Annotated in this window: 48 protein-coding genes (1 of these 48 running past the window's edge); 24 read left to right on the top strand and 24 right to left on the bottom strand. The window is 41.4% G+C overall.

Going from position 1 to position 57,671, the window contains the following annotated elements; genetic code table 11:
• Positions 1–38: 38 nt before the first annotated feature.
• The 5 genes from SJ2017_RS17235 (at position 39) to SJ2017_RS17255 (ending at position 5,909) form a co-directional block, all read left to right on the top strand.
• Positions 39–1,262, top strand: coding sequence for a cysteine desulfurase (locus SJ2017_RS17235; RefSeq protein WP_080916611.1), 1,224 nt, complete (start codon positions 39–41; stop codon positions 1,260–1,262).
• A gap of 129 nt (positions 1,263–1,391) precedes the next feature.
• Positions 1,392–1,799, top strand: coding sequence for a SufE family protein (locus tag SJ2017_RS17240; RefSeq protein WP_225442282.1), 408 nt, complete (start codon positions 1,392–1,394; stop codon positions 1,797–1,799).
• 40 nt (positions 1,800–1,839) lie between these two features.
• A complete protein-coding gene (locus SJ2017_RS17245) occupies positions 1,840–3,015 on the top strand; it encodes a membrane dipeptidase (RefSeq protein WP_080916614.1) in 1,176 nt (391 codons plus the stop codon).
• A gap of 757 nt (positions 3,016–3,772) precedes the next feature.
• Entirely contained in the window at positions 3,773–4,690 is a 918-nt protein-coding gene (locus SJ2017_RS17250) for an FAD:protein FMN transferase (protein ID WP_167692940.1), read from the top strand.
• A 28-nt stretch (positions 4,691–4,718) separates the two neighbouring features.
• A complete protein-coding gene (locus SJ2017_RS17255) occupies positions 4,719–5,909 on the top strand; it encodes a hypothetical protein (protein ID WP_080916616.1) in 1,191 nt (396 codons plus the stop codon).
• 509 nt (positions 5,910–6,418) lie between these two features.
• Here SJ2017_RS17255 and nqrF read toward each other — a convergent pair.
• The 11 genes from nqrF to cobA all read right to left on the bottom strand — a co-directional run bounded on the left by nqrF (position 6,419) and on the right by cobA (position 18,389).
• Positions 6,419–7,636, bottom strand: a complete 1,218-nt coding sequence (nqrF, locus tag SJ2017_RS17260) for an NADH:ubiquinone reductase (Na(+)-transporting) subunit F (RefSeq protein WP_080916617.1) — start codon at positions 7,634–7,636, stop codon at positions 6,419–6,421.
• A 76-nt stretch (positions 7,637–7,712) separates the two neighbouring features.
• Positions 7,713–8,321, bottom strand: coding sequence for an NADH:ubiquinone reductase (Na(+)-transporting) subunit E (nqrE, locus tag SJ2017_RS17265; protein ID WP_055025195.1), 609 nt, complete (start codon positions 8,319–8,321; stop codon positions 7,713–7,715).
• Positions 8,322–8,326: 5 nt separating this feature from the next.
• Positions 8,327–8,947 carry an NADH:ubiquinone reductase (Na(+)-transporting) subunit D gene (locus SJ2017_RS17270; RefSeq protein ID WP_055025139.1) on the bottom strand — a complete coding sequence of 207 codons (621 nt, stop codon included), beginning with the start codon at positions 8,945–8,947 and terminating at the stop codon, positions 8,327–8,329.
• The gene (locus tag SJ2017_RS17275; protein WP_055025138.1) at positions 8,944–9,717 is read right to left on the bottom strand and encodes a Na(+)-translocating NADH-quinone reductase subunit C; all 774 of its coding nucleotides are present in this window, start codon (positions 9,715–9,717) and stop codon (positions 8,944–8,946) included. The genes SJ2017_RS17270 and SJ2017_RS17275 overlap by 4 nt, the downstream gene beginning before the upstream one ends.
• Positions 9,707–10,924 carry an NADH:ubiquinone reductase (Na(+)-transporting) subunit B gene (locus SJ2017_RS17280; RefSeq protein WP_080916619.1) on the bottom strand — a complete coding sequence of 406 codons (1,218 nt, stop codon included), beginning with the start codon at positions 10,922–10,924 and terminating at the stop codon, positions 9,707–9,709. The genes SJ2017_RS17275 and SJ2017_RS17280 overlap by 11 nt, the downstream gene beginning before the upstream one ends.
• The gene (locus SJ2017_RS17285; RefSeq protein WP_055025136.1) at positions 10,924–12,285 is read right to left on the bottom strand and encodes a Na(+)-translocating NADH-quinone reductase subunit A; all 1,362 of its coding nucleotides are present in this window, start codon (positions 12,283–12,285) and stop codon (positions 10,924–10,926) included. The genes SJ2017_RS17280 and SJ2017_RS17285 overlap by 1 nt, the downstream gene beginning before the upstream one ends.
• Before the next feature lie 421 nt (positions 12,286–12,706).
• On the bottom strand, positions 12,707–13,324 hold the full coding sequence (gene cysC, locus SJ2017_RS17290) for an adenylyl-sulfate kinase (RefSeq protein WP_055025135.1): 618 nt from the start codon (positions 13,322–13,324) through the stop codon (positions 12,707–12,709).
• A 30-nt stretch (positions 13,325–13,354) separates the two neighbouring features.
• A complete protein-coding gene (locus SJ2017_RS17295; RefSeq protein WP_055025134.1) occupies positions 13,355–15,082 on the bottom strand; it encodes an SLC13 family permease in 1,728 nt (575 codons plus the stop codon).
• A gap of 3 nt (positions 15,083–15,085) precedes the next feature.
• Positions 15,086–16,528, bottom strand: a complete 1,443-nt coding sequence (gene cysN / locus SJ2017_RS17300; protein ID WP_055025133.1) for a sulfate adenylyltransferase subunit CysN — start codon at positions 16,526–16,528, stop codon at positions 15,086–15,088.
• Positions 16,529–16,602: 74 nt separating this feature from the next.
• Positions 16,603–17,511: a sulfate adenylyltransferase subunit CysD gene (cysD, locus tag SJ2017_RS17305; RefSeq protein WP_055025132.1), complete on the bottom strand. Its 909-nt coding sequence runs from the start codon at positions 17,509–17,511 to the stop codon at positions 16,603–16,605.
• 56 nt (positions 17,512–17,567) lie between these two features.
• A complete protein-coding gene (gene cobA / locus SJ2017_RS17310) occupies positions 17,568–18,389 on the bottom strand; it encodes a uroporphyrinogen-III C-methyltransferase (protein WP_055025131.1) in 822 nt (273 codons plus the stop codon).
• A 290-nt stretch (positions 18,390–18,679) separates the two neighbouring features.
• On the opposite strand from cobA, the gene SJ2017_RS17315 reads away from it, so the two are divergent.
• A complete protein-coding gene (locus SJ2017_RS17315) occupies positions 18,680–19,543 on the top strand; it encodes a phospholipase A (RefSeq protein ID WP_055025194.1) in 864 nt (287 codons plus the stop codon).
• 70 nt (positions 19,544–19,613) lie between these two features.
• On the opposite strand, the gene SJ2017_RS17320 is transcribed toward SJ2017_RS17315, so the two are convergent.
• The 4 genes from SJ2017_RS17320 to SJ2017_RS17335 all read right to left on the bottom strand — a co-directional run bounded on the left by SJ2017_RS17320 (position 19,614) and on the right by SJ2017_RS17335 (position 26,331).
• Entirely contained in the window at positions 19,614–21,335 is a 1,722-nt protein-coding gene (locus SJ2017_RS17320; protein ID WP_080917515.1) for a hypothetical protein, read from the bottom strand.
• A 666-nt stretch (positions 21,336–22,001) separates the two neighbouring features.
• Entirely contained in the window at positions 22,002–22,745 is a 744-nt protein-coding gene (locus tag SJ2017_RS17325) for a phosphoadenylyl-sulfate reductase (RefSeq protein WP_080916623.1), read from the bottom strand.
• 32 nt (positions 22,746–22,777) lie between these two features.
• Entirely contained in the window at positions 22,778–24,469 is a 1,692-nt protein-coding gene (gene cysI / locus SJ2017_RS17330; RefSeq protein ID WP_080917516.1) for an assimilatory sulfite reductase (NADPH) hemoprotein subunit, read from the bottom strand.
• A gap of 77 nt (positions 24,470–24,546) precedes the next feature.
• Positions 24,547–26,331, bottom strand: a complete 1,785-nt coding sequence (locus SJ2017_RS17335) for an assimilatory sulfite reductase (NADPH) flavoprotein subunit (protein WP_080916624.1) — start codon at positions 26,329–26,331, stop codon at positions 24,547–24,549.
• 346 nt (positions 26,332–26,677) lie between these two features.
• Between SJ2017_RS17335 and SJ2017_RS17340 the strand changes: the two genes are divergently transcribed.
• The 5 genes from SJ2017_RS17340 to SJ2017_RS17360 all read left to right on the top strand — a co-directional run bounded on the left by SJ2017_RS17340 (position 26,678) and on the right by SJ2017_RS17360 (position 32,478).
• Positions 26,678–27,865 carry an NAD(P) transhydrogenase subunit alpha gene (locus SJ2017_RS17340; protein WP_080916626.1) on the top strand — a complete coding sequence of 396 codons (1,188 nt, stop codon included), beginning with the start codon at positions 26,678–26,680 and terminating at the stop codon, positions 27,863–27,865.
• A gap of 5 nt (positions 27,866–27,870) precedes the next feature.
• Complete coding sequence (locus SJ2017_RS17345; RefSeq protein ID WP_055025191.1) at positions 27,871–28,146, top strand: NAD(P) transhydrogenase subunit alpha part 2; 276 nt, start codon at positions 27,871–27,873, stop codon at positions 28,144–28,146.
• A 5-nt stretch (positions 28,147–28,151) separates the two neighbouring features.
• Entirely contained in the window at positions 28,152–29,531 is a 1,380-nt protein-coding gene (locus SJ2017_RS17350) for an NAD(P)(+) transhydrogenase (Re/Si-specific) subunit beta (RefSeq protein WP_055025127.1), read from the top strand.
• A gap of 389 nt (positions 29,532–29,920) precedes the next feature.
• Entirely contained in the window at positions 29,921–30,934 is a 1,014-nt protein-coding gene (locus tag SJ2017_RS17355; protein ID WP_080916627.1) for a sensor domain-containing diguanylate cyclase, read from the top strand.
• 182 nt (positions 30,935–31,116) lie between these two features.
• Positions 31,117–32,478, top strand: coding sequence for a MipA/OmpV family protein (locus tag SJ2017_RS17360; RefSeq protein WP_080916629.1), 1,362 nt, complete (start codon positions 31,117–31,119; stop codon positions 32,476–32,478).
• Between the two features lie 70 nt (positions 32,479–32,548).
• On the opposite strand, the gene SJ2017_RS17365 is transcribed toward SJ2017_RS17360, so the two are convergent.
• The 3 genes from SJ2017_RS17365 to hldE all read right to left on the bottom strand — a co-directional run bounded on the left by SJ2017_RS17365 (position 32,549) and on the right by hldE (position 35,760).
• Positions 32,549–33,031 (bottom strand): TetR family transcriptional regulator, encoded by a 483-nt coding sequence (locus tag SJ2017_RS17365; protein ID WP_055025124.1) that lies wholly within the window; start codon positions 33,029–33,031, stop codon positions 32,549–32,551.
• A gap of 324 nt (positions 33,032–33,355) precedes the next feature.
• On the bottom strand, positions 33,356–34,330 hold the full coding sequence (locus SJ2017_RS17370) for a hypothetical protein (RefSeq protein WP_080916630.1): 975 nt from the start codon (positions 34,328–34,330) through the stop codon (positions 33,356–33,358).
• Positions 34,330–35,760: a bifunctional D-glycero-beta-D-manno-heptose-7-phosphate kinase/D-glycero-beta-D-manno-heptose 1-phosphate adenylyltransferase HldE gene (gene hldE / locus SJ2017_RS17375; RefSeq protein ID WP_080916632.1), complete on the bottom strand. Its 1,431-nt coding sequence runs from the start codon at positions 35,758–35,760 to the stop codon at positions 34,330–34,332. Before hldE ends, SJ2017_RS17370 begins: the two co-directional genes overlap by 1 nt.
• Before the next feature lie 102 nt (positions 35,761–35,862).
• On the opposite strand from hldE, the gene SJ2017_RS17380 reads away from it, so the two are divergent.
• From SJ2017_RS17380 to SJ2017_RS17395, 4 genes are all read left to right on the top strand, one after another.
• Complete coding sequence (locus tag SJ2017_RS17380) at positions 35,863–36,789, top strand: LpxL/LpxP family Kdo(2)-lipid IV(A) lauroyl/palmitoleoyl acyltransferase (protein ID WP_080916633.1); 927 nt, start codon at positions 35,863–35,865, stop codon at positions 36,787–36,789.
• A 273-nt stretch (positions 36,790–37,062) separates the two neighbouring features.
• On the top strand, positions 37,063–38,028 hold the full coding sequence (locus SJ2017_RS17385; protein ID WP_080916635.1) for a L,D-transpeptidase family protein: 966 nt from the start codon (positions 37,063–37,065) through the stop codon (positions 38,026–38,028).
• 209 nt (positions 38,029–38,237) lie between these two features.
• Positions 38,238–39,701 carry a M16 family metallopeptidase gene (locus tag SJ2017_RS17390; RefSeq protein ID WP_244899720.1) on the top strand — a complete coding sequence of 488 codons (1,464 nt, stop codon included), beginning with the start codon at positions 38,238–38,240 and terminating at the stop codon, positions 39,699–39,701.
• Positions 39,701–41,404: an insulinase family protein gene (locus SJ2017_RS17395; protein ID WP_080916636.1), complete on the top strand. Its 1,704-nt coding sequence runs from the start codon at positions 39,701–39,703 to the stop codon at positions 41,402–41,404. Before SJ2017_RS17390 ends, SJ2017_RS17395 begins: the two co-directional genes overlap by 1 nt.
• Before the next feature lie 106 nt (positions 41,405–41,510).
• Here the strand turns inward: SJ2017_RS17395 and SJ2017_RS17400 are convergent, their stop codons facing one another.
• Together SJ2017_RS17400 and nrfA are read right to left on the bottom strand one after the other, a co-directional pair.
• Positions 41,511–41,996 carry a GFA family protein gene (locus SJ2017_RS17400; RefSeq protein WP_080916637.1) on the bottom strand — a complete coding sequence of 162 codons (486 nt, stop codon included), beginning with the start codon at positions 41,994–41,996 and terminating at the stop codon, positions 41,511–41,513.
• A gap of 136 nt (positions 41,997–42,132) precedes the next feature.
• Positions 42,133–43,533, bottom strand: coding sequence for an ammonia-forming nitrite reductase cytochrome c552 subunit (gene nrfA, locus SJ2017_RS17405; RefSeq protein ID WP_055025119.1), 1,401 nt, complete (start codon positions 43,531–43,533; stop codon positions 42,133–42,135).
• Between the two features lie 243 nt (positions 43,534–43,776).
• Between nrfA and narQ the strand changes: the two genes are divergently transcribed.
• Both narQ and SJ2017_RS17415 read left to right on the top strand, forming a co-directional pair.
• Positions 43,777–45,528 carry a nitrate/nitrite two-component system sensor histidine kinase NarQ gene (gene narQ / locus SJ2017_RS17410; RefSeq protein ID WP_055025118.1) on the top strand — a complete coding sequence of 584 codons (1,752 nt, stop codon included), beginning with the start codon at positions 43,777–43,779 and terminating at the stop codon, positions 45,526–45,528.
• Complete coding sequence (locus SJ2017_RS17415; protein ID WP_055025117.1) at positions 45,521–46,150, top strand: response regulator; 630 nt, start codon at positions 45,521–45,523, stop codon at positions 46,148–46,150. Before narQ ends, SJ2017_RS17415 begins: the two co-directional genes overlap by 8 nt.
• 97 nt (positions 46,151–46,247) lie before the next feature.
• On the opposite strand, the gene SJ2017_RS17420 is transcribed toward SJ2017_RS17415, so the two are convergent.
• Positions 46,248–46,616 (bottom strand): YacL family protein, encoded by a 369-nt coding sequence (locus tag SJ2017_RS17420; RefSeq protein WP_080916639.1) that lies wholly within the window; start codon positions 46,614–46,616, stop codon positions 46,248–46,250.
• Between the two features lie 193 nt (positions 46,617–46,809).
• Between SJ2017_RS17420 and SJ2017_RS17425 the strand changes: the two genes are divergently transcribed.
• Positions 46,810–47,778, top strand: a complete 969-nt coding sequence (locus tag SJ2017_RS17425) for a zinc transporter ZntB (protein WP_080916640.1) — start codon at positions 46,810–46,812, stop codon at positions 47,776–47,778.
• A gap of 79 nt (positions 47,779–47,857) precedes the next feature.
• Here the strand turns inward: SJ2017_RS17425 and fkpA are convergent, their stop codons facing one another.
• On the bottom strand, positions 47,858–48,616 hold the full coding sequence (fkpA, locus tag SJ2017_RS17430) for an FKBP-type peptidyl-prolyl cis-trans isomerase (RefSeq protein ID WP_080916642.1): 759 nt from the start codon (positions 48,614–48,616) through the stop codon (positions 47,858–47,860).
• A gap of 149 nt (positions 48,617–48,765) precedes the next feature.
• On the opposite strand from fkpA, the gene SJ2017_RS17435 reads away from it, so the two are divergent.
• The 6 genes from SJ2017_RS17435 (at position 48,766) to pepN (ending at position 55,412) form a co-directional block, all read left to right on the top strand.
• A complete protein-coding gene (locus tag SJ2017_RS17435) occupies positions 48,766–49,731 on the top strand; it encodes a WD40 repeat domain-containing protein (RefSeq protein ID WP_080916643.1) in 966 nt (321 codons plus the stop codon).
• Positions 49,732–49,764: 33 nt separating this feature from the next.
• Positions 49,765–49,977 (top strand): SlyX family protein, encoded by a 213-nt coding sequence (locus SJ2017_RS17440; RefSeq protein WP_055025112.1) that lies wholly within the window; start codon positions 49,765–49,767, stop codon positions 49,975–49,977.
• A 133-nt stretch (positions 49,978–50,110) separates the two neighbouring features.
• On the top strand, positions 50,111–50,692 hold the full coding sequence (def, locus tag SJ2017_RS17445; RefSeq protein WP_080916645.1) for a peptide deformylase: 582 nt from the start codon (positions 50,111–50,113) through the stop codon (positions 50,690–50,692).
• Positions 50,689–52,056 (top strand): COG3014 family protein, encoded by a 1,368-nt coding sequence (locus SJ2017_RS17450; RefSeq protein WP_080916646.1) that lies wholly within the window; start codon positions 50,689–50,691, stop codon positions 52,054–52,056. Before def ends, SJ2017_RS17450 begins: the two co-directional genes overlap by 4 nt.
• A 39-nt stretch (positions 52,057–52,095) precedes the next feature.
• Complete coding sequence (lpoB, locus tag SJ2017_RS17455) at positions 52,096–52,689, top strand: penicillin-binding protein activator LpoB (protein ID WP_174567611.1); 594 nt, start codon at positions 52,096–52,098, stop codon at positions 52,687–52,689.
• 86 nt (positions 52,690–52,775) lie between these two features.
• Positions 52,776–55,412, top strand: a complete 2,637-nt coding sequence (pepN, locus tag SJ2017_RS17460; protein WP_080916648.1) for an aminopeptidase N — start codon at positions 52,776–52,778, stop codon at positions 55,410–55,412.
• A gap of 152 nt (positions 55,413–55,564) precedes the next feature.
• Here the strand turns inward: pepN and ftsZ are convergent, their stop codons facing one another.
• Both ftsZ and SJ2017_RS17470 read right to left on the bottom strand, forming a co-directional pair.
• The gene (gene ftsZ, locus SJ2017_RS17465; protein ID WP_080916649.1) at positions 55,565–56,758 is read right to left on the bottom strand and encodes a cell division protein FtsZ; all 1,194 of its coding nucleotides are present in this window, start codon (positions 56,756–56,758) and stop codon (positions 55,565–55,567) included.
• A 52-nt stretch (positions 56,759–56,810) separates the two neighbouring features.
• A protein-coding gene (locus tag SJ2017_RS17470) for a helix-turn-helix transcriptional regulator (RefSeq protein WP_080916651.1) crosses the window boundary here: on the bottom strand, positions 56,811–57,671 show its 3' portion. Its footprint extends 147 nt past the window's final position; only the last 861 of its 1,008 coding nucleotides appear in the window; its start codon lies off the right edge, out of view — the gene reads right to left on this strand; it ends in the stop codon at positions 56,811–56,813.

Consider the following 57,671-nt stretch of genomic DNA (forward strand, 5'->3'; position numbering starts at 1 on the left):
GAGTTATTTAAGGTTGGCGTTAATAAAGTGAGTTTGCAATGACGAAAGCTTTTGAACATGATGCGATTAGAGCCCAATTTCCCACCCTGTCTCAACAGATTGATGGGCAAACGTTATGTTATCTAGATACTGCGGCGACGAGCCAAAAGCCTCAGTCCGTCATCAATGCTGTGAATCAGTATTATCAACTAAATAATGCCAATGTTCACCGCGCAGCTCATCAATTATCAGCTCGAGCAACGCGCGACTATGAGGCAGTACGTAGCCAAGTTCAAGGGTTTATCAATAGCAATCGAGTCGATGAAATCATCTTTACCCATGGAACTACTGAGTCAATCAATATGGTGGCGCATGGATTAACTGCACAATTTGATAAAGACGATATTATCTTGGTCGATACAGCCGCCCATCATGCCAATATTGTTCCGTGGCAACAACTGGCAAAGCAAACTGGCGCCATCATTAAGCCAATCCCACTCAATGATGATTTAACGATCGATGTTGATGCGTATGAGCAGTTGCTGTCATTAGCACCCAAATTAGTCGCCCTAACCCATGTGACTAATGCATTAGGCACAGTTAACCCGATCATAGAATTAACTCAAAAAGCCAAACAAGCAGGTGCCATCACCTTAGTTGATGGCGCGCAAGCCATCGCTCACTTTGCTATTGATGTTCAACAAATTGGTTGTGACTTTTATGTATTTTCAGGCCATAAAATGTATGGTCCAACAGGGGTTGGCATCCTCTATGGTCGCTACCAGATATTAGATACCTTAACCCCGATGTTAACGGGTGGCGAAATGATCAAAACGGTCAGCTTTAACGGTACGGAGTTTGGTAGTTTGCCTAACAAATTAGAAGCTGGCACCCCAGCTATTTCTGCCGTCATCGGTTTAGGCGCTGCAATTAGCTTTATGAGTGACTTACCCAGTGATTTGGTTGAGCAACATGAGCAAACTTTACTGCACTACTTACAACAACAACTGGATCAGTTGGGTGACATAAGCCTCTATGGCGCTGGTCCTAATAATGTTGGAGTTGTCGCTTTTAACCTTGCTGGCGAGCATCATCAAGATGTGGGCATATTACTCGATCAGCAAGGTATTGCTGTTCGGTGTGGCCACCATTGCGCCATGCCATTAATGCAGCATCTAAACCTTAAAGGCTGTTGTCGTGCATCCATTGGTTTATACAATAATAAGCAAGATATTGACCTATTTATCGATGCACTTCGTAAAGTTAAAGAATTACTGTTATAACTTAACCTTAACTCGCTTAAACCTTTACAGCTTAACCGTAATAGTATTTAGTCATTCCCATTGAGGCCTATTTTGAATCACGCAGCATCAGAAAACATACTCGTTGATACGCCAGATAAAAGCTGTTTTATACCATTAAATGACAAGGTTTCTCAGGCTGTTCTCGCCATACAACAGGCAACAAACTGGCAAGATAAATATCGCCAAATTATGCTGGTAGGTAAGGTACTTGCTCCATTAAATGAAACGTTTAAAGTAGAAGCCGCTCAAGTGAAAGGATGTGAAAGCCAAGCTTGGCTATATCACTATCAAGAAGCAGATAAACACTTTTTTTGTGCTGACAGCGATTCACGTATAGTTAAGGGTCTTATTGCTATACTGCTCGATGCGACTCACGGAAAGACCTCTGCTGAAATTACTTCATTTGATTTAGAGCGTTATTTTTCACATTTAGGGCTAAGTGGCCAATTAAGCCCGTCGCGTACCAATGGCGTAACCGCCTTAGCCAATGCTATAAAGCAATTTGCCGCAACATAATCAGCTTCACATGATTACAAGCGTCTAAAAAGGAAACCACATGACAACAAGCGCTTGTAACCAAAGCCGACAACAACTTCTCAAGGGCATTGCCGCCGCCGGTCTTCTCTGCCCGCTTTACAGCTCTTCTGTACTTGCGCAATCAAATAAGCGCCTTTATATCGATGGACTTAGTTTTCTTCCTGATAACCTTGATGATGTGCGCGCATCAAAACTAGATGCGTACATTTGTGATATTTCTGATATTGAAGCGATTACTCAGCCAGATGGCACCACAAACTATAAACGCAGTTATAAAGCCTGCATTGCCAGCATTAAAGAAGCTCAGCAACGGGTAATAGACAATCCAGATATTTTATTACAGGGTCTCAGTGGGCGTGATATTGCTAGCGCCAGGGCTGAAAAACGCACTGCGGTTTACTTTCAAATACAAGGTGCCGATTGTGTTGAAGATGATAACTTTTCAGGTGAAGGTCAGCAGTGGCAACGCTTGAATGAGTTTCATCAGCACGGATTACGGGTATTACAATTAACCCACCATTACGGAAATCGTTTTGCGGGCGGCGCATTAGATAATGACGGCAACCAAGGGTTAAACAAACCGCTAACTGATGACGGTAAACAGCTCATTAGTGCACTCAACCAGCGTAATATTCTTATTGATGTTAGTCATTCCAGTCCGCAAACCGCGTTAGATACAGCCAAAGCGAGCCAAATGCCCATAGTACAAAGTCACGGCGCAGTGCGCTCTATTGTAAATAATGCCCGCTGTTCACCTGATGAGGTTATCAGAGCCATTGCAGATACTGGCGGCGTATTTGGGGTATTTATGATGAGCTTTTGGCTAACTAACGATCCTGTGCCCACAATTGATGATTATGTACGTCAATTAGATAGAGTTGCCAGAATCGGCGGGGTGAACGCTGTTGCGATTGCCAATGATTATCCGCTGCGAGGTCAAGAAAACCTGTTAGCGTTAGATAACAATAACGAAGAAGGTGTAAAGCAATACCACGAATGGTGGCAAAGTTTAGCAGCAAAAAATGTCTTGGGTTTTGAGAACCTGCCTCAGCACGTCGTGATACCGGAACTGAACCATATAGACAGAATGAGTCGAATTGATGATGCCTTAGCTAAAGCTCGCTATAAATCTAGCGATCGTGACCGCTTTTTAGGAGGCAACTGGCAACGCGTGCTTAATCAGGTGTTGATCTAACCCCCTTAATCAATGTTCAAAAATGCGCTAATACATGCCTAATGCTGGGTTAGTCCCCAGCATCATCTCCCCCCCATTTTGCCTAATAGGCTATTTATTTTCTGACTAAATGACTAATAGGCTAAATAAGCAAATTTCTTTATTCCAAGAATCCCCATTTAGAATAACGTTAAAATAGCAACCCTCAACGTTAATAAAACGCGAGTTGAAACAGTCATCTATATTTTTTCCTTTCAAAAAGAATCTACTTTCAAATGCCTCTGTATTAATTATTAATAATTCTAAATATCAAAAACAATCATTTCATTTTTTGAAATTCATTTTATATTGCAACATTTTTCATTGATTTAAATAATAACAATAAAATTTCTACTTACATCACATTAATAGCAGTTTTTAATAGATTAAATATTGTTTGCTTTGATTTTTTATACCTAAACGATATAAAAAACAAACATGGTAAGGCATATAGCATCCTTTACTAATTTAACACTACAAAACATAGACCTAGCTCAAAAAACCACATAACAGAATGATGCAAAGCGCAAATTTAAACATCAAAAAAAGGATTTTCTGTGTATAAATTTACATAAAAATGACTGTCTCATATTCTAATAAAACAAAAGTTATTATTTACATAAAACTTGTTATGAATATGAATTCAAGTACTTTCAAAACAATCTTTGGGCTATTTTTATATAGCATTTTAATCACACAAGTTAATGCTCAAGAGATGAGAACTGTTCATGGAAAAACCATGGGCAATAAATATAAGGTCTCTTGGACAGCAGAAAAAATCACACCAGCTCATATGGCAAACATTCGAGCACAAATAGAAACTCGTCTCGAAAGCGTCAATCAATCAATGTCTACTTGGCGTGAAGATTCTGCAATCAGCCAAATTAACCAAACACCTAAAAATACGCCTATCACTATCAGTCGAGACATGAAATACGTCATGACAGAGGCACTGCGCATTGCTGAATTAACAAACCATACATTGGACGTAACCGTTGCGCCATTAGTTAATTTATGGGGGTTTGGGCCAGACGGTAAAGCAACCGAAGTCCCGACTCAAAAAGCCATCGACAATGCCAAGCAATACGTTGGGATCCAACATATTAAAATCGAAAACAATCAACTGACAAAAACAATTGATGGCTTAGAGATTGATCTGTCTTCAATTGCCAAAGGCTTTGGAGTCGATGTCATTGCCGATGTAATGGAGCTGAATGGTATTCACAATTACCTTGTCGATATCGGTGGTGAATTACGAATAAAAGGACTTAACGCTGAGCAACAAGCATGGAAAGTCGGAATCGATAAACCTTTTGCTTACTCAACCGGGCAAATGGAAATTATTAATCCAGGAAATGCAGCCGTCGCCACCTCGGGTGATTACCGTAAGTACTTCGAAAAAAACGGCCACCACTTCTCTCATTTAATTGATCCACGCTCAGGTAGACCCGTTGCTCACACTGTGGTTTCAGCCACAGTAATTGAAAAATATTCTATGACAGCAGATGCATTAGCAACAGCATTTATGGTGCTCTCTGTCGAAGAATCATTGGCTATCGCCAATGAACACCAAATCCCAATCATGATCATTGAGGATAAGTTTGGCAAGTTGATTACTCACCATTCTGAGAGCTTTAAAAAATATATAAAAGAATAGTTATCAAACTATTAATAGGGGAAAAACGATGAAAAAAACTTTTAAATTAAGCGTTCTTTGTATCGCTATGCTTGGCCTAACTGCGTGTAGTGATGATGACACTGATACGTCAGGTCTTGAAAATCAAATTGAGCAATTAGAAGCTCAAAACGCTGAGCTAAATACTAAAAATACAGAACTAACAGCAGCAAATGATTCTTTAGTAGAAGACAATGCTAATTTAGTGACTAAAGCGGATGAATTACAAACTAAGGCCGTTGGTTATATTTCTACTTTTGCACACCAATGTGCTGAAGAAGGTGTTAACTTTGATTATATCGACCCAAATGCACCTGCGGATGAAGAGCCACTTGTAGCGGCATTCGCTTCTGCAATGGCATCTGATGACTGTATGAGCTGCCATAACTATGAAGGTAGCGACCCTGCTAATGTTCCACATGGCGATTACGGTACTTGTAGTAACTGTCATGATAGCCCACATGAAGAAACTCCGCCGGTAGATCCAGGAGATCCACAAGATCCAACGTTCCCACAACCTGAGCCAGATGACACATTAGTCGATGGTAAAACAGGTGCATCAGGTTCGTTCTACTACGGCACTGGCTCATTCTTAAATGCCGATTACCTAGCTCAACGCTTAAATGGCAGCATTTACAACTACGAGTGGAAAGAAGTGTCAGATGGTAGCGGCGCTAAAACACTAAAAACAGCTTGTGGCCTTCAAAACCGTGAATACATGGCAGACATGTTCCCGAACGATGGTAAAGAATACCAATTAAGCGCAATTAAGAACCAAATGGGCGCTAAATTAGTCACTACAGTAAACAAGTTTACTGATGATGAAACAGCTGAAATGGTAGAGACACCAAACGTGGCGATTTTCGGCTATGGTATGAAGCTTGAAGACGACGGAAACTATTATGTTTCAATGAGTATCGGTAAAAACAATACTTGTTATAACGCTGTCACTGAAGGTGAAACTCGTTTAGCTTACTATGAATACTCTCCGATGCTTTCTGCCAAATTTGAGCGCAACATGGGTGCACGTATCTTAGGTACGATTGATTACGAGCGTACTGCACTTAAAGGCTTTGATTGGGTCACTGAAGTTCCTGGTCTAGGTGCTGGCGAAGACTTTACTCCATCAGATGTTGATTGGACAAAAGTAGGTGCATGTTCACTGGTTATTAAAGTTGATGGCATTATTCCACTAGGTTAATAACCCAAAGTAATACGATTACAATATATATCGTTACTGTAAGCGCTTCTGCCACTCCTCAGAAGCGCTTTTTTATGTGTACAAGTACGTGCTGAGCTTTTACCAACCACACTTTGTAGCCTCTTCACAGCGTCCTTAATTATTCACTCCCTGATACGCTATTAAATAGCATGTTGTTAAAAGCCATTTTGTAGTGGCTTTCAAACCGACAATTGAATCAACAGATCTATGCCAGAAACTCACGCAAGAGACTCATGCAAAAAAGTCATGCGAGAAACTCACGTAAAAACCTCATTCAAGAGACTCAACCGAAGTGCTATATCGAGGAACTACATTAAAAAGCTGTATTGAAGAACTTAAATGGAAGGCTTAAGTGAAAGGCTTAAATAAGAAGCTTAAGCAAATCCGATGTTACCCATTAGACATAATTATCACATTCAGCCAAGTATGAGACATAAAAAAGCTGAAACCTCAGTTTCAGCTTTTGATTTTACTTTGTAACTTAATGGTTAATCACCAAAGTCATCAAGTAGAATATTTTCTTCTTCAACACCTAAACTTTCTAGCATGTTAATGACAGAAGAGTTCATGATTGGAGGGCCACACATATAGAATTCACAATCTTCTGGGGCTTTGTGGTCTTTAAGGTAATTCTCAAGCAGCACCGTATGAATAAAGCCTGTGTAACCTTGCCAATTATCTTCCGGTAAAGGATCTGACAGTGCGACATGCCATTCAAAGTTATCATTTTCAGCTGCTAATGTATCAAAATCATCTTGATAGAAAATTTCTCTTGCAGAACGTGCACCATACCAGAATGACATCTTACGTTTGGTCTGCTTACTTTTAAGCTGATCAAAGATATGTGAACGCATGGGTGCCATACCAGCACCACCACCAATAAACACCATTTCAGCATCGGTCTCTTTAACAAAAAACTCACCAAATGGTCCTGAAATCGTGACTTTATCACCCGCTTTCAAATTAAAAATATACGAAGACATTTGCCCAGGTGGTAAATCATTTGTTGGCGGAGTAGCAATACGTACGTTCAACATAATGGTTCCCTTTTCATCAGGGTAGTTGGCCATTGAATACGCACGTAAAACATCTTCATCGACTTTTGATACTAAGCTAAATAGATCAAAACGCTCCCAGTCATCTCGATATTGATCAGGTATATCGAAATCAGCATATTTCACTTCGTGAGCTGGTGCTTCAATTTGAATGTAGCCTCCAGCTTTAAAGTGAACCTCTTCACCTTCAGGTACCTTTAACAGTAACTCTTTAATAAAGGTGGCTTGGTTATTGTTTGAGACGACTTCACATTGCCACTTTTTAACACCAAATATCTCTTCGTCTACTTCTAGTTCCATGTCAGTTCGCACAGCAACCTGACAAGCTAAACGACAACCTTCTTTAGCTTCTTTTTTAGTTATGTGGTCAAGTTCAGTAGCCAGAATATCTCCGCCACCAGACTTAACTGTCACACGACATTGGCCACATGTGCCACCACCGCCGCATGCAGACGGAATAAAAATATTCTGTCCAGCAAGGGCGCCTAACAATTTGTCACCAGCTGGAGTGCGAACACTCTTATCAGCCTCACCATTAATCCCAATGGTGACATCGCCAGTGTTAACTAACTTACTTTTGGCGAATAAAATTACCATTACCAGCAAACTTACCACGATGGTAAACATGCCTATGCCGATTGCCATTTCCATTAAATGTACCTTCTCAACAATGTGTCATTACTCAGAGAATTCGAGTTCACTTTTGTCACTATCTTTTTTGCCAGCATTACAGCGTGATACCAGCAAATGACATAAACCCTAGCGCCATTAATCCAGTGGTAATAAAGGTAATACCGATACCTTGTAAGCCAAGTGGAATCGCATGGAATTTCATCCGCTCACGTAAGCCCGCTAACAAGATAATCGCCATTGCCCAGCCCACAGCACTACCACCAGCAAAGACCATAGATTCAACTAAGTTGTAATCGCGGTTCGCCATAAAAATTACCCCAGCAAAAATGGCACAGTTTACTGTTAAAAGTGGTAAGAAAATCCCCAGAGACTGGTACAAGGTGGGAATATAGCGCTCTAAAAACATTTCCAAAATTTGTACTAACGCTGCAATAACCCCAATAAAGGTAATCAACTGTAAGTAACTAAGGTTTAACTCAGGAAAGCCAGCCCAAGCTAATGCACCTGGCGCAAGTACGTTAACGTATATGACCTGGTTTAACGGCACAGCCAGCATCATCACCACGATAACGGCAATCCCTAAACCGAAAGAAGTCGACACTTTCTTAGATACAGCAAGAAACGTACACATACCTAAGAAAAAAGACAGCGCCATATTGTCGATAAACGCAGCTTGAATAAATAAATTAATATAATGTTCCATTGCCATTACCCTCTCTTACGCTGCACAACATTGATGGCCCAAATCATCACGCCGATCAAAAAGAATGCGCTAGGCGGTAAGGTGAACATTTCATTTGCCAAATACCAACCACCGTTTTCAATGGTGGTAAATATTTCATGACCAAATAAGGTCCCACGCCCCAACAGTTCACGAACAAATGCGACACCCAGTAAGATAACGCCATATCCCATAGCATTACCGAGGGCATCAACCAAGGCGAGATGCGGTGGGTACTTCATCGCAAATGCTTCAGCACGTCCCATGATGATACAGTTAGTGATAATCAAGCTGACAAAAACAGATAACTGCTTAGACAACTCGTATGCCACATCTTGAAGTACCATGTCGACAATGATGACCAAAGAAGCAATCACAGTCATCTGCGCAATGATCCGCACACTGTTTGGGATAAAGTTGCGAATGGTCGAAATGATTAAGTTAGATGACACCAGTACAAATGTCACCGCAAGCGTCATCACTAATGCCGTTTGCATAGAGTTACTGACAGCTAGAGCAGAACAGACACCCAATACTTGCATCGCAACAGGGTTATTAGCAAAAATAGGCGATGTTAATATCTGCTTAGTAGAAATAGCACTACTCATGACTTAGCCTCCGCTTGAGCAAACTGCTTAAGAAAGGTTTGGAAACCTTCTACTCCAAACCAAAACTCAACCGCGCGCTGAATACCGACACCAGTTCGAGTCGCTCCACTCACGCCATCAACCCCATGAATGTCACCTTCTTTAGCGCCACCTTTGACGACCTTGATAGCAATCTTGCCTTGTTTATCAAATAGCTGTTTGCCTTTCCATAAGTCAGTCCATTGTGGATCGGTAACAAAGTCAGCAATACCAGGTGTTTCACCATGTTCGTAGAAAATGATATTTTCAACCGTATTCAAATCAGGCTTGACTGCTAAATAGCCATAAATCATCGACCATAAACCTTTGCCATATATAGGCATAACGACGCTCGATAAGCTGCCTGATTCATCTCGAACTTCAAAAATTCGGATGTTATCCGCACGAGTCTTAATCTTGGCGGTATCTTTTTTAGGCTTAGATGAACTATCAGGATTGATTGCCGCCATGCGGTCATCGAAATCAAGTAGGTTTTCTTGTGCGACATATTCACCAGAATCCAGATTCACCATCTTTGGTGTCACTCGCTCGGCAAAGAGTTCGCGAAAATCGCCATTACTGATATCAACATTGGCTGCGCGCAACACAAATTGCTGTATTTCATCTCGTTTTTTGGCCAACTTACGTTCTTTGAGAATTTCAGCGGTCCCGGTAATCATAAACGAACACACTAAACTCAAACTGATGATAAATATCATCGTGCCTGCGACAGTATCTTTCTTAAAGGCCATGACGTTTTAGTCTCCGTTTAATGTTGGCTTGAGCCACCAGATAATCGAATAGCGGTGCCCATAAATTCGCAAACAAAATCGCTAACATAATGCCTTCAGGAAGTTTTACGTTTAGTACTCGTATCAGCACAGTCATAAAACCAATTAATGCGCCGTAGGCATATTTGGCATTGCGCGTGTATGAAGCGGTCACAGGGTCCGTTGCCATAAACATCATCCCTAAGGCAAAGCCACCTGTCACAAGGTGCCATGTCCACGGCATTGCAGCGATAGAGTTTTTGCTAGGGCCAACAAGATTGAATAAAATCGCCGTGGCAATCATACCTAACAACACACCAGCGACCACTCGCCAATCAGCAACACGAGTCAGTAATAACACGCCACCACCAATCAAAATGGCTAAGGTGCTTGTTTCCCCAATCGAACCAGGAGTAAAGCCTAAAAAGGCATCCATCCATTTAGGATCTGACAGAGCACCTAACCAACTGACATCAGCGTAAAGGTTAGCGCGACTCGCTGCAGCTTCGGTTAATGTGGTAGCGCCAGCGAAGCCGTCTACCGCAACAAACTGACTAATTGCAGCCACTTGTGTCGGATATGCAAAATAAATAAAGGCGTAACCCGCTAAGGCAGGATTTAAGAAGTTATACCCCATGCCGCCAAACATCTCTTTCGCGACAATCACCCCAAAACACACGCCAATAGCAATAATCCACAACGGTGTTGAGACTGGCACAATAATCGAGAACAACAAGGCTGTGATGAAAAAGCCTTCGTGAAGTTCTTGCTTACGCATTTTGGCAAAAATCACTTCCCAAAATAAGCAAATGATTAATGTGGCGAGATAAATTGGTACATAGTAGCTGGCACCATAAGCAAACAAACTCAGTAAGCCTGATTCACTTGTCAGTTCTCCAAAAACCGCATTAAAAATAACTAATTGCCAACTATCAGGTTGAGTAGCACCTGCTGCTATGGCGATTTGAGCTTGAAGCCCTAAGTTGTACATGCCAAAAAGCAGCACAGGCAGTAAACACATACCCACAATGTGCATAGTACGTTTGACGTCAATAGCATCACGTACATGTACTTTACCCTTAGTGCTTCGGCCACGTGCAATCCATAAAGAGCGCAAATAGCTTTTCATCGAGTGCCCGTGAGCGTAATACTGCTCTTGCTTACCCGGTTTATTTTGTTGCTGACCCATTAACCTTCCCTCTCGATAATATCCAAGCAAGCACGTAACTCTTTACCGAAGTCATACTTTCCGGGACAAACAAAAGTGCATAACGCTAAGTCTTCTTCGTCTAATTCTAATGCGCCTAATAGCTGAGCTTCATCAGTATCACGAACCACTAAATCTCTGACGAGTAAGGTAGGTAAAATATCCAAAGGCATCACACGTGCTAATTGGCCAAACGCCATCATTGCCCGTGGTGAGCCCCCCGCATGAGTGGTGAAATCGAATAGCTTTTTCGTGCGGCTAAAACCCGACATCATAATGCCAGTAAGGGAGAACTTTTCTTTATTGCGTCTCACCCACGGCAAAAGCTCATGGCGAGCATTTTCAGTTAACACGCTAACTTGGGTGTGATAACGACCTAAGTAGTTATAAACCCCTACAGCAGTATGACCTGAGAGCACAGATCCCGACACGACTCGAGACTGAATATCTTTGATTTCTTTCTCTACCATTTCACCTAAATCGGCACCAAGCTGGGTACGAATCAATCGTGGGTTTAACACATTGGGGCCCGCTAACGCGACAACACGCTCGTTGAATAACTCACCAGTTTGAAATAGCTTGCCAAAAGCAATGACATCTTGGTAACCAATATGCCAAACCACATTTTCAATGTTTACAGGATGAAGAAAATGAATATGCGTGCCAACAAGACCTGCAGGATGTACCCCACCAAACTGGTGTGAATCTACTTGCTGAGCATCACTGCCGGGTAAACTCGCGCCTTCATCATGACAGAGCATGACTTTGCCATCAGTTAACCGAGACAGTACTTGTAAGCCTTGACTGAATGCTGCCTCATGCTCTGCAATCACAATGCGAGGATCCGCCGCTAACGGATTGGTATCCATCGCAGTGACAAAAATTGCACTCGGAGTTGCATCAAGGGCAGGAATACGTGAAAAAGGACGGGTGCGAAGTGCAGTCCACAAACCGCTATTGACGAGATTACTCTTTACCTTATCCCGAGATAAAGCCAGCACATCATCAGCAATGTCAAAACTCACCGACTCGTCGCCTTCACAGCGAATAACAACAGATAATAATACGCGTTTTTCACCGCGATTAATGCTGATGACTTCACCACTTGCTGGTGCTGTGAATTTTACTCCTGGTGTTTTTTTGTCTTCAAAAAGTACCTGGCCTTTTTTGACCATATCCCCTTCTTCAACCAGCATAGTCGGTTTTAAACCAACGTACTCTTCACCAAGAATTGCTACTCTCGACGTCGCTTTTATTGATTCGATGACTTGTTGCGGTTCCCCCGCGATAGGCACATCAAGGCCTCGTTTAATTGTTATAACCTGATTTGAGGATCCAGCCATTACTTGTAACCTTTAAAATTCAGATACCACATATTAAATAAATTTGTGAGCTAAATCCGCTATTGAAGTCACACCTTTTAAATATAATGTGAAATAAATGTACGACAAAAAACGAATTTGAGCTAAAACTTTGAACTGAGTCCGAGATAAAATTTCAATTATGAAACTAAAAAACGGCCCTATAAGCACAAAAACTCACCAAGCGCTGTTGATGTAGCACAACATACTACCAAACAACATAGACCTAGATCACAGTAAACTCAACAATATCTGTATGACAATGAAATGAAATTTCTTGGAGGATGTTAACGTTCTTCTTGATGAAAAACGCAAATGTTAACATTGAAGACTAAAAATAGTCTAAAAGTAAAACACGGCACAAGCAAAGCACTTATACCGTGTCAAAAATAGTGAGGAATGGTTAAGCTAGTGCAGAAAGCTGCTTCCCATCGATCACTTGAATGGCGCTTAAGTAATCCAGCAAGGTATTTACTTGAGTGGTTAAATCACCTTTACTGGTATCAATGGTCAATTCAGCTGCAAGGGGCTGCTCATAAGGCGAAGATATGCCAGTAAAATTCGCTATTTCTCCACTTCTTGCTTTGGCATAAAGCCCTTTAGGATCGCGAGCTTCACAGACACTCAAAGGCGTTGATACATGAATTTCAATGAACTTCCCCTCAGGAAATAATGCTCTCACGCGTTCTCTTTCTGCCAAAGTCGGTGAAATAAAAGCTGATAGCACCACTAAACCAGCATCAACCATTAACTTAGCAACTTCACCGACACGACGTAGATTTTCGTCTCGGTCTTCCAAGCTAAAGCCTAAATCTTTACATAAACCATGACGAACATTGTCACCATCAAGTAGATAGGTATGGAAGCCTGACTCAAATAAAGCTCGTTCAAGTGCTCCCGCTAACGTTGACTTACCTGAACCTGAAAGCCCTGTAAACCAAAGCAACACTGGACTTTGACCTTTCTGGTCACCTCTGGCGGCTTGGTCAATTACATGTTGATGCCATACTATGTCTGTCATAAAGACTCCAAATTCAGCCTAATTTGCTGATTACTTAAAAGGAAATACGATTGGTACAACAGAAATCACAACCGCAGAATAAAGCACCGACATCGGTAACCCTAAACGAACAAAATCACTAAACTTATAATTGCCTGCGTTAAATACCATGAGATTAGTTTGATAACTGTAAGGCGAAATAAAACTGGCACTTGCCCCAAAAACTACCGCCATGATGAAAGGTCTTGGATCCAGTCCATAATTAACGGCTACGGCATAGGCAACAGGAAAAGACAGCGCAGCTGCAGCATTGTTGGTTATCAACTCAGTGAGAATCAAAGTAACAAAGTAAATCCCCACAAAAGCCGCAAAATAGCCATATCCATTCAACACGCCAAGCATTCCTTGCGCCATGACATCCGCAAGCCCTGTTTCAAGCATTAAATTTGCTAGACCCAGTGCACTACCAACAATCACCACCAGCTCTATAGGAAATCGACGTTTAATTTCGGTCATATTCACAGCACCAATCGCCAGCAAGCCTAATAGCAACAGCACCAAGCCTTTAGCTAAGGGTAAGATATTTGCAATACTGGCTAATATGGTTATAGCAAAGCCAAACAAAACTAAATTACTGCGTTTGCTATCTAACCTAACGCTAAGATCTAGGCCGCTAATGGCAGCAAAATCCGTAGTTAACCTCGGATTAGTCGAAAAGCTATCGCCAGGCGTAATCAATAAAACATCACCTGGTTGTAATTCAATATCGCCAAGCCCCCCTTTTAACGGAAGGTGACCACGCCTAATTGCCATTACAGCCGCATCGTACTCTTCACGAAAACGCGCATCCTTTAAGCTAGTTCCCACTAATTTAGACGCAGGAGACAGCACTGCTTCTACAAGGTTTTGACCTTTAGCTTGTTGCTTGCCGAACCACTCCAAACCATCAAATTGATGCAATAGTTCAACTGACTCAACAGCACCACTAAAACGCAGTACATCGCCAGCTTGCAGCACTAACTGAGGTGGCACTGGACAGATTCGAATACCACTGCGCTCTAACTCGACTAAATACAATTTTTTAAGCGCGCGTAAACGGTTATCGACAACACTTTTACCCACCAAGGCAGATGTATCGGCGACATGCGCTTCTAACAAATAAGGTAATGACTCTTCTGCCGTATCTACCCGCCTATCAGGAAGTGTATTGGCGATTAACATTAACAACACGATGCCGCTTACAACCAGTACGATACCAACCAATGTAAATTCAAAAAAACCAAGCGGTTTCAAGTTGGCATTTTCAACAAACGAATTAACGATTAAGTTAGTTGAGGTGCCAATTAATGTGAGCGTGCCCCCTAATATCGCAGCATAATTTAGCGGTAGTAGAAGCTTAGCTGGCGCATGGGTTTGATTGCGGCGAACAACACCAATCAGTGAAGCAACAACAGCCGTATTGTTTGTAAATGATGATAATAAAGCAGTAGAAACACCCAACTTAGCTAACGTCATTGGCAGTGAACTATTGCCTATCATTTGACTCAGCCTCGCCAAGAGGGATGTCTTCTCTAAGGCAATCGCTGCTAACACGAGCAAGATTAAGGTAATTAAGCCGTTATTGGTAAAGCCAACAAGTGCACTCGATATATCAACCAACCCGAATAAGTAAGTGGTTAACAGTGCAAAAAAGAACAGTGCGGCAGGCGACGCAAGACCAGCGACTAACCCGCCAACCAAGGCAATTAATATAATAGCCAGCTGCCACACTTCACTCATTGATTATTTTCCAAAGACACTAATATCTTTCGCTTCCCAATGAGGGTAATGCTTACGTATTAGTGCATTTAACTCAACTTCAAATGGAGTAAATTGAGAGTCAGCTTGCAAACTACCTTGCTGACCTGCAACAACCATCGCAGCCCCAACAGTTGCATTGGTTAGACGATCGATAACGATCATGCCGCCAGTGTCACGCACTAATGTATAAGGATCTAAAATAATCGATTCAGTGAGCTCTAAATGGACTCTTGCAATTGCATTCAATGGCAGACTGTCAGCATCACTTTTTGCTAGTGTATTCACATCAACCACATATTCGATTGAACTAACACTTGCTTGAGTCTTTTTACCTGCCACTTTAACGTCATACTGAACACCAATCTGTAGAGGTTTTTCATCCATCCACACAATGTCAGCCTGAATTTGGTTTGCTAGTGCAGGTGCACTGTCGGGCTTTGCAATTAAGTCGCCACGGGAAATATCAATTTCATCTTCTAATGTAATTGTAATGGCTTGACCTGCAACCGCTTCTTCTAAATCACCGTCAAAAGTGACCAAGCGAGCAACCTTGCTACGCTTACCAGAAGGTAGAGCAACGACCTCATCACCGACTTTAAATGAACCAGAGGCTAAAGTGCCGGAGAAACCTCTAAAGTCTAGATTTGGGCGCTGAACATATTGCACAGGGAATCGAGCTGGCAAGTCGGCTAATTCACGCTGTGTATCAATGGTTTCTAATAGCTCTAATAAAGTGCCACCTTGATACCAGTCAGTTTGCGAACTGCGGTCAACAACATTGTCACCTTTAAGCGCTGACAGTGGCACAAAGTGAAGGTCAAGCTCGCCAAAATCTTTAACGAACTCTTTAAAGTCGGCTTCTATTTTATTGAATACTGACTCATCAAATGCCATTAAATCCATCTTGTTTACAGCGACAACAAAATGCTTAATGCCCACTAACGATGCAATAAATGCATGACGTTTAGTTTGTGTTTGCACGCCGTAACGAGCATCCACTAGAATTACAGCTAAATCACAGGTTGATGCACCTGTTGCCATGTTACGGGTGTACTGCTCGTGGCCTGGGGTATCTGAAATAATAAATTTACGTTTTTCACTCGAGAAGTAGCGATACGCTACATCAATCGTAATACCCTGCTCTCGTTCAGCCTGTAAACCATCAACTAATAGCGCTAAATCAATTTCATCGCCTGTCGTTCCCATTTTGGCGCTATCATTTTTAATACTTGCTAACTGATCTTCATAGATTTGCGCACTATCGTGTAATAAACGGCCAATTAAAGTACTTTTACCGTCATCCACACTGCCACAAGTCAAAAAGCGTAATAAGCCTTTATTCTGCTGAAGCGCTAAATATTCCTTCACACCATGCTGCTCGATTTCAGCTGCCATTTTGGTGGTATTATTCACTGCTTGATCCATAATTTTTCTCACTTACATTCTTTACGATGACATTCGTATCAATTCAATTATCGAAAACCATTCACCACAGAAAATTAGAAATACCCTTGACGTTTTTTAAGTTCCATAGAGGCACTTTGATCAGAGTCAATAAGACGCCCTTCTCGCTCACTTGAGCGGGTTAGCAGCATTTCTTCAATAATCTTTTCTAAGGTGTCTGCTTCAGAATTCATTGCCGCAGTTAATGGGTAACAGCCTAAGGTTCTAAAACGCACCTTCTGATAAGTCACTTCTTCATTTGGCTCTAATGGCATTCTGTCATCGTCTTTAAGGATCAACTGGCTTCCTTTTTGTACTACAGGACGTTCAGCCGCAAAATATAACGGAACAAGCTCAATGTTTTCTTGATAGATATATTGCCAAATATCTAACTCTGTCCAATTTGATAATGGAAATACGCGAATGCTTTCGCCTTTATTGACTGCGCCATTGTATGTACGCCATAACTCAGGTCGTTGATTTTTAGGATCCCAACGGTGATGTTTATCCCTAAACGAATAAACACGCTCTTTAGCACGAGACTTTTCTTCATCACGACGTGCTCCACCAAAAGCAGCATCAAACCCATATTGGTTAAGAGCTTGCTTTAAGCCTTGAGTTTTCATGATATCAGTGTGCTTAGAACTACCATGGTCAAAAGGGTTAATGCCTTGAGCAACGCCCTCTGGGTTTTGATGTGTCAGTAATTCAAAACCAAATTTTTTGGCTTGTTCATCACGGAACTTAATCATCTCTTTAAACTTCCAGCCTGTATCAACATGCAATAAAGGAAATGGGATCTTGCCAGGGTAGAAAGCTTTACGGGCCAGATGTAGCATTACCGAAGAGTCTTTACCAATTGAATACAGCATCACTGGGTTATCAAACTCAGCTGCGACTTCACGAATGATCTGGATACTCTCAGCTTCCAGTTGTTCTAAATGGCTTAATGAACGACTTGCCATGATTACTCTCCATTACCAAGACTGCAAAACAGTTAGAAATTAATAAATTGGGTAAATTACAATCCAAGGGCTGTAATTTCTGAATGTATTTGGGAAGTCGTTGCGGATGCTGGTGTAAACCAGTTTAACGTTTCCGCAAGCTCAACTACTTCACCGATAATCATCAGCGCAGGCATTTCAAGTGCTGCATCTGCCGCTAATTGGGGTAAGTCACTTAACTTACCGATAAATCTTTGTTGTAAAGCCGTGGTTGCTTTAGACACAATAGCCACTGGTGTATCAGGATGTCGGCCATGGCTCATTAAGCCTTCGCTGATAATATTGGCATTCAAAATACCCATATACACCACTAAGGTGTTGGATGAATTAGCATAGCCTTGCCAATCCATCGGTCGACTCTCCAACTGGCAATGCCCAGTAATAAACGACACTCCTTGAGCATAATCTCGGTGAGTGAGTGGAATTCCAGCATAAGCTGCTGTACCACTAGCGGCTGTAATACCGGGGACGACTTCAAATTCAACATCACTTTTAACTAAAGTTTGGAGCTCTTCTCCACCGCGACCAAAAATAAATGGGTCGCCACCCTTTAAACGAACCACATTTTTACGGGTATACGCTTTAGTCACTAATAATTGATTAATCTCATCTTGTGCAGCACTGTGTTTACCAACACGCTTACCTACAGCTATTTTTTCTGCAGCAGCAGGAATAAGATCCAGAATTTCTTGGCTAACAAGTGCATCATAAAGTACCGCATCAGCTTGTTTAATAACGCGATAAGCTTTTAACGTGAGTAGTTCAACATCACCGGGACCAGCACCGACCAACCATACTTTGCCTTTAGCCTGCTGACCAGGCATTGATACTAATTCCATGACCTACTTACCTTTCGATAATTAATTAAGGGTAAATATAGCGGTTTATATATTCCACATATAATATGTATTGATTAGCTTTTATTCCTTTTAGTTATATACAGAGCTATCTATTAATCTTTTTTCAGTACATATTACGCTGCTAGTATTTGCACTTTGTTGTCTTATATTTGTTTTATAAATGCGTAAGTTTTGTTTCACCTTTGTATCCGCGGTGATAACCTATGACGAAAATTAAGTAAAAAGGGAATTCAATGAGAACATTTTTTGGCATCGCTTTGACGATATGCATGCTCTATGACGTTTCTCAACTCGCATTCGCAAATGAGTCATTAGTTGATGAACGAGTAAAGAGTGAGACAGAGACATCTGAAAAACGCTTCGTGATCACACCTCATAAGGTGAATTACATCCTGCCTTACACTTACAATGACACCCCGAATACTGCTCCATACGTCGACTTTAAGACGGGTAACGACGACGCTGATGAGCACGTTGATAATGCTGAAGCTAAGTTTCAAATAAGCTTCAAATTTCCTCTTTGGTACAATGTTTTTGGTGATAATGGCCATTTATTTTTTGCTTATACCAACCAATCTTATTGGCAGGTATATAACAAAGACATCTCATCTCCTTTCAGAGAAACTAATCACGAACCTGAAATTTTTATGTTATTCAACAATGACTGGGAAGTTGCAGGCCTAAGAAACTCATTTTGGGGCCTTGGCGCTGTCCATCAATCAAATGGGAAGTCAGGAAGTTTATCTCGTAGCTGGAATCGTATTTATGGCGAAATGGTTTTTGATCGTGGCCCTTTTGCACTCGGATTTAAAGCGTGGTATCGCATTCCTGAAGATGAGAAAGAAACTCCAACATCAGCAGATGGTGATGACAACCCAGATATCGGCGATTACATGGGGAATTTTGAAGTGACGGCGATTTATGGTCTAGGTGAACATCGCTTTACCTTAATGGGACGTAACAATTTAGATAGCCCCAATAAAGGCGCAATAGAAGCAACCTGGAGTTACCCTATACTAGGTAACCTTAGATTATATACACAATACTTTAACGGTTATGGCGAGAGCATGATTGATTATAATCACCATAACCAACGTATCGGTATTGGCGTATCAATTAACGACATTTTATAACGCTGACAAATAAGTAAATAAAAAAGGTGAACCGCAAAGGTTCACCTTTTTTATTAGTAATCATAATGATTTATTTTGCTTTGCTATTCGCTTTGGTAGAGATAGCAAGGCCTTTATCGGTGACATCGAAAGTAAACTGCATGCGCATATCATAATCTTTCAAAGCAGAAATCTCTTCAGGAATAGGTTCACCACTGTCTTCAATCAGTTTCAACACTGGCGTGAGAAGTTTCTGACAGTCTAACGACATTGCTGTTAAGCCGTTAGCGACCACTTGCTCATCATTTAGCTGATTCGCTAATGCTTCACCTTTTTCACCGCTATAAATCACAATATGCTGGTCTTTAACCGCCATTTTAGCAGTGACGCCAAGCTCAGGCGGTAACATTAGGTATGGAGTGACATCGACCGCATCACCATTCTTAGTGAGTTCAACATTCGCTAACTGAGGTACAAAAGGCTTAACCATGTTGAGTAACATATCAGGATCATTGGCAGAAAGAGCAATTAACGAATCTAACTGCTTAAATCCAGGCTCACCATTTTCATCAGTTAAGGTGAAGTCGATGATAGATGCACTAACGCCTTGCACGCCATTCGCCATACCAGTCATCATGCCGAGCATCGCCGGATTTTGTTCGCTTAAGCCATATTGCATTTGCGCTAGCGCTTCACACTGATAACTCGGAGTTTGCAGATCTTGCCAAATTTCAGTCAATGCCGGCGCCAATTGCATCACATTCAAACCAATGCCTACAGAAGCTACATTGTCATTGAGGTTTTGGGCAAAACCAGGAATAAAGCCACGCATTTTAGTCAATGCACCTAGTATCACTTGGTTATTAGACTCAATCACGACTTTTGCATCAAAATTAGTTTGCTTTCTATCAACGGAGAAAGACGTTAATCCCATCACCGTTTTTGGCCAATTAGCAGCAATAGCACCAAACTCAGCTTTACATTCTGGAGTTTTGAATTCAGCGAATGGATCACTTTGAGTACCATCCATCTCAACCAGTTTAGTCAGTTGCTTCGCCAACATATTACCATCAGAGGAAGTTAATCCTTTCACTAACTCCACATGGTTAACAAAGCTGATGCTGTCTTGTAAGAAGCCATGTGTAGACGTAATGTTTTCGATGACATTAGTATCACTGATAGGGTTATCGACTTTCGTTAGCCCTAAAGCGGTTTCTAACAACGAAGCTTGGTTAAACGAAGTGTTTAAAGTAATCGTCAACCAGCCGTCTTGTTGTGCAAAAACCATATCAATGGTTTCATCTTCTGCAATCAGAGGATAAGCACGATATTCAAGGCCTTTAATCGACTCAGCTTTATGCACTAAGCCACTCTCTTCAGACGCCTTATCTAATAAAGCCCAAATTGCCGCCTCATTCTCAACCTGAATTTTGAATACCGGTAATGCACCTAAAGTGTATGTATAAGATTCAATTTGAGAAGGAAAACCAAACGTTTTTAAGAATAAATCTGGGTTTTCAAAACTGGTTAGATAGCTCTTATATAAGCTAACAAAAAAACGCTCTTGTTCAGTGCTAAAAGGGCCTGCTTGCTCTAACTGCTCAAGTGAAGCTTTGCTATTTAATCCCATTGGCATGGAATATAAATAATCTTCCAGAGGAAATGGCGTTAGCTGACCTGAAAATAGTAAGGTGTCAGCCGGAATGTATTGCAACATTTCATTCGCTGAAACAGCGTTATCTTCTTTACTTGTGAGTACATAAGCACCAGCACCAACTGCAATAACAGCCGCAGCAATTGCGAGTTTTTTCATTTTTTGCTCCATAAATTACATGCACATTAAAACAAGTCACTCTTCCTTGAGAGTTATTGGTTTAGTTTTGAGTTCAATTAGGTTAATGCGACACATCAACATCAATTTTTAATAGCTAGCGCAATAACTTAGCATTATTTTTTAATGAATCACAGAAAACGGGCAGGATAAGCCATCATTTACAAAATATTTGCCAAAAAATGTTTAATGGCTGACAAGTCGATGATATCGAGTAAACGATAAACGAAGGGAAATTTCTCGGTAAGTCACCCAAAAGTGACTTACCGAGAAATCAAAGTTGATTGCACTTACGCTAGCAAGCCAATCACTGGGCACTCGATAAATCGAGTGAGGCTTTTGGAGGTACTGGGTGAGCAACAACCCACCTAAAGTGTCGACAAAAACCATCTACGGGAACTTTCTAATTTAGACTATAAAATTAACTTGTGCATAATTTTAAAGTCGATTTTTGACGAAAAAATGTCACCAGATATAAAATCAGTCAATAGTCTTAATTGAGCGAACAATATACCCCAATTGAATGAGGTTAAACGCTAGATAAATAAAGCTTAACCAAACTATTTTATTCATTGATTTTATGCAAAATAAAAAATATCAGCACGGATGCTGATATTTTAAGCCGGTCAATCACGCTTGAATACACAACTATATTTCGTAGTGTAAACCACACTCACGCTTTAAACCGTTGAAACGTGTTTCTTCTTCGCTCATCCCAAGCTCTAACGGCTTACTAGAGTGAGTATCACCCACCGAAACATACCCTTGGTCCCATAAAGGATGATAAGGCAAATCATGTTTGGTTAAATATTCATGCACGTCTTTATTAGTCCATTCAATAATCGGCAGTAATTTAAAACGATTTCCGTGAATGGCTAAAATAGGTAACGCTTCACGGGTGCTTGCCTGTGAGCGACGAAGTCCAGCAAACCAAGTACCAACATTGAGTTCGTTTAAAGCGCGCTGCATAGGCTCAACTTTATTGATACGGTTGTATTTCTCTAAACCATCAAGTCCTTGTTCCCACAGTTTTCCGTAACGCGCTTCTTGCCAAGCAGACGATTCGCTTGCTTTATAAACGTTAAGATTTAGCTCCAATCTTTCTGTGAGCTGATCAATAAATTGATAAGTTTCAGGAAACAAATAACCAGTATCAGTCAACACGACAGGAATATCAGCTTGTGCTTGGCTTACCATATGCAACATAACCGCAGCTTGTATACCAAAGCTAGATGATAATGCATGTTCGCCCGGCAACAGTGCTAAGCCCCAAGTCACACGTTCTTGTGCTGTTAATCCAGCTAAAAACTCATTCACTTGCGCTAATACAATAGCCTGCTCCTCTTTAGGAGCAGTCAGTAGCGCAAGCAATTCATTTTGATTAATCATCATTAATCCCTCATTGGTAAGACTCAATTAGAGCCTTAACCATGAAAATCTTTCGCAGCATCATTCACTGCTTTCACGATGCCATGACGAACGGTAAAGTTACCAAAAGTTTCGCCAGCATCACGCTCTTGTACATACAAACCAAACAAGTTGTCTAATTCAGCTAAAATCTCAGCTTCTTGAATGTTTTCTTTGTACATTTTATTTAATCGCGTACCTTCAAAGCTTGCGCCTAGGTATAAGTTATATCGCCCAGGAGCTTTGCCAACTAAACCAATCTCGGCCGCAAAGGGTCTTGCACAGCCATTAGGGCAGCCTGTCATACGCACCACGATGGCTTGTTCGCTAATACCATGTTTCGTCTGTAAAGCATCAATATGGTCAATAAACTCAGGAAAATAACGCTCAGCTTCCGCCATCGCTAAAGGACATGTAGGCAAAGCAACACAGGCAATTGAATGACCACGGGTCTGACTGATTAACTTACCAAAAAAGCCATGTTGGCGAGCAAGATCTTCAATCGCTGCTTTATCTTCTTCTGCAACACCAGCAATAATCATATTTTGATTAGATGTCATTCTAAAATCGCCTTTATGAATTTTGGCAATTTCACGTAAACCCGTTTGTAATGTTTGACCTTCAACATCTTTAATACGACCGCTTTCTATAAATAAGGTCAAGTGCCATTTATTATCAACACCTTTAACCCAACCATATCGATCGCCTCGATCGCCAATCATGACATCACGTTTGGGTTCAAAATTGACACCTGCACGTTTTTCAACTTCAGCTTTAAATTCAGCAACGCCATGATCAACTATGGTGTACTTTAAACGTGAACGCTTACGATTAACACGATTACCCCAATCACGTTGAACTGTCATGACTGCTTCTGCAAACTTGATCACATCTGCAGTTTTAATAAATCCAAAATCATCAGCTAATCTTGGGAACGTTTCCACTTCACCATGCGTTGAGCCCATGCCACCGCCAGCAACTAAATTAAAGCCAACGAGCTCACCTGCTTCTGCCACTGCAACAAAACCTAAATCGTTGGTATACACGTCCACGTCATTATCTGGCGGTACAGCAACGGCCATTTTGAATTTACGTGGTAGGTAGGTTTTACCGTAAACAGGTTCATTAGTTTCAGTGTCTAATAACTTTTCTTCATCTAACCAAATCTCGGCATAAGCGCGAGTATGAGGCAATAAATGATCTGACAACTCTTTTGCTACAGCATAAGCCTGTTGATGTAGTTTGGACTCAACAGGATTTGGGTTACACATCACGTTACGGTTAACATCACCACAAGCTGCAATCGAATCTAATGCTGCCCTATCTAAATCTTGGATCAGGGTTTTCAAATTACGCTTAGGAATGCCGTGATATTGAAAAGTTTGACGTGTCGTTAAACGAATACTATTCGAGGTTGTTAATGTTGATGAAATACGATCAACATCTAACCATTGTTCAGGCGAACAAATACCACCTGGCACACGAGCACGCAGCATGAAACTATATAAAGGCTCTAGCTTTTGCTCTTTACGCTCATTCCTTAAATCACGATCATCTTGCTGATAAAAACCATGAAACTTAATTAATTGCTGATCGCCATCACTAAATGATCCCGTGACTTGGGTATCTAAACCTTCTTTAATCGTGCCACGCAAATAATCACTGTCGGTTTTTAAGTACTCGTTTACTGCTAATTTTTGCTCACTCATCATGTGGCCTCTATCAATGCTTTGCTCACGCCAGCGTTCATCTTTCTAGCGCATATCTTGTTTTGTTTTTATGGCAATTAGTAAACGTCTTTTTGATAACGTTTGGCGCTACGTAATTCTTCTAAATAATTTTCGGCACCTGCTTCATCTAAACCACCGTGCTCAATTGCAAGGTTTATCAAGGCTTGATGAACATCTTTGGCCATACGCTCAGCATCACCACAAATATAGAAATGGGCACCATTTTGTAACCAGTTCCATAGGGTTTCACCTTGCTCAGCAATACGATGCTGCACATATACTTTTTCAGCTTGGTCGCGAGAAAATGCCACATCTAATCGGCTTAGCTCACCAGACTTAAGGTATTGTTGCCATTCAACTTGATATAAGAAGTCTTGCTCAAAATGCGGATTACCAAAGAATAACCAGCTATCGCTTTCAACACCGTCAGCAGCACGCTGTTGCATAAATGCTCTGAAAGGCGCAACACCCGTTCCAGGGCCCACCATAATAACGGGAGTGTCATTGCTTTCAGGCAATCTAAAGTGCTTGTTAGGCTCGACATAAACCTTAACTGTTTGTCCTTCTTCAGCAGACGCCAAGAAGTGAGATGCACCGCCAAAACGAGTTTGTCCTTCTCTTTCATCCTCAACTAATGCCACAGTTAAATGCACTTCACTTTCAACTTCAGCTTGGCTAGAAGCAATTGAATACAAACGAGGCGTTAAAGGACGCAATAAGGCAACCAATTTGTCAGCATCAATGGTCACTGGATATTGGGTAATTAAATCGGCTAATTGATGACCTAATACAAACTGTCGTGTTTGTTCTTTATCTGCTGCAATAGCTGTTAATGCGTCATTGCCAGCTAACTCTGCCCATGCGGTAACAAGTCCAGGATAAAGTTGCGTCAGTTCTTTCTTTTCAAGTAAAGCTTGCTCAAGGGTTAGCGTTTGCTTGCTTACTGTCACTTCAGCGTTAGCATCTAACGAAAGGCCCGTTATGACCTCGTTGACTAAACCTGAGCTATTGGTAAACCAGATACCTAGTGCATCACCAGCTTCATAACGTATACCCGATTCACCTAAATCAATCTCTACATGACGAACATCTCTATCAGAATCTCGTCCGGTTAATTTTTGACTAACCAGTATTTCTGCTTCATAAGGCTGCTGCTTGGTGTATTCACTTTCTGCAGAAGATTTTGCAGTATCAATTGATACGACACTTGCGCCACTTGCTTGTACTAAGGGTTCAACGGCAGTTAATACTTGCTCTTGCCAGTTTTCAGCAGCGTCTTCATAGTCCACATCACACTCAACAATAGGCAATAACTCTTTGGCGCCTAATGCAGTTAAACGCTCACTGAAGTCCTTACCTGTCTGGCAGAAAAATTCATAACTGGTATCACCTAAAGCAAGCACAGAAAAATTCAATTGCTCTAGCTTTGGCGCACGCTTCGATGCTAAGAATTTATGCAACTCAATGGCATCATCTGGCGCTTCACCTTCACCATGGGTGCTGACCACTGCAATCAAAATGGTTTCTTGTTTAAGTTGACGAACTTTGTAGTCAGCCATAGAGGCTAGGTTAACAGCAAAACCTTTTGCGCTAGCTTGCGCAGCCAATGTCGTTGCGATGCCTTTGCCGTTACCAGTTTGGCTACCATATAAAATTGTGACCGTTTGAGCAGGAGCAGCCTCTGGTATTTGTGCAACCTGTCCTTGATTAGCGGTCGCTGCTAAATAGCCACTTACCCAAGCTAATTGTGTCGCAGATAACTCAGAAGTGAGCTGCTTTAGCTTATCCACTTGTCCTTCAGACAATGGTGAAGCAAATGAAGAAAGTTCTTTTAACAACATTAGAAGATGGCCCTATAACAGTTTAATGTCATCAGACTACTCCTAATCCTTACAACCAAAAAATAATAAAAATTGCTTTTTTATTCCATTAAGGAATATGCAAAGGCGATTTTTTAAGCTACAAAAGTGTGGTGTAGCGCAAACTTTTAGGTCAGACCTCCGTAAAAATGAGATTTCACGCATTCTTTACTTGTATCAAACCTAAGACTTGCCAGAATGATGCACGTTAAAAATTATGGTACTAGAATTGTTTCTTACTCATCACTGTTAGCGATGGCAGTGTTAAGCACGATGAAGTACTAAAACGACCCGACCCTTCCCTACATATAACTAAGAGGTTGTCCTTTTGAAATTAGGTCTACCGAAAGAGAGTCACTCAGGTGAGCAACGTGTTGCGTTAATCCCTGCCAACGTGACCATTTTAATGAAAAAACAGCTACAAGTGATCGTAGAATCAGGCGCTGGACTACAAGCAGGCTTTACCGATGACGATTACGTCAAGGTTGGAGCCACGATAGCTTCTTCACGAGAAGCCTTACTCACTGAAGCCGATATCATTACAGTGGTAAACTGTAAGGGTGATCAATTTGATGAAATTAGTGCGGTATTAAAACCACATCAATTGGTTATAGGGATGATGGATCCACTGGTAAATCCACAAAACGCCCAAACGATTGCAAATACAGGTGGCAGTGCAATCGCACTTGAGCTGATCCCACGTATTACCCGTGCTCAAAGCATGGATGTATTATCATCAATGGCAACCATTTCAGGTTACAAAGCTGTATTACTTGCAGCCCATAAAGCGCCGCGTTTATTCCCTATGATGATGACAGCAGCAGGCACATTAAAGCCGTCTCGTGCATTCATTATGGGTGTGGGCGTGGCAGGTCTTCAAGCTTGTGCGACGGCAAAACGTTTAGGTGCAGTTGTAGAAGCTTACGATATTCGCCCTGCAGCTAGAGAGCAAATTATCTCTGTTGGAGCAAAGCCTGTTGAGCTGGATATCGAAGCAGAAAACACTGAAACCAAAGGCGGGTATGCCACAGAGCAAAGTGATGACCTCTTAAAACGTCAGCAACAAGCCATGGCTAATGTACTTGCCCAGCAAGATATCGTCATCACCACAGCTGCCATTCCTGGTCGTAAAGCCCCTGTGCTCATCACTAAAGAAATGGTCGATGGCATGAAAAGCGGAACTATCATTGTAGATCTCGCCGCTGAAAGTGGTGGTAACTGCGAGTTAACCCAGGTTGATGAAGTGATTATGCATAACGGCGTAATGATTTTAGGCCCTTCAAATGTACCAAGCACTGCGGCAAATCATGCGAGTCAAATGTACGGCAAAAACGTTGAGAACCTACTGAATTTACTGATTAATAATGAAGGTGAATTGGTTCTTGATTTTGAAGATGAAATTGTACGAGATACGGTTGTTGCTCATGGTAATGATGTGAGTAGCGCTCGCCTGAGAGAGTTACTGAATTTAGCTCCACTCACAGCGCCTGAGTCACCGTCTGAGGAGACAGCATAATGGATATGACACTATTACTTTTACTGACACTATTCGTCGTCGCAGTATTTTTAGGTGTAGAACTCATCACTAAAGTGCCACCAACCTTACATACTCCTTTAATGTCAGGTTCCAATGCCATTTCTGGTATCTCTTTAGTTGGTGCGTTACTTTCTGCTGGTTCTGGGGCAGGAATTATGGTTAATGTCCTTGGTTTTATTGCCGTGGTATTAGCAACAATTAACGTGGTAGGCGGCTATATGGTCACTAACCGTATGCTTGCCATGTTCAAAAGGAAATAGACTCAATGACAACATTTATATATTTAGCTTACCTTGTTGCCGCAGTCTTATTTATCTTAGGTATTAAAGGGTTAACTAAACCACGTACTGCAGTACGTGGTAATCAGCTCTCGGCGATGGGGATGTTTATTGCCGTTGTAGTCACCTTATTTGATCAAAGCATTCTTAGCTATGAATGGATCATCGCAGGGGTGTTATTAGGTGGAACAATCGGCGCAGTGATGGCAACTAAAATTAAAGTCACTGACATGCCTCAAATGGTTGCTTTACTGAATGGTTTTGGTGGTGGTGCCTCGCTAGCAATCGCTGCGGCAAGCTTCCTAGACCCTGCAGCAGCGACCAATACCGTGGCACTAATTTCAATTGGTGCAACAATTATTATTGGCTCTGTCACCCTGTCGGGTTCATTTGTCGCTTTTGCAAAGTTACAAGAACTGATTTCGGGTAACCCAATTAAAGTCCCAGGTAATAAACCATTAAATGTCATCTTGCTGATCAGTGCACTTGCGCTCGCTGTTGCCATTGTAATGGACCCAACTAACACTAGTTTAATGTATGCATTAGTTGCTGTTGCGGTTGTGCTAGGTGTGCTGCTTGTTGTCCCTATTGGCGGCGCAGATATGCCAGTCGTCATTGCACTATTGAACTCTTACTCTGGTATTGCTGCTGCCACAACCGGTTTCATCACCGGTAATACAGTATTGATTGTGTCAGGTTCTTTAGTCGGGGCTTCTGGCATCATCTTGACTCAAATTATGTGTAAAGCAATGAACCGTTCATTGTTTAACGTATTATTTGGTGTCATGGCTGAAGGCGGTGAAAAAGTTGATGCAGATGAAATCTACGCAGGTAAAGTCAAATCAACTTCGCCAGATGAAATCGCCATGATGTTAGAAACGGCTGAGCGTGTGGTCATTGTCCCTGGCTACGGCCTAGCTATGGCGCAAGCACAGCATGCTGTAAGAGAACTTGCCAATGTTCTCCAAAGCCGCGGAACCGATGTGAAGTATGCAATTCACCCAGTTGCTGGCCGAATGCCAGGTCACATGAACGTATTGCTTGCAGAAGCTGAAGTACCTTACGATCAGCTAATCGAAATGGACGAAATTAACCCACAGTTTGAACAAACTGATGTGGCCATCGTCATCGGTGCAAACGACGTCACCAACCCTATGGCGCGTGAAGATAAAGGAAGCCCGATTTATGGCATGCCGATTCTAAACGTTGATAAAGCCAGAACCGTTGTGGTGATTAAGCGTTCATTAAGTCCAGGTTTCGCTGGGTTACCTAACCCACTGTTCGCTATGGATAACTCATTAATGTTATTCGGCGATGGTAAAAAAGGCATCGTTGAGTTAACAGCGAGCTTAAAAGAAGCTGATTAACCCAACCTCTCTAATGAAAAGGCCACGATGTGGCCTTTTTTTATGGCTGAAATAAAATCAAAGCTTAAAAATAACGACAATAAATGAGTATTTCCTAAAACAATAACAGTAAAACTCATTCGCTTTAATTCGTGAAATACTTGTCAACAAGGACACTCCACACCCGAAACCTTAGATTAAGACAGTTTATAAGCCATTATTATCTTGAGTTATTTTCAACATGCTCAATAAAACACCTAAAACACACACCTTGAAGAGTACAATAAATGCGATAGCATTATCGATTCATCAATCTTTAGCTTACAAAATTACACAATTGACTATTTAGGCTAAAAAAAGTACAAAAGTAGATTGAGTTCTTTTCTGACGAACACGGATGATTGACCCATATGGATACCCAAGCTTCGCAACTCAGTGCATTAGCAGCAGAAATAGAGCGGTTAACGCGCGAAAATGAAGCCCTAAAACAACATAACATTCACTTGCAACAGCAGCTTTCAGCAACGCTTGACGGCACAGGGTTGTGTTTGTGGGAGCAACACGTCCCTTCTGGTGATTTACTTATCTATAATCAAGAGTGGGGGTCATTACTGGGTTACACCCGTGAAGAATATGCCGCGAATATGGAAAGTTGGAAAGGAAGTTTGCATCCAGATGATAAAGACTGGGTCATTAAAGCTTTTGAAGATCATATTGAAGGCAAAGAAGACGTGTACCAAGCCGTACATCGAATGATCCACAAAGATGGAAGCGTACGATGGGTTTCTGATCGTGGCAGAATTGTGGAATACACATCAGATGGTAAACCGTTAAAAATCCTCGGCACCCACATCGATATCACCCAAGAAAAACGTTACCAACTCGATTTAGCCAGACTGGCGCATCGCGATCCGCTTACTGATTTACTCAATCGAAACGCAGCTAAAAAAGCGTTCAAATCCTTACAACACGATGCCAACTTTGACTCTGGAACCTTGTTATTTATTGACGTTGATAATTTTAAAATGATCAATGATCATCATGGCCACCGATTTGGTGACCTAGCGCTAATCAATATAAGCCAAACCCTGCAACACTATGCTGATAAGCTATTAGCGAGTAAACAAGTGAGCATTGCTAGAATTGGTGGAGATGAGTTTGTCATTATCACAGCGATTTCAGAATATGAACTCATTAGTATTTTGGCAGGGTCATTAGTGAATCATTACAAGCAGAACGTCACTATAGAAGAAAAGTCGGTATCATTAGGCTTAAGTATCGGCATTAGTTGCTTTGCAAAACACGACACTTTTGCTGAAGTTTGTGAGCAAGCTGATAATGCCATGTACGGCATTAAACAAGCAGGAAAACATAACTATTCTTTTTGGCAACAACCCAAAACCCTTATTCAATCGATTCGCTAATCAATTTCATCAGTAACAAAAGAAGTTAACAGTTTGCTACAAAAAAAGCCGGGGACTGATTACTTTAAAAAACGTCATGCTATAATCCACTAATATTCAATAAAATACATCTGTTAGCCACTAAACAATTTGTAAGTGGTTTGTAAAGTCCATTACTCCATTATTATTGGTATTAAAGAACTATGTCTAACTTCTCTCGCTTATGTGCGATCTTATTATGCACTAGCCCTTTGATGTCTTATGCCAGTGATAATAGCCCTTCAACGGCTACATCTACAAATACAACTCAAACGAGCAAGACACAAGAAAGCGAGTCAGAAAAATACTTTCCTTCAACATGGGGAGTCGGCATTGGCATGCGTCGCGCTGATATTCCTTACGCAACTGAAGCAGATGTTGTTACGGATGTCATGCCATTAATCGAGTTTGAAAATGATTACTTTTTTATTGATGGTTTAGAAGCCGGTGTCCATTTGTGGAGTCATCAAGAACATCAAGTCAATTTATATACTCGATTTCGTTTTGTCGATATTCCTCAAGAATATCAAAATCAAACTCAATCAGATGCGTTTGATTTTGGTGTGCAATATCGCTTTCAAAAAGATGGACTAGAAGCAGATGTTGCCTTTTTAAGTGATGGAGATAAACGCTATTACGCCTATACTCGAACACAATATCACTGGACGGCGGGTGATTGGCAATTAAACCCATATGCAGAATTTCAATGGAAAGGTGATTCATTTAATGAGCACTATTACGGGCTAGATCAAATTGATCCTGGTGCAGGTCTAGCGTTTTCTGCAGGGTTAAATACCCGTTACCACCTTGCCAGTAACCTATACTTGCTTGCCAACTTTGGCGTCACGCGCCTTGAAGATGATATTTATGATTTACCGACAATCGAAAACCAATATCAATTAGAATCCTTCTTCGGTTTTGGTTTTTACCCCGATGCTAAACGACCTAATACCAACCCAATACCTAAGGAAAGTGGTGAGTTTTTAAGGGTCGCGCACGGTTGGGCCACGCCTTCAAACTTAAATGATATCCTAACAGGCAATGCAAAAGGTGACCGTTATAACAACCAAATGACGTCGTTATTTTATGGCATACCCTTAACAGACAATTTATTCACACTCCCAATTGATCTTTATTTTACTGCGGGTGGTGTTTGGCATCATGATTCTGAAGTGCAAGACAATTTAGCTGAAGGTGTCATCGGAGTTAAGGCATTCTATACCTTTGATTTAGGCTGGCGCTTCCGCCTTGGTGTTGCAGAAGGCTTGTCTTATGTGTCTGATGTCACCTACATTGAAGGCAGTGAGTTAGATGAAAAAGATTACCGACCATCAAAGTTACTTAATTATTTAGACTTCTCATTTGACGTCAATCTAGGCGATGTATTTAACCATGCGCCATTACAAAATGCATGGCTAGGTTACAGTATTCATCATCGTTCAGGAATTTTCGAAACAAGCTCAGCTTTCGGGCGCATTAAAGGTGGCAGTAACTACAACACCATCTATGTACAGTGGCATTTCTAAGTTTTTTGATGACCTACCCTGCGCAGCTTTATGGCGCAGGGAAAAGACAATGACGAGCCTTTATGAGGTTTTAAGCCGCTACAGCTTCTTCAGTTTGTGCACTAAACATGGTCACAGCGCTTTGACCAATTAACCTATCAATGCAAAAGCCACCTTCATCACCTAATCTCATCAGCGCTTTATAACGAATATCGTTAACTGTGTTGAAGCGCCCCTGAATTTGCTGGTTAGAAGCACACAAACTAAAAAACAATTTAAGGACGGCTTTAGCGTGATCTTGACTAATAAAATGTCGCCATGAAGACTCAAGTAATTGCACAGAACTAAAATCTAACCCTTCGCAAAAACGAGCTGAAATACGTGAATCTAAACACGAAAGAAAGTCTGCCTTTCGGGGAAAATGATGGCTAATTCCTGTACGGCTGATACCTGTAGCATTTGATAACGATGTATAAGACATGTTTTCAAACCCAATTGTCAGGATTTGCTCAAACGCCTCATCTAAAATCAATTTTATGGTGATTTCAGTATCGATTCTAGAACGCTTTGCCATACAAAAATATCGTTACTATTTCTAGTAACTACCTCAATGAAATGAAATTTTGCATAGCCTATCAAATGTTTATCTAGCTTGTCTTTTTAAAAAGTACAATTTATTAACACGCACTTTAACTATGGATTTTAACATTGGCTAAAGAGCAAACATATCACCAATTAATCTTACAGAAATAGCCACTGCGTCAGTCAATAATAAGGCTTTTAATAATTTAGCTAGCGGTAAACACTATTTGAAAGCGTTTCAGATTGAAATGTAAATATTCATGACAACAGTCTACGCTAACTGAAACATTTTCATCATGGTTCAAACCTGACAGTTTTACTCATCAGTGCTTATAACCTTTTCGGCTTCTGAGAACTGCTGAATAAGCCACGCATTAGCAAGTTCCGCTCCCATCAGGTGCACTAACGTCGGATGTAATACTTCAATTAAACGCTGCTGTTGCCAAAACATATAATGCGGCAAAGCTTGAACGGCGCCACGGCCAAATGTGCGTTGCATCAGGCTTGATATTTCATCCATTTCGGTGTCATTGATTTGCGGCGCGTGGGGATAAGCATCAGCGATGAAGTCAGCATATTGTTCAAAAGCAATAATATCATCAACTTCATAGCGATTTAGTAGCCACAATAATTGTGGAGAGCTCCAATGGCCAATATTACCAGTGGTATTCATCACAGCAATATTGCGCCTATGCAACTGCTGCCAAATCAGTGACACACTTCCAGACTCATGAGCTAAGCGCCACGCTAAGTAGTAATCAGCAAGCCATTCGTGCTGGTAAGGGGTTAATGGCTGCAATGAATGACTCTCTTGCAGCGAAATATTTTCAAGGTGCCCTAGCTCATGCCACAAAGTAAGTTGAGTTTGTTGCTCAAGGTTAAATTGATACGCTTGACCGTTGAGTGCCACACTTTGATTAACCACTGGCAGCTTGTCATTTATCACCACGATACCTGCAATAACTTGATCAACGACTGGCATTACCATCGCAGTTTTAAGACCCAAGCTTTGTGATACCGACTGACGTAAAGGCAATTGTGCAGACACTCTCGCGGGTAGCTGCTTTATGCAAGAAACATAATGAGCAATTGGACAAATAAGCGCTTGTTTATCAGTCAGTTGATGTATTTGGCCGATTGAATATAGAGAAGAATCGCTGGGGTAAGAAAGGGGATTGAAACGATTATAGCTCTCACGACTTAATGAGCTAGCGTTAGCCTGTTTATGACTAACGCCAACAATAATAGCACTGAAAAAACTAAGCCCAATAATCAGGGCCAGAAATTTCACTACTTTTTAGCCATAATATTTTCGATAATTGCTGTGGTTGATACGCCATCTTCAAATCCTAAGATTTCAACCGTTCCACCAGCTGCCATAACTTCAGCTCCGCCAGCAATCTCTTCGACTTTATAATCACCGCCTTTAACCAACGCATCAGGTAATAAACGACTAATGACACGTTGTGGTGTGTCTTCACTAAACGGAATCACCCAATCAACAGACGCTAAACCTGCAAGCACTGCCATACGGCGGTCCTCTTGGTTGACCGGTCTTCCCTCACCTTTTAAGCGTTTAACTGAAGCATCGTCATTCACAGCAACAATTAAACGATCGCCTAAAGCTTTGGCTTGTTGTAAATAACTCACATGCCCAGCATGTAAAATATCAAAACAACCATTGGTCATGACCACTTTTTCACCACGTAGTCTCGCTTGCTCAAGGGCATACATTAACTGATCTTCTGAGACCACACCAAAGCCTGACTCGCCTTGATTTAATGCAAGTGCTTCAATCAATTCAATTCGGCTTACCGTTGCAGTACCTAATTTTGCAACCACAACACCTGCAGCCATATTGGCAATAGAACAAGCTTGTGCCATTGAACTGCCGGCAGCTAATGAACTAGCTAACGCAGAAATCACTGTATCGCCTGCACCAGTCACATCATAAACTTCACGGGCAACCGTAGGGATATGTAGTTCAGCTTCATCTTGGCTAATTAACGTCATGCCTTTTTCTGAACGAGTGACTAGAATAGCCCCTAGCTCAAATTGTTCAATTAAGCCTTTAGCTTTGGCAATGAGATCCGCCTCATCTACGACAGGGCCGACTACGGCTTCAAATTCGCTCATGTTTGGCGTCAATAATGATGCACCTCGATAACGAGAAAAATCACTGCCTTTCGGGTCAACTAATACGGTCACGCCTTTAGCACGTGCTTTGGCAATAAAATCAACAGGGGAATCAATTGCGCCTTTAGCATAATCGGACAAAACCAGTACATCGACATTATCTAAGATGGGTTCACTGGTGTTTAATAAGTTATCACTGTCAGCGCAACTATATTTCTCTTCAAAATCTAGGCGAATTAATTGTTGGTTACGTGAAAAAATACGTAATTTAGTGATGGTTGGTTTGTCGGCAACAGTTAACCAACGAGGTTCTACACCTTGAGCTTGAACACCTACGGTCAATGCTTGGGCTGTTTCATCGGCACCAACAATGCCTGCAAGCTGAACTTGCCCACCTAATGCGGCAATATTCAATGCCACGTTTGCAGCACCACCTGGACGGTCTTCTATGTCTTTAATGTTAACTACTGGCACGGGCGCTTCTGGTGAAATTCGCCCTGTAGGCCCTACCCAATAGCGGTCAAGCATGACATCACCGACAACTAGTACACGGGCTTTTTCGAATGCTGGGAGAGATACCTTCATAGTAAACTTTTTCTTTTGCTGACATTAAACGGTGATTGTACCTAATTTTGCTATAAAATTAAGTTAGAATAGAAACTAATTTGATTTAAAAGTGAGTGTTCCGTGGTAGAAAAAGCGCAATTTGGTTCTCATTTATTACATCCTAAACATTGGCCACTATGGTTAGGTGTTGGATTAATGAGGCTAACTCAACTATTACCTTTGCGTTGGCAAATGGCAATGGGTAAAGGGTTAGGCCGTTTAGTGTTGAAATTTGCTGGCAGTAGAAAGCACACAGCAGAGCGAAATTTAAGTTTGTGTTTTCCTGATATGCCAGAGCAAGAAAGAGCAGCTTTATTAACACGCAACTTTGAAGAAACCGGCAAAGCCTTATTTGATACCATCAACGCATGGTGGTGGTCTAATGATAAAGTGCAACGTCATATGACCATGAAAGGCGATCAGCACGTGCGTGACACCTTAGATAATGGCAATGGTGTCATCTTGTTTGCAGTGCACTGTTTACCATTAGAAATGGGCGCAAGAATGTTTGGCCAATTCCAGCCAGGAATCGGGGTTTATCGCCCGCATGATAACCCTGTGATGGAGTACTTACAGGTCAATGGCCGCTTACGTTCGAATAAAGGTCTTGTGCCTAAACGTGATCTTCGTAATATGGTCAGAAGCCTGCGAAATCCCGATGTGATTTGGTATACAGCAGATCAAGATTTTGGTCGCTCTAGTGCGGTATTTATTCCGCTTTACGCAGTACCAGATGCCGCCACAATTACTGGTGCAACGACCCTAGCTAAACTTGGTAAAGCCAAGGTATTGCCTTTTTTCGTTGAACGAAACGCTGACGATAGCGGTTATCACATGGAAATCATGCCGCCACTGGATAATTTCCCTGGTGACAATGAACTCGAAGATGCGATTCGTGGTAACAAGATTATTGAAAATATTATTGATAGAAACCGTTGCCAATACATGTGGTTACATAGAAGATTCAAAACTAGACCGACTAAAGAAACCCCTTCCTTATATCAATAAAAACTCGGAAGGCTTTTAAATAAAATAATTAAAGATTAATCACTCATAAAATAAAAAGGGATTTAATCAGTGATTAATATTCAAAAGAAACGTAAGGGTAAAACTGATTTCAAACACTACCTAGCTTGAAATCAGTATAAGAATGATCAAGGATGCCAAACTTGTTACCCTTTAAGGGTTAATTATTAAGTATTAGTTAATATATATTTGGTATAAAATTAATACTTAATAATAATTGACCACTGTACACAAAATTAGGAATCCGTCGCCCATATGATTAAGTCGTTTTGCGTCAGTTTAATTGCTATATCAGTCTTATTAACGAGTCTCAATGCTGCAGCTGTTGAATACCGTCTGCCAGCTAAAGAAAGTCGATTAATTGGTGAAAACCAGTATTACGTGGTTCCTGAGGGTAAACTTACCCTAGAAGCCATTGCTGCTGAGTTTCAGTTAGGCTTGAGCAACATGATGGAAGCCAACCCAGGTGTCGACCCATATCTACCTAAGCCTGGTAGCACGCTGGTTATTCCTCATCAGTTAATTTTGCCAGATGCGCCTCGTAAAGGAATTGTGATTAATAGCGCTGAAATGCGTTTATATTACTACCCTAAAGGGACCAACACTGTTGAAGTATTACCTATAGGCATAGGTCAAGTTGGACGAGATACACCAGAGAATTGGGTCACTCAAGTGTACCGCAAGCGTGCGAATCCGACATGGACTCCTACTCAAAAAACACGTGAAATATACGCAGCAAAAGGCGTTGAGTTACCCGATGTTTGGCCAGCTGGCCCTGATAACCCAATGGGGCTTTTCGCGCTCTACGTTGGTAATTTATTCGCTGTCCATGGCACTAATGCCTCGTTCGGCATTGGCCTGAGAGTCAGCCAAGGCTGTGTCAGACTTCGAGAAGATGACATCGAGCACCTGTTTAATAGCGTACCTGTAGGCACACGAGTCGAGTTTGTTAACCAACCGATTAAGGCTACTGTTGAACCTGACGGAAATCGTTATTTAGAAGTTCATCAACCACTGTCTGAAACCATTGAGCAGTTTGAGTCAAATGAGCAACTCCCTTTAACCCTAAACAAACAAATTACTGCGATTGTGGCGCATGCTGATACCGATTCATTTACACTTAAACGCTTATTAGAGCAACGTACTGGTATTCCGACCCGCATCAATACCGCTCAGCAAGCTCATAATGAGCAACAATTGAGTCCAAAAAACTCTGATTAGACACGATTATTAAACAGTTAGTGTGAACAACAATAGTGATTAAGCGCTGACTAACACTAGCAAATCAGCAGCTATCTCGATTAAAGCCCAAGTGCCACTCAAGTGCGTTTGGGCTTTTTGCTATTTCCCCATCTTAATAAGTAAACTTGAGTAACAAGCGCTATAAAAGTAATCTAATCAACATCATTTACGAATATGCTGGTGACATAGTGACACAACCTGACTTCATTCCGCCTAAGCGCTCGAGTTTTAAACAATATATTGCTTATGGGATGTCTTTTATCAGTGTCGTGCTCAGCCCTCAACTGCAAGCCAACTCCCAATGTCTGCTTCAGTCGCAAATCAACCAACTACAACATATTGAAAACCAAATAGCGCTAACAGAGCTCGATAACGGATTAATATTGAGACAAGTACACAGACCCGAACAGGCCACTGTCTCCATTGCCAGTCAATTTAATGTTGGTTCTAGGAACGAACCCAGTGGACAATCAGGTTATGCACACTTATTTGAGCACCTTCTGTTTAAAGGCAGCCTTAATGCACCAGCAGATAGCTACCCAAGAACCATGAGTGCAATAGGAGCTCAGTTTAATGCCAGTACCCATTTTGATTACACCAATTACTACGCCACTATCCCAGCTCAAGCCTTGGCTTTAAGTTTATTTTTAGAGGCTGATCGCTTTATTAACCCAGTGTTATCAGCTGAAACAGTCAACAATCAACAAGGTGCTGTCTTAGAGGAAATGGCAACCAGCATTGATAATCAACCCTACATACGTCCCGCTATGGAGTTTTTATTATCGCAAGTAAAAGGCAGTCCCTATGCACATGCGATTATTGGCAGTAAACAGGACGTCACCAGTGCTACAGCCTCAGCATTACAGACATTTCATCAACGTTACTATCGCCCTGACGCAATGCAATTATCCTTAGTAGGCCATTTAGAAGAGGACAGTCTTGCCCTTGTAAAGCAGCACTTTTCAGGCTGGACATCACCAAATATTCCTCATGATAGCTTCGAACAACTCAGTATTAATGCCAAAGCAATTCAAACAGAAATCGTCGATGAGCGTGGTCCATGGCCAGCAATCCTTATGGCTTGGCATACTGTTGGAAGAGAACATGCTGATTATGAAGCTATTTCTTTACTGCAAGGATATTTATTTCAAAATCTACGCAGCGCTCTCGCAAAGCAAACATTAGCATCGCCATCTCACATGCTCAGTTATTCAATTCCATTAACAATGGAGAATCACGGCGTCACCAATTTGGTTCTCGTCCCACGGGCAAACACCTCACTGAATGAGCTACAGAAATTAACTGATTCACTATTTGCCGACATCATGGCCAAAGGGATGACAGAGCAACAATTATGTGAACTTAAAACATTAGCACTATCTCAACAGTTACAGCAGTTTTCGCACTCGCAAACACTTGCTAAACACTTATCAAATACAGCCAATAGAGATAAAAATGCTCCATTAACGCAGCCATGGCAGCGTATTCAAGCAGTACTTCCTGATGATATATCGCGAGTTACCCAAGCGTATTTTTTTGATAAAACAGTTCGAGTGGACTTGCTACCACCTTGGTACATTCGGTGGGGTAAAAGCGTACTTGAAGTATTACCCCAAGGAATGGCTGAGACGCTAGAAGGCTGGGCGCTATAATGTTGATACAAAAAAATAAACATCCCAAACTCATTATTATCAGCAGCATGATAATGTTGGCATTAATGACATTAGGTTGTCAGCACTCACCCATTCACTTTACCGAAGCGCAAGCGCCGAACATTCCGTCATTTGACGTTCCAGAAAACCACACCTCTGCTAGCAATACGTCAACCGATTTATCCCAGTTATTGGCCGATACTCAACAAGCACAATCTAAAGCTATAAAACCAGTTGCTTATCAGTTACCGCACACCATAACCTTAACAAAGCAGTTTCACGCTCATCAGTGGCTATCAAGTGAGGTTAATGATTCTGGGTTAAATCGACTATACTTAATCGGCATTTCAGCCCAGCAACCGATAACTCACCCCGATATTTTAGTTGAAGCTTTCAAGCAAAAACTTGAAGAAATGGCCAATACAACCGCCTACTCACCACAAATGGCAAGCTGCTTGAGCAGCATTAAGATAAGAGCCAGTCTTCATAGCGTAGGAATGACCATTGAATGCAGCGCAACCGATCAACAATTGCAGCAACAGCTCTGGCAGTTTTGGGAAAAAGGTGCGCTAAGCGACATCAATATTGCAACCGTCATACGCAACTTGAAACTTAATAAACACATTGGTGCTTTTACTGGTTCTGAAATCGACACGACATTTCGCCAGCAGCTATTAGGACAACAGCACCCTTACAATCTCAATGTTCGCAATCAGTCTGCAATCAATGAGCTAGATAACACGACACTGCAAACTTTACACAACAAAATACGTCAGCAACTTCAATGGCATTTATTTATCCCCTCTCCAATAACTTCGGCTACACATGGTGTTGCTCAGAGCTCTTTGAATAGCACATCGGATAGTCAATTGAATAGCCCATTGAATAGTCAATTGAATAACCTTTCGAGTAGCACTTCAACTAGCTCTGCCAACAAGCAAAACGCAGTCATAACCAGCTCTGATATTTTTGTGCCAACTTGGTTAGCCACAACTCAGCCTAATTTGACTGAAGTACAACCAAATATCATTACCAACAGCACTGGTTCAGCAACAAAACAATCAACACAGACAATTCTTATCATTAACGCTAAAGATACTGTTCAAACCCAAGCTCGAGTGGGCTTTGTGTTAGCAAAACCTGATCTGGTCAACACCACAAATCACAATCAAAATAGTACCGATTGCAAAACCATCGCAGCATTACTCGGTCGAAGTTACTCAGGGCGGCTATTTTATGATTTACGTGAAACACGTGGGCTCACATATGGTATTTACGGTCGGTGTGTCGATGCGCCATTAAGTCAATACCTGTATTTTTATGGCAGCACTTCATTAGAGAATTCTGGCGCATTCCTAAAAGGAATAATCGATCATACTCAGTTGTTAAAAGATCAAGCAGCTAAACAGACTGAAATTAATGCAGTGATCACTTACTTAATGGGTAAACAACAACTGGCAAGCGACCATAAATACGGCAAAGAAAGCCGTTATATTAACAACTTACTTTTAGGTAGAACGGCTAGCTTTGAGCAATTACAACATGAAACCCTTAACTCACTGACACCAAAAGCAATAACAACCATGGCTAACCATGTTTTTGAAGGTAATCCCGTTATTGTTTTGCGTGGCGATGCCGATAAAATCATCCCAGATCTAAATGAGAAGCTACCACACTGGCAAGTGATAACTATCTCTCCATAACAGCCTCACCATAACAAGCTTAGCGTTATAGCCTCTAATGAGAGACGTTGTAACCTAGCCAGCAAGCGATGCGCCGATAAGCCTAACATGGCATTTTTTTGAGTAATTAACTTCGATCCAGCGGGTAGCGCTCGCAGGTATCAAGAATATTAAGCCAACTCACTTGGTTCGCTGTATGAATATGGTAATTCGGGTGAATAAGGTTTGGGTTGTCTAGCGAGCCAATGGTCAAAGTATAGTAGCCTGGATGGCGAGTATCTCTAAAACTTATTGTACAGCCACATTGCTGACAAAAACCTCGGCGAACATGTTCAGAAGAGGTAAATTCGACGGGCTTGCCCGCAATCCACTCGACCTGCTCAACCTTAAAATCCATCCACGCTTGAAACACAGCACCGGAAGATTTTTGACATTGACTGCAATGGCAATAATCCGCGTCAAAAGGACGATGTGTAATCTGATAGCGAATTGCCCCGCATAAACATCCTCCTTGATGTATAAAATCATCAGAGCCGCGGCTCTGCTCAGATCCAGTAACATCTTGACTGCTTGGAGTTTCCTTTTCTTCAGTATTGGTGTGATTATCACTCATGATACGCCCCGCGTTGTCGTCATTCCTTATGATCTATCAGATAGTAGTAACATGATAATGAATGGTTTTAAAGCCCAAAAAAAAGCCCTCTAAGAGGGCTTTTTATCTCAACACTAATGTTAATTACATCGTGTTATTAGTAAGTTGCTTCACGCTTTTTAGCTTCAGCATCCCATTGTGGAACAAGGTCTTTTAAGAATTTTTGCTTATCAGCATTCATCTTATCCATGTCCATACCTAAGGCTTTTTGTGCTTTAGCTTTAGTCGAGATATCTGGAATAGCGATTGGCATTTTAACGCCTTTAGCTGCAAGTAATTGCGCTAACTTGATACGCGCATCAGCTGCTTTATCAACTGCGCCACCTAGAATACGTAATGCTTCAGCTGGAGCATGAGCAGCAACACCGTGAGATGCAGTTGCAAAGTCCCAACGCCATTGACTGTGACGGATATCAGTTAAGATAGGTTTCATTTCCGCTTCAGTCGCACCAGCATCCCAAGCTGCACCCGCTTCGAAGTGAGCGTGTACAAGCTGAGTTTCAGCTCTTAGCTTAATTTCAGTAACACTTTTTTGATTCTCATGTGTTACTTCCATCATGAACTCTTTTGTTTTGCCTTCATGACAAGTTGCACAAGTTTCGTCGAAACGATCAAATGGGTTACCCACTTTATGGTCTGTGAACTTACCTTTACCGTTTGCTTTAGCAACACGTGGCATGTGACAGTCAGTACAACTTACGTTGTTTTTACCGTGCATACCTAACATCCAAGTTTCATAACCAGGGTGCTGTGCTTTTAACATAGGTGTTTTAGAAATTGCGTGAGTCCAATCAGCAAAGTTGATTGCGTCATAGTACACTTCCATTTCTTCAACAGTGGTACCGTTATCCCATGGGAATTTCACATAACCTTTACGGTCAGCTGTTTTCTCAAAGTAGTATTCAACGTGACACTGACCACAAACCATTGATTGCTTGTCTTTACGAGAAGCTTTATCAAAAGGCTTATCAATGGCTTCTAAAGCACGGTCAACATATGGACGAGAAATACGTAATTTTGGTGAACCTTTTACGTGACAATCACTACAACCGATAGTGTTAACGATTTCAGGACCGCCTTTAGCCCATTTACCTTTGAAGTAACCGTCTTCACCTTGCTCTTCAATCATGCGAGGTACGTCAGGGCTTTTACAGCTCCAACAAGCCATAGGCATTGGGCCATCATCTGGTCCAGTCGGTGCACCAGTACGTAAAGTGTTACGCACATCAGTCACAGCATAGTGGTGACCACGTGCTTTATTGTAATCTTTAGCAAACCCGTAACCTGCCCATAACACAACTAGGTTTGGATCTTCTTCTAGCACATCAACAATTTCAGTACTTTCTGACGTTGCGTGCCAGCTTTCAAATTGCTGCTTATACTTGTCCTTGTAAACATCGTTACGAGGTTCAGTCTTATCACTAGCCATTGCACTAGTCATCATAAAACTGGTTGCCATCAATGCGCTAAGCGCAATAACTCTTCCTTTCATCTTCATCACCGTTCATCTCCGTGTTACATTTTATTTTAAATATTCACGACATCTCCATGAACAAACTTATCCATTTAAGGTTAAATTAAGAATACCCCTTTATGAGTATTGAACAATAAGCTTGCGCTAGATCAACATGTTAATATGTTGTACATCACATTTTTGATTATCTGTTAATATAAAACAGTCATCGCTAAAGTAATATTTGGCTATTATGAGCATTAAAAACAAACCAAAGTTGGATTTAAAATGACAAAACGAGGCAGCCTAACCTCCACTATTCTTAGACTAATGTTAGTCCTAATTTTCATTTCTTCCAGCTTGGCGGTGTATTCAATTATCAACCTTACTTTCAGTATTGGTGATGCCCGAGCAATCAATGCATCAGGCTCGCTCCGTATGCAAAGTTATCGGTTAAAATTATTTTTAGACAGAGATGAGAAATTACTGAATGAAAAGATAAGTTTATTCGAAGCAACACTCCACTCTGAAGCGTTAGAACGCTCATTAACTTGGTACAGTCCTGATGACTTGTCACAGCAATATTTATTGGTCATCAATAAGTGGGAACAAATGCGCTCCCACATTGAAAATAATCGACAAGATTTGTACTCAGCTTCGTTAAAAAATTTCGTTGATACGATTGATTTATTAGTGCTTGAAATGGAGCGCTTTGCAGCCCTCAAACTGCGTATTTTGGTCATAGGCCAAATCATCGGGTTATTTTTAATGTTGATTGTTGCCACCGCAGCTACCCGATACACTCGTATCAGAATGGTAGAGCCTATACTCCAATTGATGGATGTCGCCAACGCGATATCTAAGGGCAATTTCAAGGTTGATGTACCTCAGACAGAATATGTAGAGCTGCATGCACTAGGGGAAGCTTTCAAAAAAACCGCCTCTGAGCTCGATACTCTATATCAAGATCTTGAGGGACAAGTGAATGACAAAACTATTGCATTAACCCGTGCAAATAATGAGTTAAGCTTCTTATACGACAACCTTATTCGACTTCACGCCGACAGCTTAGATTATAAATCACTCAGTTCAGCACTCACTCATTTACAACAGTTTGAAGATTTAGATTATGTCAGACTGGTTATTGAGCATGTTGATAACTCGGTCGATTGTATTGAAGCAGACAACGGCTGGATTGATACCAATAAGCAAGAACACACAGCTGATACAACCCAAGAAGCACAAATTAAACCGGTAAAATATAACCTACAATTAGAAGATAAAAGCTTAGGTTATATTGAGGTGATTTCGCATAAACCACTCAATAATATGCTATTTGTTAATTTTGCTATGATGCTAACCCGTTCAATTGTTATTCATAATGCGACAGAGGAAAGACAGCAGCTAGCATTAATGGAAGAACGAGCGGTAATAGCCAGAGAACTCCATGATTCATTAGGACAACTTCTCTCCTATTTAAAAATTCAAGTCAGTTTGTTGCGCAAACAAATGGACCCCAATTGTATTACTGACAAAGTTGAAACCCAGCTGATAGATATTAATGATGGAGTCAGCACCGCATACGGCCAGCTTAGAGAACTTTTATCAACCTTTAGATTAACCATCAAAGATCCTAATTTAGGCCAAGCAATTGAAGTGATGTTAAGCCAATTGCGTAAGCAGTCTGGTATTGAAATTAATCTTAACTATCAGCTCTCACCACACTTACTAGCAGCGAAACAACATATCCATGTTTTACAACTGACACGTGAAGCAACAATCAACGCGATCAAGCATGCAAAACCTTCAAAAATAGAAATTGATTGTTTTTTGGCAGATTCTGATATGATACACATCAATATCAAGGATGATGGAATTGGCGTGTCGCATCTAAAAGAACGAGATCAGCATTTTGGTATTGGGATCATGCATGAACGTGCAACTAAACTGCATGGCAGCGTCAAGTTTGATAATAATCCGAAGGGCGGCACAACAGTCTCTCTCGTATTTCCACCCCAGCAGGAGCCTCTAAATGGGTAAACCTTATTCAGTATTAGTAGTAGATGACCACCCGCTTCTTCGACGTGGTATTTGTCAGTTAATAACCTCAGACGGTGATTTTAAACTGTTTGGTGAAGCAGGAACGGGATTGGATGCGTTAACCGCCATCGGTGAAGACGAGCCGGATATTATTCTGCTCGACTTAAATATGAAGGGCATGTCAGGCTTAGATACACTTAATGCAATGCGCCAAGAAGGAGTAACAGCCCGCATTGTTATTTTAACTGTATCAGATGCCAAACAAGATGTTGTTCGTCTGCTGCGAGCTGGCGCTGACGGATACTTACTCAAAGACACTGAGCCTGATTTATTACTTGAGCAACTTAAAAAAGCCATGCTAGGTCATCGTGTGATCAGCGACGAAGTTGAAGAGTATATTTACGAGCTGAAAAATGCTGACAATGATGAAACGTGGATAGCATCGCTCACACCACGTGAGCTGCAAATCCTTAAAGAGTTAGCAGAAGGCAAGAGTAATCGTGTTGTCGCAGAGGCGCTACACATCAGTGAAGGCACAGTAAAAGTGCATGTTAAAAACTTACTCCGTAAAGCAAATGCAAAATCCCGTACAGAAATGGCAGTAAGATATTTAAACCATTAGCCTTCAAACTGACTCAAAAAAGGCGAACCCTTAGGTTCGCCTTTTTATTGAAATGTAAACATTGAATACTTTATCTATTGCTCGTGTAAGCAAACCGCTATTGCTTAATGAACGAAATCCAGCTTTTTAGCGCTGTTTCAAAATCCTCAAGCCCACAAAACGATTCTGACTCCGCATCATACATGCTCATCGACTCTTCTAGCTCAAAGTCTTCGTCAAAATCAATCGCGTTTACAAACACTCTAACCTGCTCACTATCAATGACCATAGCTAAGTCTTCTCTTTGCATTAACCATTCATTTTTCTTACTCGCACGAATAAGCTCGATTTGAGCTAATATCGCTTCGCAACGATTAACATCAGTAGCCAATTGCTCAGCAAAAAAACGCCCTAATATGGCATGCTCCATGCTAAATTCAGCAAACACAGTGCCGTCTAAACTGTTACGGCGAAACTCGTATTCCATGATAAAACTCAACTATAAGGCTTTGTTCTATTTTAACCGAAATTCCGGAAACCTGCTTAGTTAAGACATGTAAATAATGAAAATGTCCTGACTGAATAAATTCACTGTATTTCACCTTCAATGCTAATATTATTTTCATTAAGGATTAAACCCCAAATAAATAATGCTACAACAATAGGATACAAGGATACCTATGGATACAGGCTTTATATATTGCTTATTGTTAACGGGATCGAATGCGGGTAAAAGTTTATCAGCAAGTGAGCTTGAACAATGGCAACCTAATGACGGATTACTTTGGGTGCATCTTCGTTATAGCCATCCTGACGCTCAACAATGGATCATTAACGCCCAGTTGCCTCAAACCGAAACTGACACATTATTAGCAGAGCACACTCGCCCTCGTACATTGAGCTCTCCTGATGGTATTTTAATGGCACTGCGCGGCATAAACCTTAATCCTAATTCAGCGCCTGAAGATATGGTATCGATGCGAATCTATGCCCAGCAACATCGTATTATCTCCACCTGTGAGCGCCAACTGCAATCGGTTAAAGATATTGCCGAGCAGATCATTAACCACCCTAATAGTATTAACTCGAGTGCTAACTTTTTAGTGTCTTTGTGCGAACGATTAACCGAAAGAAAAATGGAGTTAATCCATAACCTTGAAGATGAACTCGACACCTTAGACGATCAAATCACCTTACCTAGCGCGGCAACGCTGCGAGTGGATATTGCTGAATTAAGAAAACAAACAGTGACCCTAAGGCGTTACTTCTCACCTCAAAGAGACGCATTATCGCGACTGCTCAATGATAGTCATTTCCTGTTTGATAATGAGCACAAATTACGCATACGTGAGATAAATGAAACCTTAATCAGAGTCATTGAAGATCTTGATGCTGTGCGTGATAGAGCGAGCGTAACTCAAGAGCAATTACAATCTCAGCAGTCAGAGCAGCTTAATAAACGGTTATATTTTCTTTCGTTAATCTCTGCGGTGTTTCTACCATTAGGTTTTTTAACTGGGTTACTAGGGGTCAATATTGGTGGTATTCCAGGCACTGACATCCCTTGGGCTTTTTCGGCATTTTGTGCGGGATTAATTGTTCTTATTGCGCTGCAAATGTGGCTTTTTTATCGCCTCAAGTGGCTATAAAGCCAATGTAGATAAATGTTTAGCCAGTATTTAGGCATAAAAAAAGGACGCGCTCAGCGTCCTTTTCTTTTAATCACAATTACTGAGCAGCTGGCGCTTCTTCAGTTTGTGCTTTCTCGATTGAAAGTAACTCAACTTCAAATACTAAAGTTGAATTAGCTGGAATAGTACCAGTATCACGTTCGCCGTAAGCAAGTTCTGATGGGATAACGAACTTGTACTTAGCGCCAACAGGCATTAACTGAACACCTTCAGTCCAACCAGGAATAACACGGTTTAATGGGAATTTAGCTGGTTCGCCACGGCTGTATGAGCTATCGAACTCAGTACCATCAATTAACGTACCTTTGTAATGTACTTCAACCGTATCTTCAGCAACTGGCGTTTCGCCTTCACCCGCTTCTAATACTTCGTATTGTAAACCAGATTCAGTTGTAACAACGCCTTCTTTCGCCTTGTTAGTTTCTAGGAACTTTTTACCTTCCTCAACTGCTTTGCTCGCCATTAACTCTGCTTGCTCTGTACGTTTTTCACTTAGCTTAGCATCAAGTCCTTGAAGTACTGTTTGCATTTCTTCTTCAGTTAACTCAAGCGTATCAGCTAGTCCATCACTGAAACCTTGAATAACAAGAGTACGATCAACAGCAAAACCTAGTTCTTCTTGTTCAGTAATATGACCTGCCATGTAACGACCAATTGAGCCACCAACACTGTAAGCTTCTTTTTGTGCATCAGTTGTTAATTCAACTTTCTTGGCAACAACTTCTTGTTCTTGGTTACATGCAGTAAGACCAACAACAGCCAATGCAACTAACGATAATTTGTAAATAGATTTCATTAAAGCTTCCTCAGCGTCCTTTAGCGGTTACAATAACCGGTAGGTAAAAATTTTGTATATATTTGGCCACTTTATACTAAATAAAGTGTTTTTAGCAATGGCCTGAATGATAACGCAGCCATTAAGACAACTTTTATAGGAGCAAGTTCATGTTTCGACTAATTATGCTGATTTTATGCATTTGCTCACTGACAGCCTGCCACCCCAAGGCTGATAACGTCTTTAGTATTACGACTGACTCGAGTTATAGTGCGAGCTTGTCTCAAGATGCGCAGCTTGCCCTCGTCAGTACTTCAAGTAATGGGGTTCAATTATGGGATCTCAAGGAAGAAAGCTTAAAATATCGCTGGCAACACAGTAACAAGGCCGATAATACTATCAATAATGTGTTTGATACTGCATTTTCAGCCAATGCTCACTATGCAGCAACACTCACAACCGATTCATTAGCCATTTGGAATGTCGAAACTGGTCAATCTATCGGTTGGTGGTCACTGCCAGCATCGGCACAGTCTGTTGCGATTGCCAACAACGCCCAAACGTTAGTGGGATTAATTGATGGTTCTGTCATGTCACTAGCACCTGAGAAAAGTCTCATTAAGTTTTTAGGCCATAATGAGCGCGTCTCGAGTGTCTCTATTTCGGCAGATGGCCAACGTGCATTAACAGGCTCTAATGACGGACAAGTCATTTTATGGCAAGCCACTACAGGGCAACCGATTCACCAATGGCAGTTCAGCTCTCGTATCGGCAAAGTGCAATTAAATCAAAGTGGCTCACTCAGTTTCGCGAGTGATATTACCGGAAATGGAAATATCTATAACAACAGCGATGGCAAAGAAGTCACTTCATTAGCCATTAACCGCCGTCAAATGACCTTCAGCAGTGCTAGATTTATTCATCAGGATAAAATACTCGTCACAGGGTCACCCTCAAAAGAAATTATCCTTTGGCAGGTGCAATCGGGTAAAAAACTGGCCAATAGACAAATTCAGTTAACTAAAAACAGTCAAAATAGAGGCGCCGTTGTATACTCTATTGCAAGTGATGCTCAGCAAAATTTAGTCAGTATCAGTAATCAAGGTTTAGTTGAGTCATGGGGACCTCTACCTTAAAGCAATTCATCCCCATCAATGTGAGAGAAAAACATGCAAGATATGCAACAAAAAATTGATGATTTAGAAATGAAAATCGCTTTTCAAGATTCAACAATCGAAGAGCTAAACCAAGAAGTCATTAAATTAAATGATTTAGTTGCGTTCCAACAACATCAAATGTCATTAATCGTCAATAAACTGCAAGCGATGGAGCCAAGCAATATGGCAACCCAAGCAGAAGAAACACCACCGCCACACTATTAATGTGTCATTGCATTTTATTTGTTACATTGATTACTCATGAAATCAAAAACTAAGGTGTCCTAAGCAAAACGCGATGTAAGCTTGTGCTACACCTAAGTTATACAAGATTAACTGCAAACATTTAAGGAACGTTATGCCTGCAAGTGACATCATGACAATAGCCCAAACTGGCGAAACAATTTTAACCCGCCAAACACAAGCTGTGGTGACATTTGATCAAGCTTTGGTTCAGCTTGCTAACAATATGATAGCAACAATGAACGCGGCTCATGGAGTGGGGATTGCAGCCCCACAAGTTTTCAGTAATTTAGCTATCTTCATCATGCATTCTAAACCTAACTCTCGTTATCCTGGCGCGCCACTCACCCAAGCGACTGTGGTGATTAACCCGCAAATTATTGCGGTGTCTGATGAAATGGAAACAGAGAATGAAGGCTGTTTATCTATAGCGGGACAACGTCTTGAAGTAACACGTCATAAAAGCATCACTGTTCGTTATCAGTCACTTCAAGGCGATAGTATCGAGCAGCAATTGGACGGTTTTATCGCACGAATTTTTCAACATGAGTTTGACCATTTGCAAGGTATTACCTTGCTTGAACGGGTCAAGATGCCAGAACTGCAATATGTCAATCAAGCTGACTTTCCGATACCCAACCAGTCATACAATAACTTACATTCTCCATCACTCGACGGGCAAGGTGTGAGCCAATGAATAAATTGCTCAGTATTGCCTTAATCTGTTTCAGCTTAACTGGCTGCGCATATAATAGCGTTTTAATTAATTATCCATCTCAAATTGCGCCGATAAAACAAAACCTAGCCAGTCCCTCACCTGCAGCCAAACTGCCTGAGCTAGCAGCACAAATCGACAGTAACGATGGCTTGTTGTATGCACAAGAAGCGGGGAGAGTCGCTCAAGTCTCTGGTAACTTTGAAGCCAGTAAAACCTACTATGAACAAGCGATTAGCGCTTATAAAGCCTTTGATGACAGAGCCACAATTAGCGCCTCTGATCTGACTGCCACCGCCAGTAGTTTAGTATTAAACGATAATGCCATCCCTTATCGTGGACCAGGTTATGAGCGCATTATGGTGCATCAATATCAAGCCTTTAATTATCTCTTTTCTGGCGATGCACAGGGTGCATTAGTCGAAGTTCGCCGCAGTAACCAACTGCAAAGCAGTGAACAAGCACGCTACCAAAAATCTCAAAAGTCAGTTAGAGCAATGGCTAACGGTACGATTGATAGCGAAATTAACAAACTAGACCAAGCGACAGGTACTGTCACTAGCTCGTTTTTGAATGCTTACAGTTATTACACCACAGGCTTGTTGCATGAGTTATTAGGTGAGCCTAACGATGCGTACATTGACTACAGAAAAGCCGCTCAAATCACTCCCAATAATAAGTACTTGCAACAAGACCTAGTTAGACTCGCTAAGCAACTTTCCATGCCGCAATATGATGAATTTAAACGTCGTTGGGGTGATGCTATTTTACCTAAAAAAGGTCAAGGCCAAGTGGTTATGGCGGTTGAAAAAGGCTTTGTACCAGAAAAACAAAGCCTAACGGTCCCCTTCACTATTGATGGCAACTGGCAAACCGTGTCACTTGCAACTTACCAGCCCCATAGGCAACAAATTGCACCATCCACAATCCAAGGGCTCGGAACCGTTTTAAAAGCGGAACCTATTGCCAATATCGATGCCTTAGCAATTAATGCATTAAAAGAAGATTTACCTGCAGCCTTGGTGCGTCAAGCTGCGCGGGTCTATACTAAGTCTGAAATGACTCGAAGCGTCGAAAGTGGCAGTAAACGCCGTAATAACGAAGCAGATGCGGCGGCAATATTAATGCAAATTTTTAACGTTGTGACAGAGCAAGCTGACAGACGAAGTTGGTTAACCTTGCCCCGACAAGCACAAATTGCCCGCCAGTACATAGAGCCAGGCGAGTATCAAATCCGTTTAGGCAACAGTCCTGCGGCTAAAATTGATGTAAAACCAAACCGTGCAACATTAATTTGGGTGATAGAGACTGGAAATCAAACCCGTTTTTATTCAATAATTATCTAACTCGACTATTTATAAGTCATATTCAATATGGAACTTACTATGAAACATTTTAAACTGATTTTTGTTTTAGCCGCTGCAATCGGGCTATCAGCTTGTCAATCTAAGGTTGAGTATGGCGACGCAACTGAAGTAGAAACCGTCAATGAAAACTTTGGCTCAACGGATTTGCAAGCTATTGCTGCTAAAATGGTTGATAGCATGTTGACCTTCCCACCAGTGATTGTAATGACTCAAAACGATCGCCCAATTATCTTCGTCGACAAAATTAAAAATAAAACCTCAGAGCATATTGATACAGAATCAGTTACTGACACTATCAGCAACAAGTTACTTCGCTCAGGCAAGTTCCGTTTTATCGATATGACGAAAGTGGATGCTGTGCGTAAGCAGCTAGATTACCAAAACAATGCTGGTATGGTTGACCCATCAACAGCGATAAAGTTTGGTCGCCAAGTTGGTGCGCAATACATGCTTTACGGCAACTTATCTAGCATCGTAAAACAAGATGGCAGCACAAAAGATGTTTACTACAAAATGACTATGCGCCTAATGGATCTAGAAACAGGTCTAATCGAGTGGTCTGATGAAAAAGAAATTCGTAAAGTAAAATCTAAGTCTTTCTTAGGTCTATAAACCTCTGATACCATAAAATTTAGCCGACCTTGAGTCGGCTTTTTTATAACTGTGAATATAACAATAATAAATTTAGGGAAGAAAAAGTGAAATTGTTTAAGTCGTCAATCGTCGCGCTAACTTGTGCCGGCCTGTTTGCTTGCTCAAGTACATCCAATATCGGTCTTACTGAGCGAGATGGCAGTGCTAATATTAGTCAGCAACAAGCGATGGCTCGCTCAACTATCATTTCTGAAGTCAACTACCAACTGCAATTTACATTAACTAGCGACACTCATTTTAATGCAAATACAACAGTAGACTTTATCCTCAGCAATAATAAAGAGCCGCTTACACTGGACTTAAACAAAGCCAACGTCAGTAAATTTGTGGTGAATGGCAAAGCAATCTACCCCAACTACAATGATGCTTACCTCACCATTAACCCTCAGCTATTAAGTACGGGGCGCAATACCATTGAAGTGGAATATAGCCGAGAACACAGCACCAACGGTGAAGGCTTACACCGTTTTGTTGACCCTGTAGATAACAAAGTTTATCTCTATTCACACTTTGAACCAGCAGCAGCTCAACAAATGTTTGCCGTATTTGACCAACCAGACTTAAAAGCCACCTATAAGATTAGCGTCACAGCGCCTAAAGATTGGCATGTCATTAGTACCATGCGTGAAACACAAATCGACGAACAAGCAGATAGCAATGTTTGGACTTTCCCAGTTACCCCTAAATTAAGCCCATATAACTTTTCTATGCACGCAGGGCCTTACCATGTTTGGGAAGATAATAGTGGCAAATACCCGATGCGATTATTTGCTAGGCAGTCTGTCGCCGAGCAAGTCACCGCGAAGGACTGGTTTACCTACACTAAGCAAGGCCTAACCTTTTTTGATGACTACTTTGGCATCGAATACCCTTTCAAAAAATATGACCAATTATTAGTGCCAGACTTTTTATATGGTGCAATGGAGAATGCAGCAGCAGTCACCTTTGCAGAAAACCGATTCATGTATAAAGACACGATGACAGCAGCGCAAAAGCAGCGACTTGCTGGGGTTATTATGCATGAAATGGCTCACCAATGGTTTGGTGATTTAGTCACGATGAAATGGTGGAATGGCTTATGGTTAAATGAAAGCTTTGCATCATTTATGGGTACCTTAGCAACCAGTGAAGCCACTGAGTTTACCCATGCATGGCGTACATTTTACGCCCATGGAAAACAAAGCGCTTATCGTCAAGATAGCTTAGTGACGACTCACCCAATAGAAGTCCCAGTCCCCACCAGCATGAATGCATTTGATAATATTGATGCAATTACCTATTACAAAGGGGCGTCAACACTAAAGCAATTACATCACTTACTGGGTGAGGACACTTTTCAGCAAGGGGTTCAGCAGTACCTAGAAAAATACAGTTACCAAAATGCTGAACTCGATGACTTTATTGGCAGCTTGGCACAAGCCAGTAACCGAGATTTATCTCAATGGACTCAAGCGTGGCTATATCAAGCTGGTGTTAACACACTTGAAGCAGATTTTCGTTGTGAAAATGGCCGCATAAGCCAATTCAATTTACTGCAAACCGCGCCAAGCAACGAGCTACCAACTTTACGAGAGCAACGAGTTCAAGTCGCCCTATTTAATGTTAGTCGTTATTCTGTCCACTCAGGTCCTAAAGTTGCCGTGACTTATAAAGGTGAGAAAACTGCAGTGCCAGAGCTTATTGGTAAGCACTGTCCTAATTTGGTTTACCCAAACTTTGATGATTGGGGCTACGTTAAAGTGACTCTCGATGAGCAGTCATTTCAAACCGCTAAAGAGCAGCTAAGTAAAGTCAACGATCCGCTGCTTAGGTCAATGTTATGGCAGAGCATGTGGGATAGTGTTGCTGATGGAAAAGCGTCTTTAAAACAATTTATCAATGTTGCACTGGTTAATGCCCCTAAGGAGCAGGATTACACTATTTTAGGGCAAGTTATCGGCAACTTGAAACAAGCGCAACGATACCTGAACAGTATGGCGCCGAATCATCAAGCCTATGCACAAAAAGTTAACCGCGCGCTGAGCCAAATGAGCTTACGTATGGCTATGCAGCATCATGATAACCCTGACTTCCAACGTCGCTGGTTTGATAGTTATATCGCCATGGCGAACAGTCGTGACGCATTAGATCATTTAGCCGATCTTCTTAGCGGCCATAGTGCGATTAGAGGCTTGAATATTAACCAAGATCTACGCTGGAAAATCATTATCCAACTTAACCGTTATGATTACCCAAATAGTGCCAAACTACTTGCAAGAGAGAAACAAGCAGACAGTTCTGATAGCGGCCAAAAATCTGCAATAGCGGCAGAAGTCAGTCGGCCACAAGCGCAAATAAAGCGCCAATGGCTGCACAATATTGAACACGATACAGACATGCCTTTCTCTAAGTTACGGGTAGCGATGAATTATTTATACCCAAGTGAACAAAAGCTACTCAGTGCAGCAACGGCAGAAGAGCGCTTAGCCAATATTGCAGAAACAGATAAAAAGGGCCCGGTATTTATGCGGGCTTACAATCGCGCGTTAATCCCAACAGCTTGCAACAATGCCAATATTGCAGCCATCAACCGAGTATTAGATACCGAAACGGGCTTATCTCAAATGACGCGTCGCGCACTACTTGAGGCACGCCAAAAAGAACAAGGCTGCGTGAAAATCAGTGAAATGCTAAATCAATAAGTTATTATTTAAATCGCTAACATATCAAATGCCGTTTCTTCATAGAAACGGCATTGTTTTATTAAGGCGATGCCTTCTTGTAATCTATGGCAATAAACCATTAAAGCCATTCAAACCATTGTCTTGTCATTTATTACTGACTCAAAAAATAGCTAAGCTGCACCATCATTAAGGCATCGCTTAAAAACCCTGTTTGGGGAGCGACGGGTTATCGTCGGGGTATCAAACTCAGAAGATGAATATGATGTCGTTTGAGGATTTTGTGATTTTTCGGCTAAAAAATCATGTAGGTTCAATAATTCTGATTGGCCGAATCTCTCATCAGTATTACTTGCTACTGTATCTCCTATTCCACTTGCCGCTTCCTTTTCCTCTTTATTTGCCTCTTTGTCTCCAATACCTGTTGCAATCACCATTAACTCAAGCTCAGATTCAAGTTCAGGGACAATGGTCAGCCCAATAATGACCACCGCTTTATCAGCTAACGCTTGTTGTAATATTTCACCTATTTTATGGTACTGACTAAGCTCGATTTGCTCTGTAGCCATGACACTGACAATGGCACCTTTTGCAGAAGTTAAATCAATATCTTCCAATAATGGATTTTTCAGCGACTTATTGATGGTGTGCTGTAACTCTTCATCAGCAGCTTGCCTTGCCACCCCCATCGCCGCGCGGCCTCGATGGCTAACCACGGTAATAAAATCATTTAAATCGATATTAATCAGTCCAGACTGACTAATAATGGTCGTTAATCCCGCTAATACATCCTGCAAAATTCGATTACTTTCGAAAAAAGCATTCACTAAAGTAATCTTTTTATCCAAGGTTTTAGCAAGCTTATCATTAGGCAACACAATCACTGCCGATGCGTGCTGCATCAAATTATCTATGCCTTCTTTTGCCAGTTGGTTTCGTTGCAGCCCCTCAAAGCTAAATGGCGTGGTAACCACAGCAACCAAAGGCTTATTTAATTCTGCTGCTAAGGAGGCAATAAAAGGAACCGCACCCGTTCCTGTTCCGCCTCCCATACCACCGGTGATGAAAATGACATCAGCTTGCTGGATATGCTCTCTTAATTGTTCTTCAGACTCTTGCGCCGCTGCATATCCCTTTTGAGGATCGGCGCCGGCACCCAAACCTTTTGTCACTTCGGTGCCGATTTGTAGGCGTGAGCTGCACGCAGATACGGCCAGTGATTGCGCATCGGTATTCACAGCAATCAGCACAACATTGTCACTTAATGAAGACTGGCTTAATTGATTAATGGTATTGCATCCACAACCTCCAACGCCAAAAACGGCAATACAAGGGGCTTGGGGATGTTTAGGCTTAATATCTAACATAAGTCACTCTCCTTACGATGTTATCAATAGCCTAACCTCAAGGTGCGACAAACTAAGTCGTAACGTTTTGATACTGCCTAGACATTTTATTAATTAAACGGGCAAAGTGATCCCTGAGCCTTTCTGGAGCAATAACTTCAACGTTGTCAGCCATCTCCCATAAGAAAGCTCTTAGTCTTGGCGTATCACTCACACTGGCATTTACCTTATATTGTCCACTTGATAAGTACTCAATGGTTTGGTTTTCGCTGAGTTTAGATTGATGGAAGATGAAATTAGCTTTTGGCGATACGTGTAACTCTATATCAATTAACGTCGATGAATTATCAATACCAGTTCGAGCAATATCAAAATCATCTCGAGTAATTGCTGGCGTCTCAAGCAGACGAATATCTCTTAATTGCTCGATAGACTGAACATAGCGTTTTTCATGAGCAGACCCAACAGTAAAAGCCAGTAAAGCGACCCCCTCTGAAATAGTGATACCTTCGGGGTTTATCGGTTCGTAGTTAATCCAATAACTTTGACCTTTAATCATTTTTTGAATTTGGCAAGCCAGCTGGCGCTTATGCAGTAATGCATACTGAACCGTCTCAAACGCTTTTGGATCTTGCTCTGTGTAAATAAGCGGAAAGGGCTTGGGTAACTGAGCAACCCGGCATGCCCAATACAACCATGGATTATTTGGATCGCTCGCCAACACTTGATCAGCCCGTTCAAAATATGGCGTTAGCTGTTTTAAACTTTGCGGAGGCAATAACTGACTGGCACTGTGCTTGAGCGTATGAAATGCGAGCGCCATATGTTGATCCATCAAAGTCAGGTTTAGCCCACGCCAGCAAGCTGCAATTGACCAACCAAATGGTTTATTGCGATCGTCCAATTCAAGACCAAATAACCCCATGTCACACAT

The sequence above is a fragment of the Shewanella japonica genome (assembly GCF_002075795.1).
Lineage (GTDB): Bacteria > Pseudomonadota > Gammaproteobacteria > Enterobacterales > Shewanellaceae > Shewanella > Shewanella japonica.

Coding starts and splice junctions, on each gene's coding strand:
- SJ2017_RS17235 (WP_080916611.1), top strand. CDS start 39: ATGACGAAAGCTTTTGAACATGATGCGATTAGAGCCCAATTTCCCACC.
- SJ2017_RS17245 (WP_080916614.1), top strand. CDS start 1,840: ATGACAACAAGCGCTTGTAACCAAAGCCGACAACAACTTCTCAAGGGC.
- SJ2017_RS17250 (WP_167692940.1), top strand. CDS start 3,773: ATGGGCAATAAATATAAGGTCTCTTGGACAGCAGAAAAAATCACACCA.
- SJ2017_RS17255 (WP_080916616.1), top strand. CDS start 4,719: ATGAAAAAAACTTTTAAATTAAGCGTTCTTTGTATCGCTATGCTTGGC.
- nqrF (WP_080916617.1), bottom strand. CDS start 7,636: ATGGAAATGGCAATCGGCATAGGCATGTTTACCATCGTGGTAAGTTTG.
- nqrE (WP_055025195.1), bottom strand. CDS start 8,321: ATGGAACATTATATTAATTTATTTATTCAAGCTGCGTTTATCGACAAT.
- SJ2017_RS17270 (WP_055025139.1), bottom strand. CDS start 8,947: ATGAGTAGTGCTATTTCTACTAAGCAGATATTAACATCGCCTATTTTT.
- SJ2017_RS17275 (WP_055025138.1), bottom strand. CDS start 9,717: ATGGCCTTTAAGAAAGATACTGTCGCAGGCACGATGATATTTATCATC.
- SJ2017_RS17280 (WP_080916619.1), bottom strand. CDS start 10,924: ATGGGTCAGCAACAAAATAAACCGGGTAAGCAAGAGCAGTATTACGCT.
- SJ2017_RS17285 (WP_055025136.1), bottom strand. CDS start 12,285: ATGGCTGGATCCTCAAATCAGGTTATAACAATTAAACGAGGCCTTGAT.
- cysC (WP_055025135.1), bottom strand. CDS start 13,324: ATGACAGACATAGTATGGCATCAACATGTAATTGACCAAGCCGCCAGA.
- SJ2017_RS17295 (WP_055025134.1), bottom strand. CDS start 15,082: ATGAGTGAAGTGTGGCAGCTGGCTATTATATTAATTGCCTTGGTTGGC.
- cysN (WP_055025133.1), bottom strand. CDS start 16,528: ATGGATCAAGCAGTGAATAATACCACCAAAATGGCAGCTGAAATCGAG.
- cysD (WP_055025132.1), bottom strand. CDS start 17,511: ATGGCAAGTCGTTCATTAAGCCATTTAGAACAACTGGAAGCTGAGAGT.
- cobA (WP_055025131.1), bottom strand. CDS start 18,389: ATGGAATTAGTATCAATGCCTGGTCAGCAGGCTAAAGGCAAAGTATGG.
- SJ2017_RS17315 (WP_055025194.1), top strand. CDS start 18,680: ATGCTCTATGACGTTTCTCAACTCGCATTCGCAAATGAGTCATTAGTT.
- SJ2017_RS17320 (WP_080917515.1), bottom strand. CDS start 21,335: ATGAAAAAACTCGCAATTGCTGCGGCTGTTATTGCAGTTGGTGCTGGT.
- SJ2017_RS17325 (WP_080916623.1), bottom strand. CDS start 22,745: ATGATGATTAATCAAAATGAATTGCTTGCGCTACTGACTGCTCCTAAA.
- cysI (WP_080917516.1), bottom strand. CDS start 24,469: ATGAGTGAGCAAAAATTAGCAGTAAACGAGTACTTAAAAACCGACAGT.
- SJ2017_RS17335 (WP_080916624.1), bottom strand. CDS start 26,331: ATGTTGTTAAAAGAACTTTCTTCATTTGCTTCACCATTGTCTGAAGGA.
- SJ2017_RS17345 (WP_055025191.1), top strand. CDS start 27,871: ATGACACTATTACTTTTACTGACACTATTCGTCGTCGCAGTATTTTTA.
- SJ2017_RS17350 (WP_055025127.1), top strand. CDS start 28,152: ATGACAACATTTATATATTTAGCTTACCTTGTTGCCGCAGTCTTATTT.
- SJ2017_RS17355 (WP_080916627.1), top strand. CDS start 29,921: ATGGATACCCAAGCTTCGCAACTCAGTGCATTAGCAGCAGAAATAGAG.
- SJ2017_RS17360 (WP_080916629.1), top strand. CDS start 31,117: ATGTCTAACTTCTCTCGCTTATGTGCGATCTTATTATGCACTAGCCCT.
- SJ2017_RS17365 (WP_055025124.1), bottom strand. CDS start 33,031: ATGGCAAAGCGTTCTAGAATCGATACTGAAATCACCATAAAATTGATT.
- hldE (WP_080916632.1), bottom strand. CDS start 35,760: ATGAAGGTATCTCTCCCAGCATTCGAAAAAGCCCGTGTACTAGTTGTC.
- SJ2017_RS17385 (WP_080916635.1), top strand. CDS start 37,063: ATGATTAAGTCGTTTTGCGTCAGTTTAATTGCTATATCAGTCTTATTA.
- SJ2017_RS17395 (WP_080916636.1), top strand. CDS start 39,701: ATGTTGATACAAAAAAATAAACATCCCAAACTCATTATTATCAGCAGC.
- SJ2017_RS17400 (WP_080916637.1), bottom strand. CDS start 41,996: ATGAGTGATAATCACACCAATACTGAAGAAAAGGAAACTCCAAGCAGT.
- nrfA (WP_055025119.1), bottom strand. CDS start 43,533: ATGAAGATGAAAGGAAGAGTTATTGCGCTTAGCGCATTGATGGCAACC.
- narQ (WP_055025118.1), top strand. CDS start 43,777: ATGACAAAACGAGGCAGCCTAACCTCCACTATTCTTAGACTAATGTTA.
- SJ2017_RS17415 (WP_055025117.1), top strand. CDS start 45,521: ATGGGTAAACCTTATTCAGTATTAGTAGTAGATGACCACCCGCTTCTT.
- SJ2017_RS17420 (WP_080916639.1), bottom strand. CDS start 46,616: ATGGAATACGAGTTTCGCCGTAACAGTTTAGACGGCACTGTGTTTGCT.
- SJ2017_RS17425 (WP_080916640.1), top strand. CDS start 46,810: ATGGATACAGGCTTTATATATTGCTTATTGTTAACGGGATCGAATGCG.
- fkpA (WP_080916642.1), bottom strand. CDS start 48,616: ATGAAATCTATTTACAAATTATCGTTAGTTGCATTGGCTGTTGTTGGT.
- SJ2017_RS17435 (WP_080916643.1), top strand. CDS start 48,766: ATGTTTCGACTAATTATGCTGATTTTATGCATTTGCTCACTGACAGCC.
- SJ2017_RS17440 (WP_055025112.1), top strand. CDS start 49,765: ATGCAAGATATGCAACAAAAAATTGATGATTTAGAAATGAAAATCGCT.
- def (WP_080916645.1), top strand. CDS start 50,111: ATGCCTGCAAGTGACATCATGACAATAGCCCAAACTGGCGAAACAATT.
- SJ2017_RS17450 (WP_080916646.1), top strand. CDS start 50,689: ATGAATAAATTGCTCAGTATTGCCTTAATCTGTTTCAGCTTAACTGGC.
- lpoB (WP_174567611.1), top strand. CDS start 52,096: ATGAAACATTTTAAACTGATTTTTGTTTTAGCCGCTGCAATCGGGCTA.
- ftsZ (WP_080916649.1), bottom strand. CDS start 56,758: ATGTTAGATATTAAGCCTAAACATCCCCAAGCCCCTTGTATTGCCGTT.